This window comes from Cryptosporangium minutisporangium (assembly GCF_039536245.1).
GTDB classification, from domain to species: domain Bacteria; phylum Actinomycetota; class Actinomycetes; order Mycobacteriales; family Cryptosporangiaceae; genus Cryptosporangium; species Cryptosporangium minutisporangium.
In genome coordinates, this window is sequence record NZ_BAAAYN010000004.1 from 133,066 (window position 1) to 188,606 (window position 55,541).

Consider the following 55,541-nt stretch of genomic DNA (forward strand, 5'->3'; position numbering starts at 1 on the left):
CCCGGAAGCCGGACGCCTGGCGGCGCTCGGCCTCGGCCCGCGCGAACTCGCCGCCGCCGAGCGCACGGGGGCGCTTCTCCGCCTGGCCGAGAACGTCGTTCTCCTGCCGGGCGCGGACGATCAGGCGGTCGGCATCCTGGCCCGGCTGGAGCAACCGTTCACCACCAGCCAGGCCCGGCAGGCGCTGGACACCAGCCGCCGGGTGGTGCTGCCGCTGCTGGCGCTGCTCGATCGCAGGCACCGCACGCGCCGGCTCCCGGACGACCGGCGCGAAGTCCTCTCGTAGAGCTCAGCGCCGGACGTCGGCCGGTCCGTCGGTGACCGGAAACCCGTCCGCGACCCACGCCTCGACCCCGCCGATGAGGTCGGTGGCCCGCCACAAACCCAGCTGCCGCAGGCTCGCCGCGGCCAGGCTGGAGCTGTAACCCTGCCGGCAGACGACCACGATCTCGACGTCGTAGCTGTGGGCCTCGGGGATGTTGACGCCGCTGGCCGGATCGAGCCGCCACTCCAGCACGGTGCGGTCGATGACTATCGCGTCGGGCAGCTCGCCCTGTTCAGCGCGCTGGGTCTCGGTGCGGGTGTCGACCAGCAGCGCCCCGCGGGCGACCGCGGCGCGGGCCTCCGTCGGGATCAGCCGGTCGAGATCGGTGCGGGCGGTGGCGAGCAGTGCGTCGACACCGATCGGGGTGTCGACGCTCTTCGCGAGGGGGCTCTGCGGCACGCCCGCCATTCTGTCCGCGGGCCGGATGATCAAACACCGCGCCATCGTCATCATTTCGATGACAGCAGTCTTGTCATCATTCCGACGACGTGCTACAACGGAAATGCGCGTTGACGATTCACTACCGAATACAGGGAGGACGCCATGTTGATGCGCACCGACCCGTTCCGGCAGCTCGACCAGCTGACCCAGCAGCTCTTCGGCGACGCGGCCGGAACCTGGTCCAAGCCGTCGGTGATCCCGATGGACGCGTACCGGGTCGGCGACGAGTTCGTCGTTGACTTCGACCTGCCGGGGATCACTCCGGACGCCGTGGACCTCGACGTCGAACGCAATGTGCTCACCGTCCGCGCCGAGCGTCGGCCGAAGGCCGAGCAGCCCGCCGAGATGCAGGTTCGCGAGCGCCCGCTGGGTGTGTTCACCCGGCAGCTCTTCCTCGGCGACGCGCTGGACACCGAGCGCATCCACGCCTCGTACGACAACGGCGTACTGACGCTGCGCATCCCGGTCCGCGAGCAGGCCAAGCCGCGCAAGATCAGCATCGCGCAGGCCGAGTCGGGGCCGAAACAGATCAACGCCTGACCATAGGTGCGGGCCCGCACCCGGGCCCGCCGGTGCTTCCCCACGGGAGGCAGCAGTGTTCCGTACCTCTGCGGACGCCGTGGCGACGGCCGTCGGCGACGACCTGGCGACGGCGGCTCCGAGCGCGATCGACGATGCGTTCTACGCGCTGATCACCGCTGACCCGGAGCTCCTCCGGGCGGAGTTCGAAGAATTGGTCGACACCGCATGGGAGCCGCCGGAGCCACCACCGCCCGACGACGCGTCCGGACCGGAAGACCCGGCACCACGTCCCGCGCCACCCGATGCGGGGTGTCGGTGCGGGCGCGGCCGCCGACCCGGTGGCGTCCGGCGTCGCCGGGAGCGCTCGCCGCCCGAGTCGCGGTCGGAAGTCGTGTGATCCGAGTGATCCAGGAAAGGAGAACAGGTCAGCCCGGGGGCCGACGGCACCAGGTGGATGCTGTCGGCCCTTGGCGTGGCACCGGTCGGTCGATCGCCGACACCGAAGTGCTCAACAACCACCCGTTCCGGCCGATCAAGGCACGTGGTGGCGGACGAAGCCTGGTCGCAGACCGCAGCGCGCCGGCTGAGTGATCCGGTCCGACTGCAGGCGCTGCGTGCCACCGGACTGTCCGAGTCGACCTCCGCACCGACGCTCGACCGGCTCACCGGGCTCGCGGCCCGCTGGCTGGACGTCCCGATCTCGCTCGTCTCCCTGGTCGACGCCGACCGGCAGTTCTCCGCCGCCGCCTGCGGTGTCACCGGCGACCGGGAGGCGCCGCTGTCCCGCTCGTTCTGCCAGCACGTCGTCCTGGACGATGCCGCCCTGATCGTCACCGACGCCCGGGAAGACGACCGCCTACGCGACCACCCCGTGGTGGCCGACGGCGTCGTCGCCTACGCCGGAATTCCGCTGCGCAGCCCGAGCGGGCACGTCCTCGGGTCGTTCTGCGTCGCAGACACCCGTCCCCGGTCCTGGAGTGAGCTGGAGTTGACGACGCTGACCGACCTCGCGGCCGCCGCCGAGGCGGAGATCGCCCTTCGCCGCGCGAACGGACGGCTGTCGGCCTCCGCGACCCGGGTACAGATGCTCCTGGACACTGCTCTGGACGCGTACATCGCGATCAACCCGGACGGCGCCATCACGGACTGGAACGCCGCTGCGGAGCGGCTGTTCGGCTGGACCGCCGCCGAGGCGCTCGGTCAGGACCTGACCGGGCTGATCGTGCCGGAGCGGTTCCGCGAGGCGCACGACCGGGGCCTGGCTCGGGTCCGGGAGACCGGACACTCCACGCTCGCCGGACAGCGCCTGGAACTCGCCGCGGTGGACCGGGCCGGCCGGGAGTTCCCGATCGAACTGACGCTGCAGGTCGACGACGACCCCGACCTGCCTGCCTTCCACGCGTTCATCCGGGACATCACCGACCGGCTGGGCGCACAGGAGGCCCTGGAGCACGAGCGGCAGCGCCTCGCCGACGAACGCACGTTCCTGCAGACCCTGCTCGACAGCCTCGACACCGGGGTGGTGGCCTGCGACAGCGCCGGACGGCTGGCCCTGTTCAACCAGGCCTTGCTGCGCATGCACGGCACGAACGTGCAGCCGCTCGACGCGGAGACGTGGGCGCAGACCTACGACCTGCACGAGCCGGACGGTCGCACGCCGCTCGACCCCGGGCAGAATCCGCTCACCCGCGCCTTCTCCGGCCAGACCGTCGACGGGCAGGAGCTGGTGATCACCGCCCCCGGCGTGGCCGCGCGGCGGTTCCTCGCCAACGGCCGGCCGATCGACACCCCGGACGGGCGTCGGCTCGGCGCCCTCGTCGCGATGCACGACATCACCGACGCCCACCGCGCCGAGTCGCTGCGCCGCGCGGAACACGCCGTCGCGCAGGCCCTCGCCGACGCCACGTCGGCCCACCAAGCCGCCGGAGCAGCGATCGCCGCGGTCGCCGACGAGCTGGAGTGGTCCTGCGGCGAATACTGGGAGCTGGGCGAGGAGGGCGGCTCGGTACAGCTGGTCTGCACCAGCCGCTGGGTGGCGCCGAGCGGCCCCTCCTGCGACCACGTCCGGCTACTCGGTACCGCTGAACCCGGCGTCGTCGATCGGCTGGCGCGGCAGGTCTGGGAGCGCCAGGCCTCGATCGTCACCGAGCGGACCGCCCCGGACGACCGGATCCGGATCGGGATGCCGGTGCGGACCGCGGAGGCGGTCTCCGGCGTCGTCCTGTTCTGCCTGGCCGACCTGGAGCCGCCGCGCCCGGACACGCTGCTCATGCTCGACGGCGTCTGCACCCGGATCGGCCGCTACCTCGAACGGCGCCGCACCGAGGACCTCGTCCTGGCGCTGGCCGCCGCCCGGCGGGACTTCGAGCGGGTCGCCGCGCAGATCGAGGACTACCTGTGGACGGTGGAGGTGCTGCCCGACGGGCGCGCCCGGTCGGTCTACGCCAGCCCGAACAGCGCCGGCGTCTTCGGCGCGACTCTCCCGGCCGACGCCGACCTGGCCGCGGTCTTCGCCGAGCGCGTGCACGCCGGCGACACCGCGTCGTTCTCGGACTTCTACGCCACCCTGCGCGATGGGCTCTCCGCGGAGATCGAGTGCCGCATCCGGGGATTCGACGGGGAGAGCCGATGGATCTGGACGCGTGCCGTGCCCCGTCACGAGCAGGATCGGCTGCTGGTCGACGGCATCTCCACCAACGTCACCGAACGTCGCCTGCTGGCCGAACGACGCGAGGACCTCCTCGGTGCCGAGCGGGAGCAGGTCGCCCGGCTGCGCGACCTCGACCGGCTGAAGGACGAGCTCGTCGCGGTCGTCAGCCACGAGCTCCGCAACCCGATCGGCACGATCCGCGGCTACACCGAGCTGCTCCTGGACGACCCCGACCTGCCCGCAGAGCACCGGACGTACGCCGAGGTCATCGACCGTACGAGCGCCCACCTCAAGCAGCTCGTCGACCAGCTCCTCGACCTCGCGCGGATCGACGCCGGCCACGTCCACCTCGATGCCCGCCCGCTGTCCGCGACGAAACTCGTCCGGGAGACGCTCGGCGACCACCACCCCGAGGCCGACGCCAAGCACCTGACGATCGTCACCGACCTCGCCGCGCACCTGCCCGTCCACGGCGACGCCACCCGGCTCCGGCAGGTGCTGGACAACCTGCTCAGCAACGCGATCAAGTACACCCCCGAGGGCGGCACGGTCACGGTCACCGGCCGATCCGTGGAAGGCAGGGTGGAGATCTGCGTCGCCGACACCGGGATCGGCGTCCCCGACGACCAGCTGCCGAAGCTGTTCACGCGGTTCTTCCGCGCGACCACCGCGCTGGACCGCGGGATCAAGGGCACCGGTCTCGGGCTGGCGGTCACCAAGGCCATCGTCGAGGCACACGCCGGCACGATCGCCGCGGAGCCGGGCGAGCCGCGGGGCACCCGCTTCCGGATCACGCTCCCCAGCCGGCCGCCCGGCGATTCCGGCCGCTGACGCACCGATTAGCAGCTCGTACGCGGTGGTACCCCACGCCGGAACTCGATCGGTCAGGGGGACGGAATGACGACAGCGACGGCGGGTGCGGGCCAGGGCAGAGGCCGCGAGGCGAGCGCACCGCACCAGATCCCGGCCCGGGGCTGGAAAGACGTGCTGGTCCGCACGGTGAAGGAGTTCAAGGACGACGACATCCCGACCGCGGCCGCCGCGGCGGCGTTCTACGCCTGGCTGGCGCTGATCCCGGCCGCGATCGGTGCGATCACGATGTACGGCCTGGTCGCCAGCCCGGACCAGATCACCACCCAGATCGACCAGCTCACTGCGAGTCTGTCCGCGGACGTGAAGGCGGTGATCACCGACCCGATCAGCTCCGCCACCAACGCCAGCGGCAAGGGCCTGTCGATCGGTCTGATCATCTCGCTCGCCGCGGTGCTGTGGAGCGCGTCCGGCGGCATGAACGGAATGATCCAGGCGGTGAACACCGCGTACGACGAGGGCGACGACCGGAACTTCGTCAAGAAGCGCGGCCTGGCGATCCTGCTGACGCTGGGCGCGATCGTCGGGTTCGTGGTGGCGATCCTGCTCGTCGCGGTGCTGCCGCCGGCACTGGAGGCGCTCAACCTCGGGTCGGCCGCCACGACCGTCGCGGGGATCGCCCGCTGGGTGTTGCTCGCCCTCCTGATGATGGCCGGCCTGGCGATCCTCTACCGCTACGCACCCGACCGCGACAACCCGCGGATCCAGTGGGTGTCCTGGGGTGCGGTGATCGCGACCGTGCTGTGGCTGCTCGCGTCCGCCGGGTTCTCGTTCTACGTCAACAACTTCGGCAGTTACAACAAGACCTACGGCGCGCTGGCCGGCGTCATCGTGCTGAACCTGTGGCTCTACCTCTCCTGCATGGTGATCCTGTTCGGCGCCGAGCTCAACGCCGAACTCGAGGCGCAGACCCGCAAGGACACCACGACCGGCCCGGGTCAGCCGCTCGGCACGCGGGGCGCGCAGAAGGCCGACGAGGTGGGGCCCGCGACCGACTCGGCCTGACCGGTTCCCGCTGTTTCGCCTCCCGGAGTCGGGATACCTGATAGGAACCTCTCGACCCACCGTCGTTGGGATCTGCCGTGGCGCGCTTATACGAACCAGGTCATCGCAGCCCCGGATCCCGGGGCCGGGTGATCGTGATCGGTGTCATCCTGCTCACGGCGATCCTCGCGCTCTGGGCGATCACGACCGGAGCGATCCGGTTCCTCGGCACCGACGACGATCCCGAGCCGGGCGGCGGAGCCGGGACCACGCAGCCGACCGTCGGATCGACCGCGGCGGTCACCGAGGGGGACCTGGAGATGCAGCTCCGCTCGGTGCGGCCGGCGGGGCCCGGCAAGCTCGGCGTGACGCTCACCGTGCGCAACCGGACCGCGGCGTACGTCTCGTTCTACGGGGAGAGCCAGGAACTCGTCAGCCCGGACGAGCACACGGTGAGCGGCGCGGTCGGGCTGACGTCGCTGGAGCCGCGAGAGAGTGCGACCGTGACCGTGGTGTTCACGGTTCCGGCCGACTTCCGCGCCGACGAACTCGAACTGCACGCCGCCCCGGGGAGCCCGGGGCGGCGGATCCCCCTCGGCTAGTGTCTTGACGCGTTGATTCGTGCCCGCCTGGCGCCCGGCTGCCCCAGCCATCTGCCTTCTACTTCTCGGCGACGAACTTCTGCCTCACGACACTAGCCGCGTGCAGGCCGCTCAGCCGGCGGCGTAGACCGTGAAGTCGTCGAACGACACTTCGAGGACGTCGTCGCCGCTGTCGGGGACGCGGATGTGCAGCCCGAGCTGGGACCGCGTCGTGCCCGGCAGCGGGTTCGGGTCGCGCACGTCGACGACCTGCTCGCCGTCGACCCGGAACGTGAGGTGGGCGGCGCTGCCCTCCGTGCGGCACACCGCCTCCAGCCGGACCGGACTGGTCCCGATGCGGGCGGCCCGCGCGGGCACCGGCAGCAGCTCGGTGGGGCTGCCGTTCTCCTGGCGGACGACGCGGACCGTGCCCTCGCGCGACAGCAGGAACAGGTAGGCCGTGCCGGTGTCCTCGTCGCCGCGGCAGGTGAGCCCGAGTTCGCCGGTGCCCTCGGATCGGTCCTGCACCTGTGCCGTGACGCCGAACGCGGCGTCGGGCAGTGGCGTGCTCGTGTCCTTCGGAGGGAACGGCGACTGCGCCTGGTTGGACCGGTCCTCGCCCCTGGCCAGCATCGTGTAGACGCCGCGATCCACGTCGTAGCCGCGGGTGGTGACCTCGGCCGGGTTGTCGGTGTCGGGCGCGTACCGATAGCCGTCCCAGTCCGGCTGCGCGTTGAAGTCTTGCCGGTAGCGGAGGTCTCCGGCGGCGCCGGGCGGCTTCGACGGCAGCACGGTGTCGCGTCCGAGCCGGTCGTCGCCGCCGACGCCGTCGGGACGGAGCACCAGGAAGGCGGCGGTCCCGGCGACGAGGAGCAGAACCACCGCGGCCGCGACCGGCCACACCCACCGCCGGCGCCGTCGCACGGCCACGGCCGGCCCGGTGACGCCGGATCCCGGCGGCACCGGGTCACTCGGCGGCACCGAGGCGACCGGCGGCGGGAACCCATCCGGCGGGGGCGGCGGGAACCCATCCGGCGGGGGCGGCGGATCCGGTCGTCGGCCCGATTCCGGCGGCGGGGCGCTCGGTGCGGAGAACGGGACGGTCGGCTGCTCCCTGCCGGCGGGTGGAGGGCTCAGCCGCGTCTCGGCGAGCACCCGCGCCTCGATCGCCCGTGCGTCCGTCGACTGCTCGTCGTGCCCGAGCAGCCGGAGCAGCACGCTGCTCGCGGATGGACGCCGGGCCGGATCCTTCTCGAGGCACTCGGCCAAGATCGGCACGAGCGCCGGCGGTAGCCCGGCGAGCACCGGCGGGTCGTACAGGATCCGCCGCAGCACGCTCGGCACCGAGTCGTTGCCGAACAGGTGACGCCCGGTCGCCGCGAACGCGACCGTCGCGGCCCAGCTGAACACGTCGCTCGGCGGGCCGACGACCTCGCCGCCGATCTGCTCGGGCGACATGTACGAGACGCTGCCGAGCACCCCGCTCGCGGCCGTCACCGTCGCGTCCTGCATGCGGGCGATGCCGAAGTCGATCACTCGCGGCCCGTCCGGGCCGAGCAGCACGTTGTGCGGCTTGAAGTCACGGTGAACGACGCCGGCCCGGTGGATGGCGACCAGGGCGGTGACGGTGCCGACCGCGAGCCGGTGCAGCGCTCCCCCGGTCCGGGGCCCGTCGGCGGTCACGGCCTCGGACAGCGACGAGCCCTCCACGAACTCGCTGACGATGTAGGGCCGCTCGGCGTCCAGATCGGCGTCGAGCACCTCGGCGATGCAGAACGACGACACCTGGCGGGCCAGGTCGACCTCGCCGAGAAACCGGCGGCGAGCCGACGTGTCGGCGACCAGGTCGGGCTTCAGCACCTTGACCGCGACCCGCTCGTCGCCCTCGGTCACGCCGAGATAGACGGCGCCCTGGCCGCCCTCGCCGAGCCGACCGATCATCCGGTACCGGCCGAGGCGTAACGGGTCGCCGGCGTGCAACGGTGCTGCCTCGACCACGTACGCCCCCCGACCCGCTCGACCGGCCCCTTGTGTAGCACGAGCACCGCGGCCCGAGGCCCCACCGATCAGCCGAGGCGCTCCGGACGTTCGGCGACCCGTGACGGCGCGGACTCCACGGCGACGAGGTGCCAGCCCCACGGCGCGAGGTCGACGAACAGCCCCGGGTCGGCCAGCTCGTCGCCGTCCCGGTCGAACACCGGGCCGTCGAACACCGGGCCGTCGAACACCGGGCTCTCGAGCAGCGGGGTCAACGCCCAGCGCCGGCCGCGGAGGTCGTCCCACGGCAGCCGGACGCGTCCCTGGGCGGCCCGCTCGGAGAGGTTGAGCACGACGAGGTGCCGCCCCGCACCCCGCTCCCAGGACCAGGCGAGCAGCGCGCGGTGACTCGGGTTGTCCGGCCACCCGACGACGTCGAGCAGGCGCCAGGTGCCGGCGCGGAGCTCACCGGCACGGACCGCGGCGAGCACCGCGGCCCCGAACCGCCGGAACCCCGGGTCGAGCGGCTCGGCGGGACGCCGCCCGAGGAACACCGGCAGCCGGACCCGCCGTCCGTCGAACTGCCCCTCGTGCCAGAGCGTGGCTCCGGGCAGGGTCGCGATCGCGATCGTGGCGGCCCGGAGCCGCTCGATCGGGGCCAGCGTCGCCGCCGCGCGCGGCTCGTCGTGGTTCTCGACGAACCGGAGCAGACGACGTTGGTAGTCGACGCCGGCCGCCAGGTGCGCCCGCAGCCCGGCGACGTCCCCCTCGGCCAGGCGGTCGTGGAGCCGCTTGTCGTAGCAGTAGTCGAAGCCCTGCTGCTGCAGCGTCCACTCCAGGTCCCAGTAGGCCTCGGCGACGAACAGCAGGTGTGGGTGGCGTGCCCGGACCTGCGCGAGGACGTCCGGCCAGAACTCCGCGGCCGGTACCGGCCCGGCCTGGTCGCCCCAGGTCTTCGCGAACACGTCGGTGAGCATCAGCATCGCCATGTCGCACCGCAGGCCGTCGCAGAGCGCGCCGATCCGGTCCAGCAGCTCCACCGTGGCCTGCCGGAACTCCGGGTGGAAGGCGTTCAGCTGCAGCACGTCCGGCCAGGGCGGGAAGAACGGGTCCCGGCCGCGCGCCAGCACCGCGCCGTCGACCTCGACGAACGCCTCCGGTGACCGCGCGAGGTCGTCGCTGGTGCCGCGGATGAAGAGGTCGGGGCGGGCCCGGACCCACGGGTGGTCCGGCGCGACGTGGTTGGGGACGTAGTCGAGCACGAGCCGGATCCCCCGGTCGGCGAGGACCGCTCGCGCCGCTGCGAGTCCGGCCGGTCCGCCGAGCCGGGCGTCGACCGTGTACGAACGCACGCAGTAGGGCGAGCCGACCACGTCGTCCGGGCGCAGATCGGGCAGCGCAGCACGGAACGCGGCCGTCAACGCGTCGTCCCCCCGGGCGATCGCCAGCCCGGCCGGGCTGCGTTCCCAGACGCCCATCAGCCAGATCGCGTCGACGCCGTCCAACCCGACCTCGTCCCACGCCTCGGCGGGAACGTCGGCGAGTGTCACCGGGCGCCCGTACCGCCGGGTGAGCTCGGCCAGCCACACCCAGGTGTCCACCTCGTGGATGACCGGCTGCGCCGGCCACGCCAGGTCCGCGCTCACCGACCGGCCTCCCCCTGCTCGCTCCGGTGTCGCGCGGCCGCACTCCCGTCGATCATGCGGTCCTCCCTGGATCGTCCTGCTTCGGGCCCACCGTCAGCATGCCCACAGCGGGCGGACCCGCGCGCCACGGCTCGGTCCGGCACGCGTCTCACCCGCAGGGGGTGAGGCGTCGGGTGTTCACCCGCAAGGGGGGAAGACCGCTGACGGCCGGACGGTCATGCTGGGGGCATGGCTCTCGGCCCGCTGGAACTGTTGGTGCTGACCTTCCCGGCGGACCGGTTCGACGAGGGAGTTCGCGCGACGCTGGATCCGCTGTCCATCGGCGGGGAGATGCGCATCGTCGACGCGCTGGCGCTCTGCGGCGATCCGCTCAGGGGCACCAGGGCCGTCGAGTTGAGCGACCGGCCCGCTCTGCGCGGCGATCCGGTGGCGCCGGCCGGATTGGCGACCGGTCTGATCCGGGAGTCGGACCTCCACGAGGCGGCGGCGTTGGTCGACACGCGCACCCTCGCGCTCGTCGTACTGCTCGAACACCGCTGGGTGCACGACCTCGCCGGCCCGGTCGCCGCGTCGCGCGGCACGATCGTCGGCCTGACGCACATCTCGGGCCTCCCCGGACGGGTGCGCCGGCTCGCCACCGTGCACTGAGCGGCGACACTCACACTGTTCACCGCGCTGCTCGCGGCGTGGACCGGTTCGTGGACAATGCTCGTACCACCGTCGAGGAGGTGCGATGCGTCGGTCATTGCGAGGGCTGGCGCCGATCCTGGCGCTGGCCGGATCGTTCCTGCTGTTCTACCTACTGGCACCGCACTACTCGACCGTGCTGTGGTGGGAGTTCCGATCGGCGCTGTTCTGGATCGTGCCGATCCTCGGGCTCCTCGTGCTCTGGATCGTCCTCGCCGGGGTGACCGCGTGGATGAGCGACCGCGACAGCTCCGGGTCCTCCGCCGCCTCGGTGACGGTCGGCAGCCTGTCGGTGCTCGGCGGTGGCGTCGCGCTGGTCGCCGTGATCTGGTGGCTGGTCTCGACGCACGGCTACGAGAAGGCCCGGTCTTACTACACCGCGTCGGTGAAGGTCACCACGAGCGCGGCGCCGACCGTCGGCCAGCGCGCACCGTTCCCGGTCGCGGTGGCTCAGGCGCGCCCGAACCTCGGTGACGTCTCCGGCGACGTCGTCGACACCACGTACCTGCCACAGCGGGGATCGTTCGCCAGCCTGGTCAAACGACGCGGCTGGGCGTCGTCGGGCTACGAGGTCACACTCGACCAGGAGGTACCCCTCGCTGGTGGCCGGGGCGACGGCACGACCTGCACGTTCGACCGCGGCCGCGCGGCCAGGCGGGACGGCGGATGGTGGACGCACAACCTGGCCCGCGCGCTCCACAGCGAGCGTCGGAACGTCCGCTACGACTCCGACGACCTCTACTCGTACTGCGACGGAGACCGGCCGGTCGTCGTGATCCCGCTCAAGCGACAGGTCGGCTGGCTCGTCGTCACCGAGCGGCCGGCCGGCGTCGCGCTCTACGACGGACGCACCGGAGAACTGGAGTTCCGCGATTCGTCCGACGGCCTCCCCGGCCCGGCGTACCCACTCTCGCTCGCCGCCGAGCAGCGCGAAGCCCTGCAGGCCTCCGGCGGCTACTGGGACTACCGCGGTGGCCGCTCCGGATGGGTGGCCAGCGAGGACGACACGAACAGCGGCAACAACACCGAGTTCGTGCTGCCGACGACCGCGGCCGGCAACCGTCCGAGTTACGTCACGATGCTCACCGGGCGGGGGGACGCCACCGCGATCGCGGCGCTGGCCGTGGTCGACGGGCGGGTCCGCAGCGGTCGGCTCGCCCCGATCACCGTGCACCGGACGAAACCCAGCTGGGTGTCTCCGGACGCCATCTCGTCCCGGATCAAGGCCGACTACCAGGACCTGCCGAACTGGCAGAACCAGAAGATCATGGAGATCGCGCCGACCAACGGCGGGCAGTGGGTCGCCACGATCGGTAACGGACAGAACGTTCTGTACCGGGTGCGGGGCACCGGTGACCTGCGCGGCGAGAATCCGACCTGTCTGATCCGGGCCGACGGTACGACGATCCGCTGCGGCACGCTGGCCGACCAGGACGGACGCGGTGTCGGCACGGAGTACGGCTCGAGTGGGACCCCGGGCGCACCGGCCGATCTCGGGAAGCTGACCGACAAGGAACTGGCCGACCTGCAGCGCCGGGTGGCCGACGAGGTCGCGAAACGCTTGGAGAAGGACGACTAAGGGCTCGTCGGCGCGAAGTCGTGGATGTGGTTCTCGCCGCCGCGGACCAGCGCCCACGAGGCTTCGGGTACCTCGGTCCACGCGCCCGGGAGGTCCCGCAGCGGCTCGGAGACGATGAACCGCGAGTCGGGCCCGAGCCGGTCGAGGACGTCCAGGTCCGGATAGAGCCGACGTACCTGGGAGGCGTCGTTGGAGTAGTAGAGCGAGCTCGTGGCTTTCTCGCTGGAGTAGCGGAAGACCCACAGCGTCTCGCCGTCGGTCGTGGCGACGGTCATGTGGACCGGGTACTCGACGCCGTGCTTCCGACCGACTTCCTCGACGAGGCCGACCGCCCGGGCGACTGCGGCGGGCGGGTCGTCGGTCAGACCGAACGTGAGCGCTAGGTAGAACAAGGTCTCGGTGTCGGTCGACCCCAGGATGTACTTGTACAACGCGGGGTCGACGGCCATCCGGAGGTCACGCTTGACGGCCTCGAAGTTCGCCAGCGACCCGTTGTGCATCCACAGCCACCGCCCGTGCCGGAACGGGTGGCAGTTGCTGCGCTCGATCGGCGTTCCGGTCGACGCGCGGACGTGCGCGAACAGGAGCGGTGTCCGGACGTTCGTCGCGATCTCCCGGAGATTCTCGTCGTTCCACGCCGGATGTGTGCCCTTGTACAACGCCGGCGTCTCACCGTCCCCGGTGCCGTACCAGCCGATCCCGAACCCGTCCCCATTCGTCACGTGTCCGAGGTTGGCGCGCAGACTCTGGACGATGATCGAGTGCTCCGGGCGGAACAGCAGGTCGTTGGCGACGACCGGGCTGCCCGTGTAGGCCATCCACCTGCACATCGCCCTCACGTCCTCTCGGTAGGGAACTGGACACTCAGGGCGAAGCCAACCACCGTCGGGTGCGGCGGGCGTCATCCGACCGGGATGATTCGGCGGGTCGGACCGCCGCGCTCGGCCCCCGACGCGGCGCCGCTGACCGGCGTGAACACCGCGGTCCCGTAGGATGGCCCTCGGTGTGCCGGGAAGCCTGGTCGGCAGCGTCCTCGTCGACCCTTCGGAACACCGGGAGAACCATGCGAGAGCCGACGTCGAACACGTCCAGGCTGCTGCGCCGCGGCTCGTGGGCGGAGGCCCGCCGCATCGCCGAGATCCTGCGCAGCGAAACCGTCGGCGGCATCCTGCTCCTCGTCGGTGCCGTCGCGGCCCTGCTCTGGGCCAACTCCGCGTGGTCCGGCGGGTACGCGGACCTGCGCGACACGGTCGTCGGCCCGCACGCGCTGCACCTGGATCTGACACTCGGGCAGTGGGCGTCCGACGGCCTGCTGGCGATCTTCTTCTTCGTCGCCGGACTGGAACTCAAGCGCGAGTTCGTCGCCGGTGACCTCCGCGACCCGCGGCGGGCCGCGGTGCCGGTCGCCGCGGCCGTCGGCGGTGTTCTGCTCCCGGCCGTCCTGTACGTGGCGGTCAACCTCGGTGGCGACGGACTCGGCGGCTGGGCGATCCCGACCGCCACCGACATCGCGTTCGCCCTCGCCGTCCTCGCCGTGATCGGCAGCGCGCTGCCGACCGCCCTGCGCACGTTCCTGCTCACGCTCGCGGTCGTCGACGACCTGCTCGCGATCGTGATCATCGCGTTCTTCTACACCGACCACCTGTCGGCGTGGCCGCTGCTGGGTGCGCTGGTTCCGCTCGCCGTGTTCACCGTGCTGGTACAGCGTCGCGTCCGCAGCTGGTGGCTGCTGCTCCCGCTGGCCGCCGCCGCCTGGGCGTTGGTCCACGCCTCCGGCGTGCACGCCACGGTGGCCGGGGTGCTGCTCGGTTTCGCCGTCCCCGTCCTCCGGCGGACGCCGTCCCCCGGGCCCGGTCTGGCCGAGCACTTCGAACACCGGTTCCGGCCGATCTCCGCCGGGTTCGCCGTGCCGGTCTTCGCGTTCTTCGCCGCCGGGGTCACGGTCGGCGGGCTGGACGGGCTGTGGACCGCGCTGAGCGACCGCGCGGCGATCGGCGTCGTCGTCGGCCTGGTCGTCGGCAAGTCCGTCGGAATCTTCGTCACCACCTGGGTGATCGCCCGCTTCACCCGGGCCAGCCTGGACGAAGGCCTGGCCTGGGTGGACGTGTTCGGCCTCGCGGTGCTGGCCGGTATCGGGTTCACGGTCTCGCTGCTCATCGGCGAGCTCTCGTTCGGTGCCCAGAGCGAGCGCAACGAACACGTCAAGGTCGCCGTCCTCGTCGGGTCGCTGCTCGCGGCGGTGCTCGCCACCGGGATCCTCCGTGCCCGCAACCGCCGCTACCGCCGCATCCAGGAGGAGGAAGCCGTCGACGCGGACGACGACGGCGTCCCCGACGTCTATCAGTCCGGCTGATCCGCGGAGGCACTGATCGCGGCCCGAACCGCCGGCACGACCTCGGTGCCCCAGCGACGCAGGGAGTCGGCGTCCGGGGCGCCACCGCGCGGGGAGAAGAGCAGGAAGCCCGACGCGCCGTGGTCGCGCACCGCCGTGGTCAGCTCCTCGACCCACTGGTCGACCGAGCCACCGACCCAGCGTCCCTCGTCGTCGCGGGACGCGGCCAGCGGCCGGCCGGTGAAGCGTCCCGGGAGGTTGAACACCGTCCGGATCGCCCGCGGATCGCGGCCGGCGGCGACCGCTGCCTCGTCGATGATCGGCCTCGACTCCCGGTACCGCTGACTGCGCCAGTCCGCGGCGTGACCCGGGATCCAGCCGTCGGCGACCCGCCCGGTGGCGGCGAGGGACTTCCGGCCGACGGAACCGGTCCAGACGGCGGGCGCGGGCACCGGCGCCGGCTCGATCCCGTCGACCCGGTAGTGGCGGCCCTGGTAGATCACCGGCGGACCACCACCGGACAGCTGTCTGATCAGGACGATCGCTTCTTCGAAGGCGTCGACGGCCTCGGCCGGGGTCAGCCGCGGCACCCCCAGGTCGGCGATCCGGTCCCAGAGCCCACCGGCGCCGGCGCCGAGCACGACACGCCCGCCGGAGAGCGCGGAGAGCGACGTGATCGTGCGCGCGAGCATCGGCGCGGGCCGGGTCGGGAGGTTGGTGACGTTGACGAACCCGGCGAGATTCCGGGTACGTCCGAGGACGAACCCGAGCGCGGCGTAGGCGTCGAGGCGCCGGCCGACGTACGGATGGTCCGACAGCGAGAAAACGTCGAGCCCGTCGTCGTCGGCCTGCTGTGCCATCCGCAGCAGCTCGGATCCGTCGTCGACGTCGGAGTGCGCACCGAAACCGAAGACGACTCCGTCTCGTGAGGTCATGGTCTTTTCCTTCCCAGGGAAGTCGGTCTCGGGAGCGGGACGGTTCAGGCGGCGGTCGGGCCGAGCTGCCCGACGAGGTGGCCGGTGAGCAGGTCCTCACCCTTGTACTCGGAGACCGTCGCCACCGGGACGACGCTGGGGCCGTCGGGGCCGGGCAGCTGGCCGACGCCGCGGCGGGGCCCGAGCGGCAGCAGGATCATCCGGTGCGGCAACGGCTCGTAGGTGGTGGCGGGGCTCTCGCCGCGGAGTGCAGCGCCGATGTTCGCGGCGACGACCTCGGCGTGCTGCATCGCGAACGCGGCCATCTTGGCCTCGGCGACGTCGGTGAGGTCACCGATCGCGTAGACGTGCTCGTGCCCGCGGACCTGGAGCGTCTCGGTGACCGGGACCTGCCCCTGGGCGGTGAGCGCGGTGAGCAGGCCGTCGGTGAGATAGCCGCTGTTGACCTGCACCCCGTGCGCGGGGAACCACACGTCGGCGCTGATCGTGGCGCCGTCCGTGGTGGTCACCGCGAACGGTGCGGCCCGACCCGGTTCGGTGGCGGGCAGCGCGGTCAGTCCGGTGCCCAGCCGCAGCTCGACGCCGAGGTCGTCGAGCTGGCGGTGCAGGTCCTCCCGCAACTCCGGCTCGAAGCCGGGCAGCAGCTGCTCGGCGGTGTCGACGACCGTCACCTGCTTCTCCGGCCAGACCTCCTTGATCTCGCCGGCCAGCTCCAGACCGACCGGCCCGGCGCCCACGATCAGCACCCGCTCGGCGTTCCGCACCTCCTTGTGGGTGCGGCGCAGGTCCTCCAGTGCGCCCTCGATGGAGTCGGTACGCGGCTTGGCGGGGTACGCGTAGCTGGAGCCGGTGGCCAGCACGAGGTAGTCCGCGTCGACCCGCCGGCCGGACGCGAGCGTGACGCCGCGCGGGTCCGCCGAGACCGCCCGGTCGCGGAGCACCGTTCCCTGCTCGAGCAGCGTGGCGTAGGGGAAGAAGATGTTGGCGGCCCAGTCCGGCTGCGTCAGTGCCCGCAGCGACCCGGCCACGTTGACGAAGGCCTCCCGGGGATCGACGAGGACGACGTCGGCCTCGGTCTCCAGGCCCTTGGCGACCGCCGCGCCTCCGTAACCTCCACCGACCACGACGACTGTGCGACTCATGATGTGCTCCTCAGCGATCCGAGAACTCGGGCGAGGTCGAGAGTCGTCGCGCGGAAGGCCAGCAGGGAGGCCGGGCTGAGGGTGGTAGCAGGAGGGACACCCTCCGGTCCGAAAGCGTTGTTATGTTCGACGGGTGAGCGACAACGAGCTCGGCTTGTTCCTCCGAACCCGACGGGAAGCAATCACTCCGGCGCAGGTGGGGCTGCCCGCCGGGCCGCGGCGACGCGCTCCTGGCCTGCGTCGCTCCGAGGTCGCGGCGCTGGCCGGCGTGAGCGTCGAGTACGTGACGCGGCTGGAACAGGGGCGCGATCGCCACCCGTCCCCGCAGATCCTGTCCGCCCTCGCCGACGCGCTACGGCTGACCACCGGGGAACGAACCCACCTGTACACGCTCACCAAGGCGGCCGATCCAGGGTTCAACTGCCGCGGCGGCGCCGCTCCGGCCCGCACCGTGCGCCCGACCGTGCAGGCCTTGCTCCAGCGTTTCGAGGGCACTCCGGCCGTGCTCGTCAACGAGCTCGGTGACGTCGTCGCGCACACCGCGACGTACGCGCGGCTGGTCGGCCCGATCGGCCTGCTGGACGCCGCCGCACCGAACCTGGCGCGGTTCGTCTTCACCGATCCCCGGGCCCGGGACGCCTACCCGGACTGGGAGCACGTCGCCGACGAGCAGGTCGCCACGCTCAAGCACGGCCCGTTCACGGGGGATCCGCACATGGCCGCCCTGGTCGACGAGCTGACCGTCACGGCGGGGGACGCGTTCACCCAGCGGGTCGCCAACGTTCCCGGGTTCGCGAAGTCCACCGGCATCGTTCGGCTCGCCCATCCCGAGGTGGGGCCGCTCCGGCTCGCGTACGAGGTGCTCGACCTCCCCGCCGACGATCAGCTGCAGCTGATCGTTCAGCTGCCCGCCGACGACGCCACCGCCGCGGCGCTCGACCGTCTCGTGGTCGACCGCTCCCAGCCCCTCCACCTCGTCGTCGGCTGACCGCGGGCGACCAGGAACGCCTCGCCGGCAAGGAGCAGGATCCAGATCGCCCCGTTTGTTCCGCCCAGTACCCAGTCCTCGGTGGCGATCGTGGGCAGGATCGCGGCGACGGCGACGGTGAACCACGCGGCCGGTGCCGTGCCGTCGCGCCGCCGCCGTACCGCGTGGGCCACCAGCAGCCCCACGCCGACCAGGAACGCCACCGCGCCGAGCACACCACCGCGGCGGAATGCGCCGACCGCCGCGTTGTCGGTGTTCAGCTGACGCCGCGGTCCGTCCACCGGTGCCCCGTCGTCCGTGCGGGTCACGACCGCGCGGGAGGTGGTGGCGTCGCCGAACAACTTCTCCGCGACGCCGGCGTCCTGCCAGTCGGTCAGGACCTGCCGCCAGGTGTCGGTGCGGCCACTGGTCGCGGCGTCGATCCGGGTGCTGTTCGGGGTGGCCGCGGTGTTCAGCCGGTCCCGCGTCAGGTTGACGTAGCCGCCGGTGAAGACGAGGACCAGCGCGAGGATCACGAACGGGGTGGCCATCGCCGCCCACCTGCGCCGGTAGTCCGGTAGGTCGGGCCGGCGTCGCCGTAACACCAGAACGGCGTGCAGCAGCGCGGCCGCGGCGGCGAAGACGATCCCGGTCCGGGAGTCGCTCAGCGTCAGCAGAAGACCGGCCAGGCCGGTGACCGCCAGCCGCTGCCAGGTGGCGAACGCCCGGTCGAGGCCGATCCGGATCGCGGCGACGACGCCCAGGCCGGCCAGCGAGTTCGGGTGGTAGAACAGGTCCAGGCCGCCCCAGAAGCGGTCACGCATCAGCTGGCCGGATCCCGCCGGCGCCTCGCGGACGGTGTCGAACACGCTTCCCGAGCCGGCCAGCAGCAGGGCCGCGATGCCGACGAGGACGGCCGCGGCGACGCCGACGCTGGGGTCCCGGCCGGTCGAGCGGACGAACGCGACCACCGCGAGCGCGGCCAGCGTGAACACACCGGCGTAGGCGAGGCGCTGCACGCCCACGGTCAGGTGGCCGACGAGGAGCGCGCCGACGATACCCAGTAGCCAGTAGGACAAGCCGGTCCAGGCGGCGCCCAGGCCAGGCAACGACCGCAGGCCGGAGATCCACGGCCGGCCCCACACCGCGAACGCGAGGCCGGCGATCGCCAGCGCCCCCCAGATGACGATCGGCCGATCGGTGGAGGTCCAGGTGAGGATCCCGGCCAGGACGAACGCGCCCCCGATCGCCGCGCCCCGCGGCGTGCTCCCGGGCAGTGTGACGGCCAGCCACACCACCGCCACCGCGAGCAGCGCCGCGACCGACGCCTCGGCGGCCTCCCCCAGGTGATCGGTGCGCACGTACTCGACCACCGCGGCGGCCGCGACGACGACGGCGCCGATCGATGCCCCGACGCCCCGCGCAGAGGCGAGTCCGGTCATGGAGTGGTGGCCGCGGCGCTCGCCACCGGTCGGCGGCCGATCGCCCGGTCGCGGACGATCCGCCGGAAGCTCGGCGGCACCAGCCACACCTGGGCGTACGTCACGTAGTCGGTCACCCCGGGCCTGCCGTGCCGGTGCGCCTCCCGGAGCAGACCGAAGAAGACCCGCGGGCTCCGGCTGGTCGCGGCCATCGACGCGACGACGCTCGTGGCCAGCGCCGCGTAGGCGCGGGGCGTGACGCGCTGCCTGCTCTCCTTGAGCCACTCGATCGACTCCCGCCACGGCGCGTCGGTGCTCACCCGCGCGCGGTTCTCGTCCGCGTGCCAGATGACCAGCGGCTGGTCGGCGTAGACCAGTCCGACGTCGGGGAGCTGCAGGCACCGCAGGCTCCAGTCGAGTTCCTGGAGCCGCCGTAACCCGTCGGTGAACGGAACCCGGCGGAGGAGCTCGGTCGGCGCCATGATCGTCGAGGTCTGGATGAACCCGTCGCCGTGGAAGAGCCCACGGCGGACCGCGAGGTACTCGCTCAGCGCCTCGCCGGTCTCCGGAAGACGGCGCGGAAGCACCACGTCGGCGCGCGGCGTGCGCATGTACAGCCGGCTGACGACCACCGGCAGCGCGTAGGGCGATTGCTCGGCCAGCGCGAGCTGGGTGGAGAGCTTCTCCGGCAGCCACTCGTCGTCGTCGTCGAGGAACGCGGTCCAGGCGGCCGTCGCGTGCTGGACGCCGACGTTACGCGCGGCCGGCGCGCCGTGGGACTCGTCCAGCTCGACCACGCGGACCCGCGGGTCGCCGCAGTCGGCGAGCGCCTGCCGGGTCGCGGCGTCCGGACCGTCGATGACGACGACGACCTCGATTCCCCGCAGCGTCTGCGCCAACGCGGTGCGGACCGCGCGCAGCACGAGCTCGGGCCGCCTGCGGGTGGGGATGACGACACTCACCTGGGGACTCTGCACGAGGACACACCCTCGGTGGTGAAGAGGGCGTCGCCACCACCGTCAAGCGGGCTCCAAGTGAAGAGTGGCTGGACAGGAGGTGCCCGGCACGACTCGGAGATCGGAGAGCGTCAGGCGGCGAGCAGCTCGCGCCGGGGTACCCGACGGGGCACGTCGTCGGCGCCCGTCAGCACTTCGAGCGCCCAGCGCATGCGCGGCGCTGCGGTCTCCGGGTAGTCGCCGAAGGCGGTGGCCATCGCGGCCACGCAGCCGCGCGTACCCCCGCGGGCGCGGACGGTAGCCGCGATCGTGGCGCGGACGGTGAGGTTGCCCGGCCGGGAGCCGGTGGGCAGGTCGCTGGCGAACAAGGCGGCGGCCCGGGCGGAGAGGAGCTGGCTTCGCATCTCGATCACTCCGATGTCGTGGTGGGCGATCCGACCTCAGCATGGACCTCTGGAGCGCCGGCCGCCTCCGGGGATCCGCTGGGTTGTCCCCGGGTTCCCGCTCAGGGTCTGTCCCTAGTGCGTGTGCATTTTCAGCTGCTGGAGCCTGCGTAACTGCGCACGGCCTGCCGCCAACTCCGGGGGTACGACGCACCGGCGTCGTACCCCCGCGGTGGTACGACGGTCGCAACTTCGGCACGACGCCTACCCGCCAGGCCGGTACCTACGCTCCGGCCAGTGCCCGTCGTGCAACCGAAGGAGAACCCGATGTACCTGCTCAGTGCGGACGTCACCACGATGAGCGCCGGTCGCCTCACCGCCAGCGCGGCCGGTCTGATCGCGTTGATCGGTGTGGTCCTCGGTGTACTCGCGCTCATCCGCTCCGGCGATCAGCGGTGGCGTCGCGCGGCCACCGTGGCCCCGGTGCTCGGTCTGATCGGCATCGTCGCCGGTGGGGTGGTCGTGGCCACTGCGGACGGTGGTCTCGGCACCGGTAACGGGCTGGGCGGCGGTGTCGTGGCCCTGGTCGTCGGAGCGATCGCGGTGGCCCTCGGCGGGCTGGCGCAGGTCAGGAGCCGGCGAGCCAGCCGGGAACCGTCAGACCGGATTCGTACGCGAGGATGACCAGCTGAGCCCGGTCCCGTACCCCCGTCTTGGTCATGATGCGGCTGACGTGCGTCTTCGCGGTAGCCGGGCTCAGCACCAGCCGCGCGGCGATCTGGTCGTTGGAGAGGCCCTCGGCGACCAGCACCAACACCTCGCGCTCGCGCTCGGTCAACGCGCGCAGCCGCGGCCCCGGGTCGGGATGCCGGGCCCGGGCCGTGAACTCGCCGATCAGCCTCCGGGTGATCGCCGGCGCGATCAGTGCGTCCCCGCGCGCGATCACGCGCACGGCGTGGATGAGCTCCGCCGGCTCGGTGTCCTTGACCAGGAAGCCGCTCGCACCGGCCCGGAGCGCGCCGTACACGTAGTCGTCCAGGTCGAACGTGGTGAGGATGAGTACCCGGGCCTCGGAGCGGGCGGCGATCTCCCGGGTCGCCGCCAGACCGTCCAGCCCGGGCATCCGGATGTCCATCAGGACGACGTCCGGCCGCGTCCGGAGGGTGAGCCGGACGGCCTCGGCACCGTCGGCGGCCTCGCCGACCACCGCGATACCGTCCTCGCCTTCGAGAATGGACCGGAACCCGGCACGGACCAGGTTCTGGTCGTCGGCGAGCAGGATCCGGATCACCGCGCGTCCCCCGCCGCCGCCGCTACCGGCGCGGGCACCGGCAGGCGGGCCACGACCCGGAACCCGCCGTCCGGTCCGGGACCGGTGGTCAGCGAACCGCCCAGCGATCGGGCCCGCTCCCCCATGCCGCGAATGCCGTTGCCGGGCGGGCCCGCGTCGCCGGTGCCGTCGTCCTCGACCTCCACCACTACGTCGTCACGATCGGGCCGGACCCGGATCACCGCCACCGTCGCCTCGGCGTGCCGGGACACGTTGGTGAGCGCTTCCTGGACGATCCGGTACGCCGCCAGGTCGACGTCGGGCGGCAGCGGTCGGGTCTCGGCCAGTTCGGTGCGGACCTCCAGGCCGGACCGCCCGGCCGTCGTGACCAGCTCGTAGAGGCGGTTGAGCCCGGGCGCGGGCTCGGGCGGCGCCTCGTTCTGGTCCCGCAAGATCCCGATCGTGGTGCGTAGCTCCCGCAGAGTTTCCTTGCTCGCCTGTTTGATCACGGTGAGCGCCTGCTCGGACCGGGCGGCGTCCGGGCGGTGCAGCGCGGCGCTGGCCTGCACGTTGATCAGCGACAGGTGGTGACCCAGCGCGTCGTGCAGCTCGCGGGCGATGCGCAGCCGTTCCTCGGTGGCCCGGCGCCGGGCCTCCTCCTCCTTGCTCTGCTCGGCCGCGAGCACCCGCGCCTGTGCTTCGGCGAGGTAGGCCCGGCGGTTGCGGGTGACGCCGACGATGACGGCGACGAGCCAACCGGCGTGCAGCAGCGTCGCCCCGTTCACGCTCTCGGCGGTGCGGTTCGCGCTGTCGGCGACGGCGAAAGCGATCACCGAGCCGATACCGAGTCCGATCGCGAGCGCGAGATGCCCCTCGTCGACGACGGTGTAGAGCGCGACGACGAACACCAGCATGATCGGCCCGGGCCGATCGAGCAGCAGCCCGTACGCCGCGACCGCCGCGAGCGCCACCACGCCCACCGCGACCGGATACCGACGGCGGAAGTAGAGCGCGCCGGTGGAGACCAGCACGGCCAGCAGCGCCGCCCACTCCGCGGCGGTGTCGAGGTCCACCTCGTTGTAGGGCCCTCGGGTCTGCACCAGCAGGCCGAGGACGGCCACCGAGCCCACGGCGAGCATCAGGCCCATATTCGCCACCCGGCCGTGCCTCATGTACCCGAGACTAGTGACTCATGGCTTACCGGTGAGGACGAGCGAGCGCATCTCCCGGAGCAACGCCACGACCTCGGCGGGCGCCCGCCCCGGCGAGCCCGCGTCGTAGGGGGCCTGCGGGTCGTACTCGATGCCGAGCTGGACGGCTTGCGCCACGACGTCACCGGCGAGCTGCCCGACCAAGGTCAGCGCCATGTCGATGCCGGACGAGACACCGGCGGCGGTGACGTACTTGCCGTCGGTGACCACACGTTCGGAGACCGGGACCGCGCCGAAAGCGGCGAGCTGGTCGACGGCGAGCCAGTGGGTGGTGGCCCGCCGCCCGGTGAGCAGCCCGAGGGCGCCCAGGATCAACGATCCGGTGCAGACGGAGGTGGTCCAGGTACTGGTCGCGTCGACGGCACGCAGCCACTCCTGCACTGGCCCGTCGGCCATGTGGTCGGTCTGCCCCGGCCCACCGGGCACCACGACGACGTCCGGGCGGGGAACGTCGGAGATCACGGCGTCGACGGTAAGCGCGAGGCGGCCGGTCTCGGTGCGCACCGGCCCTAGCTGCTCGCCGACGAAGACGACCTCGGCGCCCGGCACCCGGCTGAGCACCTCGTAGGGGCCGACCACGTCCAACGCGGTGAGCCGGGGGAAGAGCAGGATGGCGATCTGCACGAGAACTCCTCGAGGGTCAGAACCGGCGGCGGTAATCCCCGGGCGAGACACCCAGGGAGCGGACGAAAGCTCGGCGCATCGCCTCGGCGGTGCCGTAGCCACTGCGGCGCGCGACCTGCTCGACTCCCTCGCCGCTGTCCTCCAGGAGGCGACGAGCGGTCTCCAGACGCACCGCGTCGACGTAGCGGCCGGGCGTCTGGCCGACCTCTGCGGTGAACGTGCGCGCGAACTGGCGGGGTGAGAGGTTCGCCCGCCGGGCCAGCACGGGAACGCTGAGGTCCTCCTGCGGGTGGTCGACGATCCACCGCTGCAGCTCGCGCAGCGGAACACGGACCGCCAGCTGAGCCGAGAGCTGGGCACTGAACTGGGCCTGGTTGCCCGGCCTGCGCAGGAACATCACCAGGTGCCTGGCGACCGCGAGCGCCACCTCACGGCCGAGGTCCTCCTCGACCAGCGCCAGCGCCAGGTCGATCCCGGCGGTCACGCCGGCCGAGGTCGCGATCGGGCCGTCCCGCACGAAGATCGGCTCCGGATCGACGTCCACGTCGGGGTGGCGCCGGGCGAGGGTCGCGCAGACGTTCCAGTGGGTGGTCGCTCGGCGGCCCTTGAGCAGCCCGGCGTCGGCGAGCAGGAGCGCGCCGGTGCACACCGACGCCACCCGCCGCGCGTCCGGCGCCCGCTGCCGGAGCCAGTCGACGATCGCCGGGTCGATGCTGCGCGTGCCCTCTCCGCCGGGGACGACCAACGTGTCGGGCGGCGGCGTCTCGTCGAGGTCGGAGTCGGGGACGAGCGTGAGGCCGCTGGACGTGCGGATCGGACCACCGCCGATGCTGGCGGTGGTCACCTGGTAGCCGGACCGGACGTCCGGATGCTGGGTGGCGCCGGTGAACACCTCGGCAGGGCCGGTGACGTCGAGGCTCTGCACCCCGTCGAACAGCACGACCAGCACGTGTCGAGCGGACATGCCCTCAGCCTGGCGGCTGCCCCCGGCGGCAGCAATGTCCTCCATCCCACCTTTTCTGCCATCGCCCGGCGGCGCCCGGCGCCGCGGATCGACGGCGGTCAGTCAGGGTCGATCAGACGCTGGAGCGCACGTCCAGACCGGGCGACGACGCTGCCGCGGCCGCTCGCGGCGAGCACCGGATCGTCGAGCACCCAGTACGAGATCATCAGCCCGGAGACGTGAGCGGCGAGGAGGCGAGCCCGGGAGCTGCCTGTCGTTCCCGGACAGACGGCCGGCGAGCGGACCCTCGATCAGCTCCCGGGTCGCGGCGAGGATGCGTTCGCGCACCTCCGGGCGGTGGGCGGCCATGATCAGCGCCCGACTGAACAGGCGGTAGCGCCCTCCCGGCGACGAGCGGCCGGGCCGCCCACGAGCTCTCCGGTGGGCGACCCGGCCGACTTCGAACGGTTCGGTCAGGCCTTCAGACGACGCGCCAGCAGCTGCTTGCCCTGCTCGGCGCCCTTCCGGCTCTCCGCCTGCGCCCGGCGGAAGAACTCCGCGAGCTCGCTGTCCCCGTCGCGGTCCGCATCCTGGATGTAGGACTCCAGCCGCAGCGCGTTGCTCAGGCACGCTTCGGTGAACCAGATGATGTTGTAGTCCTTGTCCTTCGTTCCGGTGACCTGACCCGTCTCGGCGCCGCTAGTCATCGTCGACTCCTCCCTCAGGGGTTGCGGTACCTCTTCAGTGCCCGGCCACCCGCGACCGAATCACCGCGACACCGACGAATCGTGGCGGATCGATCAAGCTCCGGTGTCGTCCCGAGGGCTCCGGGGACGAGGAAGAACAGCACCGGCGGAGCGACGCTCGGCGACGAGCCGGCCGAACAACGCGGCCTGCTCCGCGGGCAACGTCGCCGACAGCTCACGGCCGAGCCGGAGTACGGCGCTCAGCTGGCCGGCGGTCTCGATCCGCCCCAACGCCTCGTGGTACTTCGCCGCGAGACGGACGACATCCAGCCTCTCGGTGTGCTCCATCGACTCCCCCATGCTCGTCCCGGTCCCTGACACAGAGCAGTGGGCGAAGCGGGTGATACGACGGCGCTCGTTATATACAATATGAAAATGGCAGAGACATGCGATAACCACGACGTCGTGGTGATCGGTGCCGGGTTCGCCGGCCTGTACGCGCTGCACAAGCTGCGCGGCCTCGGCTACGACGTGCACGCCGTCGAGGCAGGCTCCGGCGTCGGCGGCACCTGGTACTGGAATCGCTACCCCGGCGCGCGGTGCGACGTCGACAGCATCGACTACTGCTACCTCTTCTCCCCCGAACTGCACGCGGAGTGGACCTGGACGGAGCGGTACGCCGGCCAGCCGGAGATCCTCCGGTACGCCGAGCACGTCGCCGAGCGCTTCGATCTGTTGCCGCTGATCACGTTCGACACCCGCGTCACCGGCGCGGACTTCGATTCGTCCACCGACCGCTGGACGGTCCGGACCGACCGCGGCGACGAGATCCGCTGCCGGTTCCTGATCACCGCCGTCGGCTGTCTCTCGGCCGTGCGGACACCCTCGTTGCCCGGCCTCGACCGCTTCGCCGGGCGGATCGCGCACACCGGACGATGGCCGCGGGACGGCGTCGACTTCACGGGCGCCCGGGCGGGCGTCGTCGGCACCGGCTCCTCCGGGATCCAGCTCATCCCGCGGATCGCCGAGTCGGCCGACCACCTGACCGTCTTCCAGCGCACCCCGCACTACAGCGTGCCCGCCCGCAACCGCCCGCTCTCCGGCCGCGAGCTGCGGAGCGCCCAGCAGTCCTACGCCGATGCGGTCCAGCAAGCGCTGAGCACGTCCGGCGGGTACTACATGCCACCCCCTGACCGCAGCGCGCTGGCCGACCCTCCGGACGCCCGCAGCGCGCGCTACGAGCGCAAGTGGGCCTCGGGCGGGATGGAGATCCTGAGCACCTACAACGACCTGCTCCTCGATCCGGTCGCGAACGACACGCTCGCCGAGTTCGTCCGGGACAAGATCCGGCAGATCGTCACCGACCCCGAGACGGCGGCGGCGCTCCAGCCCACGAGCTACCCGATCGGCACCAAGCGGATCTGCTTGGACACCGACTACTACGCGACGTACAACCGGCTGGACGTCACGCTCGTCGACCTCCGCGTCACCCCGATCGAGCAGGTCGTCGAGACCGGCGTCGTCACGGCGGGACGCCTGCACGAGCTGGACGTCCTGGTCTTCGCGACCGGCTACGACGCGATCACCGGACCGCTGACCGGGCTCGGCCTGCGGGGCACCGACGGGCGGGCGCTGGCCGAGCACTGGGCTGACGGTCCGCAAACCCTGCTGGGTGTCGCGGTGGCGGGCTTCCCCAACCTGTTCACGATCACCGGGCCGGGGAGCCCGTCGGTGCTCACCAACGTCATCCGCTCGATCGAGCAGCACGTCGACTGGATCGCCGACTGCCTGGAGTACCTGCGGGTCCGCGGCGCGACCAGGATCGAGGCGGAGACGCAGGCCCAGGAGGAGTGGACCGCGCAGGTCACGTACTTCGCCGACTTCACGCTCTACCCGCGGGCGGACTCCTGGTATCTCGGCGCGAACATCGAGGGCAAGCCTCGGCAGTTCATGCCGTACGTCGCAGGCCTGCACACGTTCCGCCGGGCCTGCGACGAGGTCGCGGGCGCCGGGTACCGCGGGTTCCGGCTCGGGTGAGCCCTCGCCGGCGCTCAGCCGGTCTGCGTGATCATGTCGGGGTAACGCCGGGTGTGCGCGCCGCCGTCGATCGTGTGCAGTCCGCCGCTGATGAACGACGCCTCGTCTGACGCGAGGAATACCGCGAGGCTCGCCACCTCCGACGGCGCGGCGGCACGGCCCAGCGGCGTGTTCTCCAGATAGCCGTGCAGGATGCCGGAGTCCGGCCACAGGCCCTCGGTCAGCGGCGTGCGGACCAGGCCGGGCGCGATCGCGTTCACCCGCACGTTCGCAGGGCCGAGTTCCAGTGCCGCGACCTCGGTCAGCGCCACGACACCGGCTTTGGCCGCGCAGTACGCGGACATCCCGCGGCCGGGTTGGATCGCGTTCAGGCTGGCCACCGTGAGGATCGAGCCGCCGGCACCGCCGTCGCGCAGCACCTGTCCGCCGTGCTTCACGGTGAGGAACACGCCGTTCAGACAGAGCTCGACGACCCGTCGCCACTCGCCGTAGTCGTGGTCGGCGACCTCCGAGAACGTGCCGCCGCCGGCGTTGGCCACGACGACGTCCAGCCGCCCGAACCGCGTACCGGCCAGCGCGACCAGCGCCGCGACGTCGTCCTCGACCGTGACGTCGCAGCGCTGTACGACGACGGAGCCGACCTCCTCGGCGAGGGCCGCCAGGCCGGCCTCGTTGATGTCACCGGCCACGACCCGCGCACCCTCGGCCACGAACCGCTCGGTGACGGCCCGCCCGATCCCGCTCGCCGCGCCCGTCACCACGGCCACCTTGCCGGTCAACCGGTCGCTCATCCACCCAGTCCCTTCGCAGTATCCCGTATAAATTATATAGTCGTCTGCACCTGCTGGGGAGGAAACGTGACCGTCTCGTCGACCGATCGGCTCGACGTCGCCGAGGTCCTGCATGCCTACGCCTGGGCGATCGACACGCAGGACTACGACGCGCTGGCCACCGGCGTCTTCACCGCCGACGTCGTCGCGGACTACGGCCTGCCCGAGCCGCTGCGCTCGGCCGACGTGGTGGTCGCCTTCATGCGGGCGGCGCACGAACACCTCACCGCGACCCAGCACCTCATCGGCAACTGCACGGTCCAGGTGTCCGGCGACGCCGCCACCAGCCGCAGCTACGCGTACGCGACGCTGATCCGCCGGGGCGCGCCGGGCGGCGATCGGCTCGCGTTCGCCGCGCACTACGCCGACGAACTGGTGCGCACCGGCGCCGGCTGGCGGATCCGGAGCCGGGTGGCCCGGATGTTCTTCCGCGACGGCAACCGCGCCGTGCTGAACGTCTGACCAGCGTCAACGACGGGCCTCGTAGACGAGGTTGAACGGCGTCTCGGCCACCCGGCGGAACGTGCGGAAACCGGCCGCCCGCACGACGGTTTCGACACCGGCCTCGCCGGCCTGGTTGCCCAGCGCGTCGGCGGCACCTTCGGAGACGGCATGCGGCACGCACAGGAACGTGGAGGCCGAGTAGTAGACGCGGCCGACCGGCGTCAGGTTCTCCGCGACCGAGTCGCCGGCGAACGGCTCGACGATCAGCCAGACACCGTCGTCGGACAGCACCGACCGGATGTGCGCCGCGGCCCCGACCGGGTCGCCCATGTCGTGCAGGCAGTCGAACGTGGCCACCAGCCCGTACTCGCTCCCGGGGAAGTCCTGCGCCCGCGCCACGTCGAAATCGCACCGGCCGTCCAGGCTGGCCTCGGACGTCGCCTTACGGGCGAGTTCGACGGACTCCGGGTGCGAGTCGAACCCCCGCACGGACGAGGCGGGGTAGGCGCTCGCCAGGATGCGGGTCGACGCCCCCAGCCCGCACCCGACGTCCGCGACCGCGACGCCGGCCCTCAGCCGCTCGTCCAACCCGTCGACGGCGGGAACCCAGCTGCTGAGCAGGTTCGCCGCGTATCCCGGGCGGAAGAACCGTTCGCACCCGGTGAACACTCCGGGGTGGTGTTCGCCCCAGGGGACCCCCCGGCCGGTGCGGAACGCGTCCAGGATCTTCGGCTCGTCGGCCAGGCTCGACACCGCGAGCAGGAATGCTCCGGGTAGGCCCAGCCCGTCCGGATCGGCGAAGGCCAACGCTTGTTCCGGGCTGAGCGAGTACCGCCCGCTGTCGGCGTCGTAAGTGATGTAGTGGCCCGCGGCCTGACCGGGCAGCCACTCCCGGACGTACCGCTCGGCGGTGTCGGTGTACTGGGCCAGCTCAGCGGCGGTGAGCGGGCCCGCCTCCGCGAGTGCCCGATAGAGACCCAGCTCGTCCCCGATGAGCACGTTGCCGGCCGACATGGTCGCGCCGAGGTCGTTGACGAAGCGGCCGAGCAGCTCGGCGAGCCGAGTGTCGTCGATGGTGGTCATGCGTCCTCCTGGGAGTGCAGCCCGATGGGATGCCCCAGCCTGCGACGGCCACGTTGGACCGTCGTTGACGCGAGCCGGGTCGCAACGTTGGAGGAACCTTGGTGTCCTGGTCAGCCGAGCAGCTCGGCATGGGCGTCCTGCACGGCGCGGCACGGGTTGACGCCGAGCTCCTCGCGCAGCAGCACCCGCAGGTACTCGTAGGCGGCGATCGCCTCCGCGACGTTCCCCCTGGCTGCCAAGGTGCGCATCAGCAGCAGATGCCCGGTCTCCCGCAACGGCGCGACGTCGAGCAGTTCGCGGGCGGCCCGCTCGGCTCCCGCCAGTTCCGCGCCTCCCAGTTCCAGGCACGCCGTGGCGTAGGCCTCGAGCGCGCGGGCGTGCATCTCGGTGAGGCGGCGGCGCCACGACTCCGCCCACGGCGCGTCGGTCTCCGGCAGGAACCGGCGGCGGGTCACGAACTGGGCGGGCAGCGACGCCACCCAGGCCCGCCGCCAGTCACCGCGGGCGACCGCCGACTCGGCGGTGTGCAGCGCGGTGGTGGCCACCTCGACGTCGACGCGCGCTGGTTCGGGCAGCGTCACCGACACCATCGCGCGGCCGCGCAGAACCTCCGGTCCGACCACCGCGCGGACCTTCGAGATCAGAACGCTCAGGGCGCTCGACGCCGCCCGCGGCGGTGAGCCGCCCCAGAGGGCGTCGATCAGCACGTCCCGGGACACCTGTTGACGCCGGGACTGGGCCAGATAACCGAACAGCAGCCGGCCCTGCCGACCCGGCAGCAGGTGGTCGACCCGCCGACCGTGCAGCTCCACCGCGAACGTGCCGCACAGCTGCACCCGAGTGCAGCTCACCGACTCCGCTGACCCGGCCACGTTGCCCACCTCGACGCATCGGCGCTAGACCTGAGATTACTGCCGGAAGGGAGCCTCGATGACTCGTCAGGTTCGATGCGAATGCGGCTACACGGCACGCGGTGACACCGACGACGCGGTGATCGACCTGGTCCTCGCCCACCTTACCGTCGATCATCCCGAGCTGGCCGGCACGGAGACCGCGGACGACATTCGGGACTGGATCGAACTGATCCCGGACTGAGCGCCGCGGTGGCCTCAGCGGTCGGTCAGCTGCTCACGGGCCGCGGCGAGGACGACCGGATCGGTGCAGCCGGCCGCGTAGCCGGCGATCCGCCTGCGGATGTCCCGGCCGAGCACCCACACCCCGATCCGGTGGGCGAGCGGACGGAGCGCCGCCGGTCGGCAGCGGAAGCTGTACCGCCAGGTCGCGACGGTGTGGCCGGACTCTGCGGCCGGTGCGAACCGCCAGCCGCCGGCGAACCGCTCGAAGAACCACGGACCGCGCACCATCGTCATCCCGACGTGCGTCGGCGGGACGAACGAGACGTACTCGCTGACCATCCGGAGGCCGTGCCGGGACCGGGTGTACGTCCGCACCCCTTTGCCCGGCACGGTGGCGCCGTCGACGAAGTGCTGCCTGCGGACGAACGGATCCCACCGGTAGCGGATCGGCGCGGTGGTCTGGGACACCGCGAAGGCGAGGTCCGGGGTCACCGGGACCGTGATCGACGCTTCGACGACCGGCACCCGTCCATCCTCCGCCCGGCGCACACCGATGGGAAGTGGTTCCGCGGCGCTACCGACGGAGGTCCAGCGAGAGGTGCGGGGAGAGTGCGCGGAGGAAGTCGGCCGCGTCGAAGATCTGCCCGGCGGAGACGACGCCGACCGCCCTGGTCCGTCCGGTGAGGATGCGGTCGACGGCCTCTCCGACGAGCGGCGCGGTGATCGCGTAGATGTCCTGGCCGCTCGCCACCGCGCGCCGCTCACTGCCGCCGGCGCGCACGACGACGTCGACCAGGAAGGTCTGGTCGGACCGCCCCCGCTCGTCGACCGCGGCCGGCGCCGGGGTGTCCGGGGCCGACAGGTCGCGGGCCGCCTCGATCGCCATGTGGGTGCTCACGTCGGGGATCGACAGGTGGCTGGGGATCGTGACGACGTCCGCCATCGTGAACTCCCCGATCACCTCCCGAAGGCCGAGCGGCTCCGGAAAGCGCCACTTCAGGGTGGGCGCGTCGTCGACGCGGTACTCCAGGCGCCCGTTCGCGTAGCGGACGCGTCGGCCGTCCCGGCGCTGCCGGGAGACCGCGCCCGCGGCGCGCGTCCCGCCGGTGGGGTGCCAGCTGCTCAGCCCGTACGCGACGTGCGCTTCGTCGGCCGCCGTCCAGTCGCCCATCGCCGCGGTGGCCAACAGGTCGCCGAGACCGCCGAAGAACGCCATCGCGGGGACGATCGTCGCTCCGGCGGCCCGAGCGCGCTCCGAGTAGTGCGCGAACGTGTCGGCGTTGGCCTCGATCTCGGCCGCCACGTCGACGTAGGGAATCCCCGCGCGCAAGGCCGCCTCGATCACCGGGCCGGCGGTCGTCGCGAACGGCCCGGCGGTGTTGACCACGGCCGAGACACCGGCCAGCGCCCGGTCGAGCGAGCCCGGATCGTCGACCGACGCCGGCCGCGCCTCGAAGCCCGACTCGGACGCCAGCGCGCGCAGCGCCTCCGCGTTGCGGCCGGAGAGCACCGGGACGAACCCACGCTCCCGCAACTCCGCCACGACGAACCGACCGGTGTGCCCGTACGCGCCGAAGACCGCCACCATCTGCCCCGAACCCATGGTTCTCTCCTGCGCTCGACTGTTCCGCTGGGACCATCCTGACGAGAACGAGCGCCACACCGTGAGTGTCCGGAACGACAAGTCCCGTACAGTTCCGGACATGGAGAGCGTTGCGCTGGCCGTCACCGAGGGGATGCTGCACTTCGAGCTTTCCCTGGCTCACGAGGTGTTCGCCGGCGTCCCGGACGCGGTGACGGTGCCCTGGTACGACGTCACCGTCTGCGGACCGGTCGGCGTCCGGGTCGGTCGTTTCCGGCTGGAGCCCGACGGCGGGCTCGACCGCCTCCGGCACGCCGACACCGTGATCGTCCCGGGCTGGGCCGACGTCGACGTGGACCCGCCCGCCGACCTGGTCGACGCGGTGCGGGCGGCGCACGAGGCGGGCGCGCGCGTGGCCTCTCTCTGCACGGGCGCGTTCGTGCTGGCCGCCGCCGGCCTGCTCGACGGGAAGCGGGCCACCACCCACTGGGCTCACACCGAGGAGTTGGCCGCTCGCTACCCGCTCGTCGAGGTCGACCCGGACGTGCTCTACGTCGACAACGGCAGCGTGCTCACCTCCGCGGGCAAGGCCGCCGCGATGGACCTCTGCCTGCACCTGGTCCGCCTCGACCGCGGTTCGTCGATCGCCAACGTGGTCGCCCGCCGCTTGGTCGTCCCGCCGCACCGGGCCGGCGGGCAGGCCCAGTTCGTCACCACCCCGGTGCCCGCCCAGGACGACCACCCGCTCGCCGCCCTGTTCCCGTGGGCCCTCGAACGGCTCGCCGAGCCGTTGACCGTGGAGGACCTGGCCCGCCAGGCCGGCATGAGCTCACGTCACCTGGGTCGCCACTTCTCCGCGGTGACCGGCACCACCCCGCTGCAGTGGCTGCTCACCCAGCGGATCCGCCACGCCCAGGAACTGCTGGAGAAGACCGACGACAGCGTCGAGACGATCGCGGCGGCCACCGGCATGGGCACCGCTACGACGCTGCGCCGGCACTTCAACCGCACGGTCGGTGTGCCCCCGGACGCCTACCGCCGCACGTTCCGCTCACGGACCCGCTGAGGCCTCCCGGAGCGCACCCCCGGCTCATTCCTTGAGCGCGATCTGCTCGATCGGCGGGGTGCGCAGCAGCCGGCCGATCGGCAGCACCGTGGTGGTCAGGGCCAGCACCGCCGTACCGCCGAGCACCACCACCCAGCCGAGCGGCGGTACGTACGGCACCGGCTCGCCGGTCAGCGACATGACGACCGCGGTGAGGGTCGCGGCCGCGATCGCCCCGCCGATCACCAGCGCGACGCCCAGCAGCCCGGCCTGCTCGGCGTGCACCATCCGCTTGACCTGCCGCCGGGTGACGCCGACCAGTCGGAGCTGGGCCAGCTCGCGCCGCCGGGCCAGCGCGGCGAGCACCATCGTGTTGGCGGCGGCCAGCGCGGAGTAGCCGACCATCACGCCGATCAGCAGCTTGTTCAACCAGGCACCGATCGCGAGGTCGGTGGCGATCCGGCCGGTCAGAGCGTCGGCCGAGACCAGGCGGGCACCGGGGTACCGGGCCGCCACCGCGTCCAGATCGGTGCCCGGGTCGGCCCGGATCAGCACTTCGTCGACGAGGCCGGTCGCGGTGTGCCCGGCGACCGTTTCCCGGCTCAGCGTGACGTCGCCGAAACCGAGGCCGCGCTGGTAGACGGCGATCACCCGGAGCGTCACCGGCGTGCCGTCGCCGAGCCGGAACGCCACCCGGTCGCCCAGCTCCCAGCCCTGGGTGTCCGCCCGGACGTCGGACACCGCGACCGTCCCCTCGCCCAGGTCGTCCAGGTTCCCCTCCCGGACCGCCAGGTCGACGGTGCCGGACGCGTCCACGGCCTGCGCGGCGGCAGGCTCGACGCCGTCGAGCAGCGGGACGAGCACGGAGGTGTGCCGCACGCCGGTGGCCGCCCGCACCCCCGGCACGGCCCGCAGCTCCTCGGCTGCGCGGTCCGGCAACCCGGCCGGGGAGACCAGCGCGTGCTGGGCGAGCAGCCCGTCACGGCTCTGGGTGAGCGTCGCGCGCTCCAGGTTGTCCTGCAGGAACCAGACCGAGCCGCCGAACCCGACCGCGAGCACCAGCGCGGTGAGGACGCCGGCGCCGCCGCGGGCGTTCGCTCGCAGGTTAGCCGTCGCCAGGTATCCGCTCGCACCCCAGACCGCACCGAGGAGCGGGGCGAGGATGCGCGCGGCCGCCCGGTTGATCCACGGCGCGAGCAGCGCGACCGCGAGGACGAACAGGTAGAGCATGCCGATCGCACCGGCCTGCGCGGTCTGGCCGGACGTCCCCAGGGTAAGCACGCTGGACGCCCCAGCGACTCCGAGCGCGACCAGGCCGCAGACCAGCCGGACCCGCCCCGGCCTCGGTGGCTCGACCGCGGCCTCGCCGAGCGCCTCGGTCGGCCGCACGGCGGTGGCACGCCGGGCCGCGATCAGCGCGGCGAGCACCGCGACCAGCGTGGTGAGCACGGTCGCCGCCACCGCGGAGAGCACCCCGGGCACGATCGGAAAGCTCGCCGGGACGAACCCGCGGGCGACGAGCTGGTCGTGCACCCAGCCGGTGGCGAGCACCCCGCCCGGAACACCGACGACCGCGGCCGCGACACCGAGCAGCACGGCCTCCATGAGCAGCATCCGACGGACCTGGCCTGGCGTCGCGGCCACGGCCCGGAGCAACGCGATGTCCCGGCGGCGGTGCCGGACCGAGAGGCCCAGCGTCCCGGCGACCACGAAGACGACCAGCAGGACGACGTACCCCCCGAACGCTCCCCCGGCCTGGATCAGCAGGTCGCGGGCGACCAGCGTGTCGGACTGCTCGGCCAGGCCCCGGTCGTCGCCGGTGTACACGGTGCCGCCGGCCGGCGTCGCCAGCCGGGTGAGCGCGGCCACCAGTGCGTCCCGGTCGGCGTCCGGCGTCGCGAGGACGCCGATCGCGGTCACCCGTCCCGGGTGCGGCGTCAGCGCCGCGGCGCGGACGTCGGTGAAGAACACCGCGGGTGCGTCGGCCACGCCGCTGACCCGGTACCGGCCTGAGACGCCGCCGACGATGAGAGTTGTCAGCTCTCCGGGACGCATCCCGAGCCGGGCGTCGACGACGACCTCGTCGTCGACCCGTGGCGCCGAACCGGCGGCGAGCCGGTACCGGGAGAGGACGGCGGCGCTCCACGGGCGGCCGACGACCGGGGTACCGCCCGCCACCACCGGCAGCGTGTCGTCGCCGACCGCGGTCGCGACGCCGGGCAGCCGGCGCACCTGCGCGACCAGGTCGGCCGGCACCGTGCCGCCCTCCGGCAGCGGCACCGTCGACGTGGTCGTCTCTCCGGTGAAGTCCTCGCTGGTGACGGTGGTGGTCGGGTGGGCGAGCACGATGTCGGCGGCGGCGTACCGCTGCGGCGTCGGCGTGTACCGCAGGCCGGACTCGACCAGCGTCCCCAGCGCGACCAGGATCAGCACCCCGACGGCGAGCGCCACCAGCGTCGCCAGCGCGCTGCCGGGACGGTGGCGAAGCATGCGCACGGCCAGCTTCGTCGTCATCTCAGACCTCCCGCGTTACGCGACGGCGGCCCAGCGACGCGAGCTGCTCGGCGATCCGATCGGCTCCCGGCTGCGGCAGGTCACGCACGATCCGGCCGTCCGCGAGCACGACGACGCGGTCGGCGTAGGACGCGGCGACCGGGTCGTGGGTGACCATCACCAGCGTCTGCCCGTGCTCGTCGACCAGCGACCGCAGCAGACCCAGCACCTCCGCGGCGGTCTGGGTGTCCAGCGCGCCGGTCGGCTCGTCGGCGAAGATGACTTCCGGACGCATCGCCAGGGCGCGGGCGATGGCCACCCGCTGCTGCTGGCCGCCGGAGAGCTCGGCGGGCCGGTGCGCCAGGCGCTCGGCGAGGTCCACCCGCTCGACCACGTGGGCGAGCCAGCCCGAGTCGATCCGGATCCCGGCCAGGCGAGCGGGCAGCAGGATGTTCTCCTCGACGGTGAGCGCGCCGATCAGGTTGAACGCCTGGAAGACGAAGCCGATCCGGTCGCGGCGGAGCACGGTCAACCGGGTCTCGGAGAGCCCGGAGAGCTCGGTGTCGCCGATCCAGACCCGTCCGGACGTGGGGCGGTCCAGCCCGGCCGCGGTCTGCAGCAGCGTGCTCTTCCCGGAGCCGGACGGCCCCATCACCGCGGTGAACGTGCCGCGCAGGAACGCCGCGTCGACGCCGGCCAGCGCGGTGATCCGGCGCCGGTCGGTGCCGTACGTCCGGGTGAGCCCCTCGACGCGGACGGCCGGGGTGCCGAGCGGCACGCTCCGGGCTGCGTACTGCTGACCACTCTGGACGGACATGCGTTCACCTCTGTTCTCGGGGGACGAGAAGAACGCTAGGTAGATCCGGACGGGGTTTCGATGAAGCCTGCAGGCCAGCGGTGGTACAGCCTGCTGTACCACCGCTTCGCCCGGCCTCTGCAATGACCGCGAACGCGCCGATTGGTGGACTCGAACACGTCACCCAGAGCCCTGATTGGAGGAGCCATGGAGAGCGTGCGCGGACTGGTTCGACGCTTCCCGGTACTGACCTTCTTCACCCTCGCCTTCGGGCTGAGCTGGATCGCGTGGACGCCGTACGTGCTGGGCAACACCGGCCTCGGATGGGAGCCGGAGTTCCAGTTGCCGACGGGCCTGGCCGGTCAGCTCGTCGGGATGCTGCCCGGCGCGTACCTCGGCCCGCTGAGCGCCGCGTTCATCGTCACTGCGCTCACCGAGGGGCGGGCCGGTCTGCGGCAGTGGGCCAAGCGCCTGCTGCGGTGGCGGGTCGGGTGGTTCTGGTACGTGACGATCCTGATCGCGGTTCCGGCGACGATCCTGCTGGTCACGCTGACACTCCCCGGCGCCGTGGACGGATTGGCCGCCCCGAGCCTCCAGGTGCTCGCCCTGTTCCTGCCGCTGCTCGTGCTCCAGTTCGTCACCACCGCGGCCGCCGAGGAGCCGGGCTGGCGTGACTTCGCCCTGCCCCGTCTGCAGGACCGGTTCGGCCCGGTGATCGGTACGACGATCCTCGGCGTGCTGTGGGGCTGCTGGCACCTGCCGCTGTTCTGCACCGAGTGGGGCGGCTGGCCGGACGTCTCGTGGATCGAGCCGGTCCTGTTCGTCGCGAGCTGCGTTCCGCTCAGCCTGGTGATGACCTGGCTGTTCAACCGCACCGGTCAGAGCCTGCCGATCGTCATGGTGTTCCACGCCGCCATCAACACGACCTACTCGATCCTCTGGCCGACGGTGTTCACGAAGCTCAACGAGTTCCGCGACACGCTGGCGGTCAACCTGATCGCCGCGCTCGCCGCCTCGGTGGTGCTGATCATCGTCACGCGCGGACGCCTGGGCCTCCGCGCCGAGCGGGAGCCGGCCGATGCCGAGCCGCCGACCCGCCCGCTCGACAATGCTTTTGTCGCCTGATCCGATCGTGGGAGGTCCGATGGTGCGCAGAGTGGTCGGGCGGGGGCTCACCTCGCTCGAACAACTCTTCAGCGGTTTCGGCACCGCCCTGGTCGCGTTCGTCGTCGTGCTGGTGGCGGTGGTGACCACGGCGCTCTCGCTGGTGGGCGTCGGCCTCATTCTGGTGCTCCCGGTGCTGCGGGGAATCCGGATCCTGGCGGACCGCGAACGAGCCCGGCTCGGCCGCTGGGGTCCGGAGCTGGTATCGCCCGGACCGGTCCCGGCGCGCCGGTCCGACGCTCTCGCCGACCCGACGGTCCGGCGGGAGCTGCGCTGGCTGGCCGTCCACGGGACGATCGGCCTCGCGGTCGCCCTGCTCGGCGTCGTGATGATCATGTCCGCAGTGCGCGACCTGGTGTTTCCGCTGCTGTACCCGCTGCTGCCGCGGGACGCCACCGCCACGTCGATCGGGCTCGGCACCGCGAGCTCCTGGTCGGTCGCGCTCGCCGTTCCGCTGATCGGCCTGGGCTGGGGCATCATTCTGCTGTTCGTCGGGCCGCCGCTGGCGCGGATCCAGTTGTTCCCCGGACGACGTCTGCTGGTGCCGGATCCGCGGACCGATCTCTCGCTGCGGGTCGCCGCGCTCACCGCGACCCGCGCGGCCGCGTTGGACGCGCACGCCGCCGAGCTGCGCCGGATCGAGCGTTCGCTGCACGACGGCAGCCAGAACCGGCTGGTCGCGGTCACCGTCCTGCTCGGCGCCGCCCGGCGGGCGCTGGCCCGCGATCCGGCGGCCGCGGCCGAGGTGCTCGACCGGGCCCAGGACGCGGCGGAGGAGGCGCTGGCCGAGCTGCGGGCGGTGTCCCGCAGCATCCTGCCGCCGGTGCTCGCCGACCGCGGCCTCGCCGGCGCGCTCACCGGCCTGGCCGGGGCCTGCGGCGTGCCCTGCGAGGTGGAGGTGGACCTGCCGGGGCGGTGTGCGGCGTCGACCGAGGCGACCGCGTACTTCGTCGTCGCGGAGGCGCTGACGAACGTCGCCAAACACAGCGGAGCCGGCCGCGCGACGGTCAGCGTCCGGCAGCGGGAGGGACGCCTGTACCTTCGGGTCACCGACGACGGACACGGCGGCGCCGACGCCGAACGCGGTTCCGGCCTGGTCGGCATCGCTCGCCGGGTCGAAGCACACGACGGCGTCCTCGCCCTGAGCAGCCCGCAAGGTGGGCCGACCACCCTGGAGGTAGAGCTTCCGTGCGGATCGTGATCGCCGAGGACGACGCGCTGCTGCGCGAGGGCATGGCCCTCTTGCTCAAGGCGGAGGGCTTGGACGTGGTGGCGGCCACCGGCGACCCGGACGCGTTCCTGGCCGCGGTCGACGAGCACCGGCCGGACGTGGCGCTGGTCGACGTCCGGATGCCGCTGACGCACACCGACGAGGGGATCCGGGCCGCGGTGGAGGCTCGGCGCCGCTATCCGCGGCTCGCCATCCTGGTGCTCTCCGCCCACGTCGAGCAGGCGTTCGCCACCGACCTACTGGCGAGCGGCAGCGCCCGACTCGGCTACCTGCTCAAGGAGCGGGCGGGGCGGGTCGAGCAGTTCCTCGACACGCTGCGCCGGGTCGCCGACGGCGGCACCGCGATCGACCCGGACGTCGTCACCCAGCTGCTCTCCCGGTCCCGGACGGACTCCCGCCTGGAACGCCTGAGCCCTCGGGAGCTGGAGGTGCTGGCGCTGATGGCCGAGGGGCTCGGCAACGCCGCGATCGCCGAGCGGCTGGTCGTCACCGAGGGCGCGGTGCACAAGCACATCCGCAGCATCTTCGCGAAGCTGGACCTGCCGCCGGACGAGCAGACCGACCGGCGGGTGGTCGCCGTCCTGCGTTACCTCGACGACGTCCGCCGACGGTCCTGAGTTCACCGGGCGAAGTTGAGCCGAAGGCCCGGCCACGGCCAGCGCAGGGCGTAGAGGATTCCCCGGCCCGACGACGTGACGTACGCCGTCCGGCCGTCCGGCCCGAAACAGAGGTTCGTGACGTAGCTGTCCGGTGTCGGGGTGACGAACCGCGTCAGCACGGTGCCGTCGGCGGCGATCACCGTGACGCCCGACGCGGACAAACTGGCCACGCAGACGTTGCCCGCCCCGTCGACGGCCAGGCCGTCACATCCGTGGGGCCGCTCCGCCGGGGAGTAGAGCAGCGTCTTCCCTTCGAGCTTTCCGGGGCCGACGACGTCCCAGGCATGGACGCGACCCGAGTAGGTCTCCGAGGCATACAGACGGGTGCCGTCGGGAGACAGACCGATGCCGTTCGGGAGCTCCAGCCCTTCCTCGACCGGGTGGATCGCTCCGCTCAGCGGATCCGCGTAGAGCAGCCCGCCGTAGAGCGTGTCGGTGAGGTAACAGGCTCCCGAGGTGTCGAACACCAGGTCGTTCGGCGCACCGAGCCGCCGAGCGCCGCTGTGCGTGAAGACCGCCTCCACGGCGCCGGTGTCCAGGTCGACGCGTTGCAGCGCACCGCCGTCGTTGCCCTCCCGGAGGCCGTCGGGGTAGTGGATCCCGGTGTCGTCGGTGGTGAACGTCAGGCCGCCGTTGTTGCAGACGTAGATCTTTCCGTCCGGCCCGACGGCGGCGCCGTTGGGGCCGCCGCCGCAGTCGGCCACGACCTCCACGCCGGTGTCGCCGGGGCGCACCCGGCAGAGCGTGCCGCGTTCGATCTCGACGAACAGCACGGATCCGTCGTCGAGCGCGATCGGCCCTTCGGGGAAACGCAGCCCGGTCGCGACCGTACGGACGGTCGCCGGGTCGAACGCAGCGCTCATGAGGTCTCCTCGGGCGATCGGATCGTTCCGGCGAAGTCTCCGGCGTCGAGCCACTCGGTGACCAGGGCGGCGTAGTCGAGAACCGTGCCGGGGTACATGAGCCGACGGGCGGAGCTGGCGTCGTGCGGGGCCTGTTCGCCGGTGATGTAGCCCGGCGTGCACTTGCGGTAGTAGTCGGCGAGGAACCTGAGAGCGGGCGTGTCGTAGAGCACCGAGAGCCAGTCCTCTTCGGCCTGGGCGGTGGCCTCGATCGTGGTCCGCCGGCAGGTCCTGATCAGCCGGGCGCAGTGGTCGGCGGCGTTGCCCAGGAAGTGCGTGTTGTTGACGGTCGCGGCGGACTGGGCGATCCCGATCAGCAGCAGGTTGGGGAACTTGTTGATCAGAACCCCGTGCAGCGTGCGGGGGCCCTTCGCCCAGTGCTCGGACAGGCGGATCCCCTCCCGCCCCCGAGGGTCGAACCCCATCCCGTGGATCGGGTCGGTGCCGACCTCGAACCCGGAGGCGAAGATCAGGCAGTCCACCGGGTAGTGCACCCCGGCCACGACGACCGAGTCCTCGGTGATCCGTTCGACACCCTTGCCTTCGGTGTCGACCAGGTGGACGTTCGGCCGGTTGAAGGACTGCAGGTACTCGTCGTGGTAGCAGAGCCGCTTGCACATCTTGGCGTACCAGGGCTTCAGCTTCGCGGCGGTGTCGGGATCGGTGACGATCTGGTCGACCCGGGCGCGCAGCTCCTGCATCACCGCGACGTCGTGGTCGAGCGACGCCTCCTGCTGCTCGGGCGTCCGCGCCGCGTGCGGGTGGTCCCACAGGAGGCGGGTCCACTCGTCGTCGACCAGGTTCCGCTCGGGCTTGAGCCCGCTGACGACCTCGGTGAAGTTCCGGACCCGCTCGGCCTGCCACCCCGGCGGGAGGCTGCGGAACCACTCGACGTCGGTCGGGTGGTTGTTGCGCGCCGCGACCGCCGAGGGCGTGCGCTGGAAGACGAACAGCTCTCCGGCGGTCCGGGCCAGCGCGGGCACGACCTGGATGCCGGTCGCTCCGGTGCCGACGATTCCGACCCGCTTGTTCCGCAGCCGCTCCATCGGCTCGGTGTTGCTTCCGCCGGTGTAGCGGTAGTCCCACCGGCTGGTGTGGAACGCGGTGCCGCGGAAGTCTTCGATGCCCGGCACACCCGGCAGCTTGGCTTTGTGCAGGAAACCGCCGGAGAGGGCGACGAACCGCGCCGACAGGCGGTCGCCCCGGGCGGTGGTCAGCTGCCAGCGCTGCGCGGCTTCGTCCCAGGTCACCTCGTTCACCCGGGCTCCGAACAGCGCCCGACGGTAGAGGTCGAACCTCCGCCCGAGCAGCTGGCAGTAGCCGAAGATCTCCGCCGCCTTGGCGTAGCGCTCGGTCGGGACGTACCCGGTCTCCTCGAGGAACGGCAGGTAGCAGTAGGACTCGACGTCGCACATGCACCCGGGATACCGATTCCAGTACCAGGTCCCGCCGAAATCACCGGCCTTGTCGACCAGGTAGAAGTCCTCGATCCCCTGCTTGATCAGGTTGACCGCGGTCATCATCCCGGAGAACCCGGCGCCGACGATCGCGACCTCGGTCTCCACGACGACCGGCGCACGTTCGTCCGCCGGCGCGTACGGGTCGTGGTCGAACCGCGCCAGGTCGCCGGCCAGGTCCCGGTACTGGTCTTTCCCGTCGGGCCGCAGCCGCTTGCGACGCTCGGCCTCGTACCGGGTCTCGATCTCTTTCGACATGCCCGTCCTCTCGCTCGTTCGCCGACCGGTTCACCCCGATGCGGGTCAGAGCGGCATGGCCAGCCCGCCGTTGACGCGGAGGATCTGGCCGGTGACGAAGCGGGCGGCGTCCGAGGCCAGGTAGAGCACGGCGTCCGCGACGTCCTCGGGCTCGCAGACCGAGCCGAGCGGGTTGGACTTCCGGTGTCCGCCGAGGACGGCGTCCCGGCGTTGTTCGTCGGTGCTGCCGTCCGCCGCGGTGAAGTGCCGGTTGGTCATGCCGGTGACGACGAAACCCGGCGCGACCGCGTTGATCCGCACACCGGCGCCGCCGAGCTCCGTCGCGAGCGTGCGGGACAGCTGCGCGACCGCGACCTTGGACATCGAGTAGACGGCGGTGTTCCGGGCGGCGAAGTCGACGGCTGCGGAGACGACGTTGACGATGGACCCGGACCGACGCGGGACCATGTGGCGCGCGGCGGCCTGGCAGGCGAACAGCGTGCCCTTGAGGTTGACGTCGAAGACCGCGTCGAGGTCCTCGACCGTGATGTCGACGACCGCGCCGTTGCGGATGATGCCGGCGAAGTTGGCCAGGACGTCGACGTGCCCGTGGGCCGCGACGACCTCGTCCAGGAGCGCGTCCACCGCGGGCTTGTGCCGTACGTCGACGGCGTGGGCGTCGGCGGCTCCGCCCGCGTCGACGATGCGCTTGGCGGTGGCCTCAGCGCCTGCCGCGGACAGGTCCACGCAGGCGACGTGGGTGCCGGCCGCGGCGAGTCCGGCGGCGGCCGCGGCACCGAGCCCGCTGCCGGCACCAGTGACGACAGCGACCCGTCCGGTCAGGTCGAAGCGATCGGGCACCAGGTACCTCCGGGGATTAATTGAGACTGTATACATCATCAACTTAGTCGGACCGTACCCCTTGACGGGCTCGCCTGGCCAGACCTACGTTCGCTGTATCGAAAACGCTGTTCGACATTCTGAACAAGGTGAGGCGATGACGCCGGATCTGCTACCGGACGGGGACGTGGTGCCCGCCTACGCGGAGCTCTCGGAGCTCGGCGGTCGTCGCTTCGTCGTCCTCGGCGGTGGCCAGGGCATCGGCCGCCAGGTCGTGCACGCGCTGACCCAGCTCGGAGCGGAGGTCGAGCTGATCGATCGGGACGACGGCCGCGCGCGGCAGGTCGCCGAGGAGATCGGCCCGGCGGTGAGACCGCAGGCGCTCGACGTCACCGACCGCGCAGCGATGGAGCGTCTGGGTGCGACGATCGGGCCGATCGACGGCGTGATCGACATCGTGGGAATGGCCCGCTACGGGCGGCTCCTGGATCTCACCGACGAGACGTGGGCGTGGGAACACGACGTCGTGCTGCGCCACGCCTGGCTCGCCCTGCAGTGCCTGGCGCCCCGCATCGCGGAGCGCGGTGGCGGAGCGTTCGCGTTCGTGGCGTCGCTCTCCGGCCTGACCAGCGCACCCCTTCACGCCGCCTACGGTGCGTTCAAGGCGGCGCTGATGTCGCTGGTCCGCAGCGCCGCGGTCGAGTTGGGGCCGGACCGGATCCGGGTGAACGCGGTGGCACCGGGCACGGTGTGGACCCCACGGGTGGCCGAGTTGCTCGGCCCGGCCGGTCACGCGAAGTCGGTGGCCGCCGCACCGCTGCGCCGCGTCGCCCTGCCCAGCGACGTCGCGGCCGGGCTGCTGTTCCTCGTCAGCGACCAGGCCGCGGCGATCACCGGGCACACGATCGTTCTGGACGGCGGGGCGAGCGCACGGTTCGCCTACGAGGTCGACCGATGAGGGATCTCCCCGGACAGCGGGCCACCGCGGTGCCGGCCGTGGATCGTACGGTCGCCGTGATCGAGTACTGCGCGGCCCGGCCGGGCGCCCAGTTCACGCTCTCCGAGCTGTGCCGCGCGCTCGACATCTCGAAGGCAACGGCGTTCGGCCTCCTGACCGCGCTCTGCGAACACGGCTGGCTGGCGCGGGACGCGACGACGAAGACCTACCGCATCGGCCCCGGATTGGCGGTTCTCGCCGACGCTCTGTCGGTCCCGCACCGGACGCTGATCGACGCCGCGCAGACCCAGCTCGACGCGCTCGCGACCGCCACCGGGATCCGCACCGTGGCCGCGACCCTGGTCGGCGACGAGATCGTCATCCTGGCGGTCGGCGGGCAGGAACGGCCGCTGGGAACGGCGTTGCGCCCCGGTCACCGGCTGCGCGTCGTACCGCCGATCGGCGTGGTGTACATGGCCTGGTCCGGTGCCGAGGAGCGCGAACGATGGCTGGGACGCGGTCACGGCGTCATCGGCCCGGACGGGATCGAACGGCTGCGGGCCGAGGTCGAGGCGGTCCGGGACCGCGGATTCCAGGTGTCGCTGCACTCCTCGGACGTCCGTCGCCTCGCCGAGGCGATGGGCCGGGGCGAGGCGACGCCCGACCTGATCGACCACATCGACGCGGCGGAGTACGTCGTGCCGGACCTGGACCCCGACGGCAAGTACTACCCCAACATGGTCAGCGTCCCGGTGCTCGACGGCCAGGAGCGCCTGGCGATGACGCTGACCTATTTCGACTTCCCCGCGCCCCTGGTCGGCAGCGAGATCGTTCGGCTGGCCAACCGGCTCAAACGCGCCGCCGCCGCGGTGCGCAAAGCACTCGCCGATCCCCGCTGAGCCCCGGCAATTCCCGACGCCCGGGCCTGCCGAAACTCGGTTTTATACATTATCAGGAGACCTTGTGACCTACGCAGTTCTCGGCCCGGAGCGGCCGGGACGGCCGGCACCGGCCGAGCTGACGGCCCGTCGCGCGGCGCTCGCGGACTGGGCACCCGACGCGGGCCCCGACGTCACGGTGATCGACACCCCGATCGGTGGCGTGCCGTGCCGGACGATCAGCGCGGTCGAGCCGATCGCTACCGTGCTCTACCTGCACGGCGGCGGATATCGGCTGGGTACCGCCGCGGCCTACAGCGGCCTGGCCGGCGCACTGGCCCGCGCCGCCGGCGCGGAGGTGGTCGTCGTCGACTACCGGCTCGCGCCGGAGCACCCCTTCCCGGCGGCGCTGTCCGACGCGGCCGCGGTGCACGACGCTCTCAGAGCGGCCGATCGACCCCTCGTCCTCGCCGGGGACTCGGCCGGTGGAGGGCTCGCGGCCGCGCTGCTGGCCCTCGGCATCCGCGCTCCGGCGGGCGTCGCGTTGCTCTCGCCCTGGCTGGACCTGCGCTGCGACTCCCCCACGTTCGCCAGCCGCGCCGAGACGGACCCGCTGTTCCCGCTCTCGTCCGCGCAGGAAGCGGCCGACCAGTACCTCCAGGGACATCGTCCCGACGATCCGCTGGCCAGCCCGCTGCGCGCGGATCTCGACCGCTTCCCGCCCGCGCTGGTGTTCGCCAGCGCCGCGGAGACCCTGCTCGGCGACGCGCTCACCCTGACCCAGCGCCTCGCCGACGCCGCCCGCGCCGTGACGCTGCGCGTCGTTCCCGGGATGGCCCACGCCTGGCCGGTGGTCCACCCCGATCTACCGGAGTCGTCGGCCGTCGTCGCCGAGGTCGGCGCGTTCGTGCGCCGGCTCGCGAGTGAGGAGCCCCGCCATGGATGACCGGCACAGCCACTACGACGTCATCGTCGTCGGCGCCGGGCTGGGCGGCCTGTACGCCGTCCACCGCTTCCGGCGAGACGGTCTGGACGTCCGTTGTCTCGAATCCGCCGCCGGCGTGGGTGGGGTCTGGCGCCACAACCGGTACCCGGGTGCGCGCGTCGACATCGAGAGCCACGACTACTGCTACTACTTCTCCGAGGACCTCTACCGGGAGTGGAACTGGACGGAGCGGTACGCGTCCCAGCCGGAGCTCCTCGCCTACCTCGAGCACGTCGCCGAGCGGTTCGACCTCAACCGGCACATCCGCTTCGACACGCGGATGGAGGGTGCGGACTGGAGGCCCGGGGAGAAGCGGTGGGAGGTCAGGACCAGCACCGGCGAGACCCTCACCGCGGACTTCCTCGTGATGGCCACCGGCAACCTCTCCGAAGCCCGCACGCCGGACTTCCCCGGGATCGACGACTTCGACGGGCAGTGGGTGATGACCGCGCACTGGCCCGAGGAGCCCGTCGAGCTGGAGGGCAAGCGGATCGGCGTCGTCGGCACCGGCTCCTCCGGGGCGCAGGTCATCCCCGTACTCGCCGATCGGGCCGCCGAGCTCCACGTCTTCCAGCGCACGCCGAACTTCGTGGTACCTGCCCGCAACGGGGCCCCCGTCGCGGAGGTGATCAACAAGGTCCGCGCCGATTACGCCACCGAGCGCGCCTGGATGCGCGCGGCCGGCGGCAACCACGTCCAGTACTTCCTGGCCGACTTCGACTCCCTCGACGCCGAGGGGCGGCGGAGCCTCCTGGAACAGCAGTGGGAGCGCGGCGGCCACGGTATGAGCTACGTCTTCCTCACTCAGGGCGTCTTCAAGGAGCACAACGACGTCGTCGCCGAGTTCGTCCGGGAGAAGATCCGGGAGACGGTCAAGGACCCGGAGACCGCCGAGAATCTCTCGCCGTACGACCATCCGATCGGATCCCGGCGGCTGGTCATCGACACCAACTACTACGAGACGTTCAACCGCGACCACGTCAGCCTGGTGGACCTGCGCGAGGAGCCGATCGACCGCATCACACCGCACGGAATCCGTACCACCGCACGGGAGTACCCCCTCGACCTCCTCGTGTTCGCCCTCGGGTTCGACGCCTACGTCGGCGCGATCAACGCCACCGACATCCGCAACGCGGACGGCGAACGCCCGGCCGACGGCTGGCAGCGTCGCCCCCTCACCCTGCTCGGCTTGATGACCAAGGGCTTCCCCAACTTCTTCTTCCTCACCGGGCCGGGTAGCCCCGCCACCCTGGCGAACCTGTTCGCCGAGAACGAGTACCACGTCGACTGGGTCGCCGACGCCATCAGCCACCTCCGGCAGCGGGGCTACCGCACGATCGAGCCCACCGACGAGGGGCAGCGGGAGTGGACCGCGGTGCTCGACAAGACGTCGGCGCCGCTGCTGCGCAGACACGTCCGGAACTACATGACCCACAGCAACCCGGACGGGACCCGTTACTTCATTCCGTACGCGGGCGGGCTGCACACCTACATCAAGCTCGCCGACGAGATCGCTGCGAACGGCTACCGAGGCTTCACACTCGGCCAGTGATCCCGGAGTCGAACCTCCGAAAAGAAGCCATCACCTAATGGTGGGATTTCCAGGTGCGAGAGGCCGCTGCTTGTTACTTTCCGGTAACCAGCCCGCGGCCGCCCCACGTACCGGTCCGCGGGTGTGTTCTCTTGCGCCAACGGAGGCCGCCCCATGTCCAGACGTGCCCGGATCCTCTCCGCCCTGCTCGCCACCACGGTGGCGAGCGTGGGCCTCCTGGCCTCAGCCGCCGACGCCACCCAGGTAGCCGCTCAGCCGTCGGCCACGTCCCGCGGCGTGACGATTCCCGCCTTCTACACCCCGCCGACGACGCTGCCCGCCACCAACGGCGCGCTGATCCGTACCGAGCCGCTGCGCCTGGCGCTCTCCCTGCCCGGCATCAACGGCCCGCTGCCGGGGCGCGCGACCCGGATCATGTACAAGTCGACGGACAACAACGGCCAGCCGGTCGCGGTCACCGGTACCTACCTGGCACCGACCTCGGCGTGGAAGGGCCCAGGCGCGCGGCCGCTGGTGGTCTTGGCGCCGGGCACGATGGGCCAGGGCGACCAGTGCAGCACCTCGCTCGCCCTGCAGAAGGGCCTGATCCTGGGCATCGGCGGCGGCCGGTCCACGGTCTCCATCGGCTACGAGGTGCTCGCGATCTACGGGCTGCTGGCGAAGGGCATCTCGGTCGTCCAGACCGACTACGTCGGCCTCGGCACCACCGACCGGCTGCACACCTACGTCGACCGCGTCGACGAGGGACACGCCGTGCTGGACGCCGCCCGTGCCGCACGGAACCTGACCGGGACGTCGCCCGCCGTCGGTTTCTACGGGTACAGCCAGGGCGGTGGCGCGGTCGCGTCAGCCGCCGAGCTCCAGTCGACCTACGCGCCGGACGTCCCGGTGAAGGCCACCTACGCCGGTGCGCCGCCCGCCAACCTCGCCGACGTCACCGCGGCGATCGACGGCACCGAGCTGGCCGGTGCGATCGGGTGGGCGGTCAACGGGTTCGTGCAGTCCGAGCCGACGCTCGAGCCGCTGCTCGACCGGTACCTCTCCGACGCCGGCCGCACCGCGCTCAAGGACCTGTCGACGATGTGCGTCGGCGACGCGATCTTCGCCTACGCCAACCGCAAGACGTCCGGCTGGACGAACAACGGGCAGTCGATCGGCAGCATCCTCCAGGCCGAGCCGGCCGCCAAGGCGTTCATCGACTCGCAGCTCATCGGTACCACCAAACCGACCGGCGTCGTCCGGGTGGCGACCGGCATCAACGACAACCTCGTGCCGCACGGCCAGGCGCGGACGATGGCGGCGGACTGGTGCGGTCGCGGCGGCGACGTCGTCTACGCCCCGATCAACCTGCCCAAGACTCCCAGCCCGCTGCTCAACCACTTCGGGCCCTTGCTGTCCGACCAGGGCACCGCGGTCAACTGGCTGACCGACCGTCTGGCCGGCCGTCCGGCGACCTCCACCTGCTCCACGCTGCCCCAGCAGCCCTGATCCACGGGTCGGCCGGCCCCGAACGGGGCCGGCCACCTTCCCGCGTCGGCTAGACTAACTCCTTAGCTAAGGAGGTCCGACCATGTCGGATGACGCCCTCGAGCACTTCAACATGCACGACGCCAAGACCCATCTGTCGCGGATCATCGAACGCGTCGAAGCCGGTGAGGAGATCGTCATCGACCGCGCTGGAACCCCGGTGGCGAAGATCGTCCCCCTGGTGCGGCGCGTCGACCGTCGTCGGATTGGTGCGCTGGCCGGACGGGTCGACCTCTCCGGCGACTGGGATTCACCGGAGACCAACGCCCAGATCGCCGACGATTTCGGCATCCCGTCGTGAGCCTTCTCCTCGACACCCACGTCGCGTTGTGGGCACTCGCCGCCCCCGACGAGTTGAGCGACGAGTTCCTCGACCGGCTGCGGCACGACCCCGACATCTATCTCAGCCCGGTGACGCTCTGGGAGATCACGATCAAGCAAGCCGCGAGGATGCTCGCCGGCCCGGCAGACCTCGCCGAGTTGGTCCGCGACCTCGGCTTCCGGGAACTGCCCATCACCCACTCCCACGCACTGCTGGCCGGACGACTTCCCCTGCACCATCGCGATCCGTTCGACCGCGTGCTCGTCGCCCAGGCCACCGTCGAAGGCCTCACGCTGGCCACGCGCGACGAGCACATCCCGAAGTACGACGTCGCCGTCCTCGCGGTCTAGGGTCCGGGCGGAGCGCCGCCCGGACCGCGTCGGCGTCAGCCGTCGAGGCGCGCCACTCGCACTCCCCAGGCCGGGAGTGCGCAGTGCTCGGTCACGTCCTCGCCGGTGAGGACGTCGACCAGCCGGCCCGGCGCATCCGGTACGACCGTCTGTGGTTCCGGCGAGAGCGAGACGAACCAGACGAACCGCGTGCCGTCCTCGTGTTCCAGGCAATCGACCGTCACCAGCGGGCTGTCCACCCGCACCGGTGCGCGGACACCGGCCTCGGCCGCGAGCGCGCGGTAGACGCGCCACACCTCGTCGTCGGGGTGCGCGTCCGGGCGCACCGCGCCGAAGTACTCGAACGGGACCGTGCCCAGGTAGAGCGATCCGGCGCCGATCCGACGCCGCACCAGCACCGGGCGGTCGCCGGCGTCGGCCAGAACCACCTCGGCGTCGGTCACCGTGACCGGCAGGAACGCCTGGTTCGAGCGGGGACCCGCGGGGTGGAACGTGAGCGTCGAACCGGCCTTGAGATCGCCCAGGTCAGCGACCGCGGTCACCTCGATACCCTCGGCGTCGCACAGTTCGTTCAGGCCGTACCGGAGCCGGTGCCGGACCCCGAAGAGCGGCTCGAGGTCGGGCCACCACGCACCGCGCTGCCCGTCCCCCGCCCCGGCGAACCATCCGACGTAGACCGTGCTCCCGGCCTCGGCCCGCTCGGCGAGCGTGCGGAACGTCGGCCCGGTGAGCGCCTTGGCCGACGGCACCAGCAGGAGCTCGGCGTCCGGTACCCCCGCCGACTCCCGAACCAGAGCCGGCGCCAGATCGGCGCGCTTGGCCGCGAGATAGGCGTGCAGCGTGATCTCCGGGATGATCGTCCGCTCGACCGGATCGATCATCGGATGGTCGGTGTCCAGGTACGACGGGACGAGAATCGCCGTGCCGGTCGTCGCTCGGTGGCACCGGGCCAGGTCGACCGCACCGACGACGTCGGCGAACGCCGCCAGCTCGCGCAGCGCGGGCTTCGGGGTTCCGTCCGCGGTGGTCAGGCCGAAACCCAGCTCGTAGAGGTGGTGCCGGTACGGATCGGTGTCGGCCAGATCGAAGTCGGTGTTGTTCCAGCCGATCCACCCGGTCGCGCCGGCCAGCAGGCTGTGGTGCAGGACCTGGCGGTAGTAGTCGGCGGCGTGGTCGTCGGCCACGAACGCCGAGGTCACCCCGAACTCCTCGAGCACGACCGGCTTGCCGACGTGGCACAGCTCGCAGACGAACGCCGCCCGGACGAACTGCCGGAGCTGGTCGTCGCCCATCGGGTAGGAGTGCGGGCCGATGAAGTCGACGACGTCCTGCTGATCGGCGAGGCGGAAGCCGTTGTCCGCGCCGGTCACCTCCATCGTCCAGGCGCCGTCGCCGAGCGAGACCGGCAGCTCCGAGCCGCCCGCACGGACGGCTTGCGCGCAGAGCAGGCCCCACGCCCGCGCGTACTCGCGCGTCGTCGGCCCGCCGTAGAGTGGCATCTCGTTGGAGATCAGCCACCCGCGGACGGCCGGGAATCCGCCGAACCTGCGGACCGTCTCCCGGATGTAAAAGGCCTGCTGGCCGAGCATGAATCCGTCGGCGTAGAGGTCACGGCCGTGGCGCCACGGAACGTCCCAGTTCTGTCCCGACATGTGCCCGACGACGAACGTCGGGATCGTGCCGATGCCGACGTCCTCGCAGGCGACGAGGAAGCGCTGATACCGCTCGACGTACTCCTCGTCGAGCTGATCGGGCACGGGCTGGAGGTCCGGCCAGTAGAGGAAGGACCGGGTCACGGTGAGCCCGTGGCCGACGAGGGTGGCGAGTTCCTCGCGGACGATCGCATCGTCGTACTGCCGCCACATCAGCGGACCGCCACGGCGGGACCAGTAGTTGACGCCCACCCACGGCGTCGGTACGGACAGGTGGCGGCTCGGCCGGGTAAGGCTCACACGAACTCCAGTCATTTGGTCGCACCGGCGGTGAAGCCGTTGTAGATGAAACGCTGCAGCGCCAGGAACACGAGGAGCGTCGGCAGGATCACCAGCAGGACACCGGCCGAGATCACCTCCCACTCTGCGCCGAACGGGCCCTTGAAGCGGAACAGTGACGTCGACACGACCGCCAAGTCGCGGTCGGGCATGTAGAGGAAGGGGATGTAGAACTCGTTGTACATCGTGATGCCCTTGATGATCACGACGGTCGCGATCGCGGGCTTGCACAGCGGCAGGATGATCCGCCAGTAGATGCCGAATTTGGTCGCACCGTCGAGCTCGGCGGCTTCGTCCAGCTCCCGCGGAATGCTCTGGATGAACTGCCGGAAGATGTAGATCGCGATGATGTCGGTACCGAGAAAGAGGACGATCGCCGCCCAGCGCGTGTTGAACAGCTGCAGGCCGGTGACGACCTTGAACGTCGCGACCTGCGTCGTCACGCTCGGAACCAGCGTGGCGAAGAGGAACAGCGCGATCACCGTGCGCCGGAACCGGAAGTCGAACCGATCCACCGCGTAGGCGGCCATCGACCCGATCAGCACCGTGCCGGTGAGCGCGACCGCCAGGATGACCGAGGTGTTCCACAGCGCGCGGAGCATTCCGCCCTCGTCGAACGCCGTCGCGAAGTTGCTGAAGTTGAGCCAGTCGCGCGGCGGGGTGAACGGGCCCGTTCGGGTGTACTCGTCCCGGGTCTTGAACGCGGCGAGCACCAGGACCAGCATCGGCAACAGGACGACCAGGCTGGCGGCGACCAGCGACAGATACCTCACCGCCGACGCCGAGCGCGCACGGACGGTCATGACAGGTCCACCCTTTCGTCCGGGGCGATCCGCCGCTGGATCCACGTCACCAGGACGACCAGGACGAGCAGCACCACCGCCATCGCCGACGCGAGGCCGTACTTGCGGAACTTGAACGCGAAGTCGACGGTCTGGGTGACGAACGTGGCGCTGTCGTTCGCGCCGCCGGTCATGATCCAGGGGATCTCGAAGACCGACAGCGATCCGGAGATCGCGAGGATCACCGACAGTCCGACGACCGGCTTGATCCCGGGGAGGATCAGGTAGCGAAACTGGTGCCAGCGATTCGCGCCGTCCAACTCGGCGGCTTCGTAGAGCTGGCCGGGGATCGACTGGATCGCGCCGAGGAACAGCACGAAGTTCAGCCCCGCGTAGCGCCAGATCGACGTACCCGCCAGCGAGTAGTTGACGGTGCCGGCGTCCCCGAGCCACTGACGGGACAAACTCTCGAGACCGAGTGCGCTCAGCGTCGCATCGAGCGTCCCGCCCGGCTGGAAGAAGTACAGGAAGATCATCGCGATCGCGACGCCGTTGATCAGGTACGGAAAGAACAGAATGCCTTTGAACAGGTTCCGGAAACGCACGTTGAAACTCAGGATCACCGCGAAGTAGAGCGCGATCGCGATCTGGATGATCGACGCGCCGACGTAGTACAGGCTGTTGCGGAAGACCAGCAGCAGTTCGGGGCGGGTGCCGAGCTCGACGTAGTTGTCCGGCCCGATGAAACTCTTCTCGGGCGAGAGACCGTCCCAGGACGTCAGGCTGTACCAGGCTATGTTGACCACCGGCACGTACGTGAACACGACCAGGAACGCCAGCGGTACCAACAGGAACAGGTAGGGCGTGAGCGTCCGGGCGATCGTCCGCCTGCGCACGGCCGGGCGTACCGGGCTCGTCGACGCCGGCGGCGTTCCGACCCGGTCGCGGATTTCTGGTGGCGAGGCCATGTGAGTCCTCTACGAAAGTGGGATCCGGGTGCCCGGCGCGCGGGCACCCGGATGACTCCTACTGGGTGCTCTTCCGGGCCTTCGACCAGCGCTCGTTGAGGTCGTCGAAGATCGCTTCCTTGGACTCCTTGCGCGCGCCCCGGGCCGCGTCCACCAGCCGCTGCCGGTACTTCTGGTCCAGCAGCCCGATCTCGGCGGCCGCGTCGATCCGCTTGTCGAGCCCTTCTTTGCCCTCCGGCATCGGGTGGAGCTCGAAGTACTTGACGCCCCACTTCGTGAAGTCGTCGAGGGTCTTCGGCATCGGATCGCCGATCTTGGGCGAGAGGCCGCCCTGGTCAGTCGCGTAGCCCGACTCGTCGGCGAACCACGTCACCCAGGCCCGCGCCGCGGCTTTGTGCTTCGAGTTGATGTTGACCGCGTTCTTGTAGTCCCCCGAGATGACCGAGTGGAACGCGCCGTCCACCTGAGTCGGGAAGGGCAGGAATCCGACGTCTGCCGGGTCCTTCGCCGCACCCTGGATCTGGCTGATCGCCCAGGAGCCCAGGCGCATCGTCGCGATCTTCCCGGTGGCCAGGTCGACCTTCGACGCCTCCCAGTTCGTCGTGGTCGGGTCCGCCTCGATCAGTCCTTGCTGGACGGCGTCGTAGAGGAGCGAGTCGATGACGAAGTGCTCGCGGCCGGGCGCCCAGGGCGTGTCGTCCAGCACCAGTTCGTTGACCGCGTTGGGGTTCGCGCTGACCGCACCGCGGTCGGACTCCCACATGGTCAGCGGCCAGCCGTCCTTGTAGTTCGTGTACAGCGGGGTGGCCGCCGTCTTGTCCTTGATCGCACGCAACGCCGCCAGGAACTCGGCCGGCGTCTTCGGCGGCTCGGTGATGCCCGCCTCCCGCCAGATGCGCTTGTTGTAGACGAAGCCCTGGGCGTTGCCGACGATCGCGATGCCGTAGACCTGCTTCTGATACGTCTGCTCGCTGGCGACGAACCGGTACTTCTCCTCGAGCTCGTCCACCGTGCCGAGCGGCTCGAAGAACGAGGGCAGCTGGTCGGCGGTGACCGAGTTGGGAATCAGCAGGACGTCGCCGTAGTCCGGCGAGTTCATCCGGATCCGGACCTCTCCCTCGTAGTCGGTGATCGCCTCGAACTTCACCGTGACGTCCGGGTACTTCGCCTCGAACCTCTTCTTGTAGTCCTTGAAGACGCTGTCGACGATGTCGGTGCGGTTGGTCAGCACGGTGATCTCACCGGAGGGTGTGGCGCTGCCGTCGTCGCCACCGCCACACGCGGTCAGGGCCATTGCACTTAACAATCCAGCCGCAAGTCCTGCGGCGATCCGCTTGAGCATGGGGGTTCCACCTTCGAAGTCGGCGTTGACCTGGGGATACGAGGTGCTGAACGCGCTGCGACGATTCACTGAACCGGATAAGCTCCAGAACCTAGGAGGGTTCCCTCCCCGCTGTCAATGGGCGAGGATGAACCCGCTGGAAGCCTGGTCGTTAGACTCGGCGAACTGAACGGATCAAGCGGCACTGAACGTTAAGGAGATCCATGGCGAAACGGCCGACGAGCGCCGACATCGCCCGGGCGGCGGGAGTGTCGAAGGGAGCCGTGTCGTACGCGCTGAACGGACAGCCCGGCGTCTCCGAAGCCACCCGGGAGCGCATCCTGGCGATCGCCGCGGAGATGGGGTTCCGGCCCAACCTCGCGGCGCGCGCGCTGAACGGGGCCAGTGCCGGAACCATCGGCCTGGCGCTCTGCCGCCCCGCCCGGGTGCTCGGCGTCGAGCCGTTCTTCATGGAGCTGATCAGCGGCATCGAGGCTGCGCTCGCCGAGCGTTCCTACGGCCTGACGCTCCAGGTCGTGCCGGACCACGCCGCGGAGATCGCGGTCTACCGCCGGTGGTCGGCCGAGCGCCGGGTCGACGGCGTCCTCATCGTCGACCTGCACCGCAACGACGACCGGATCGACGTGATCCGCGAGCTACAACTCCCCGCCGTGGTGATCGCCGGCCCCGGCGATTTCGGCGGGTTGCCGCAGGTGTGGTCGGACGACGCCGCCGCGGTCACCGAAGCGGTCGAGTACCTCTGCGCGCTCGGGCATCGCACGATCACCCGGGTCGGTGGCATGCCCGAGCTGCTGCACACCGAGATTCGCACGCGGGCGTTCGCCGAGGTCTGCGAGCGGCTGGGCGTCCAGCACGCGGTCACCGTCCCGGCCGACTACACCGCCGAGGAAGGCAGCCGG

At 71.6% G+C, this 55,541-nt stretch carries 55 protein-coding genes and 1 pseudogene (2 of these 56 only partly in view); 26 read left to right on the forward strand and 30 right to left on the reverse strand.

The genetic code is table 11. The features are described 5' to 3' along the window. Positions 1–286, forward strand: partial view of a selenocysteine-specific translation elongation factor gene (gene selB / locus ABEB28_RS03380; RefSeq protein WP_345726450.1) — the final stretch only. It extends 1,475 nt beyond the left edge of the window; 286 of the gene's 1,761 nt are visible here — the last part of the coding sequence; its start codon lies off the left edge, out of view; its stop codon occupies positions 284–286. Positions 287–289: 3 nt separating this feature from the next. On the opposite strand, the gene ABEB28_RS03385 is transcribed toward selB, so the two are convergent. Next, positions 290–733 carry a rhodanese-like domain-containing protein gene (locus ABEB28_RS03385; protein WP_376980833.1) on the reverse strand — a complete coding sequence of 148 codons (444 nt, stop codon included), beginning with the start codon at positions 731–733 and terminating at the stop codon, positions 290–292. Positions 734–868: 135 nt separating this feature from the next. On the opposite strand from ABEB28_RS03385, the gene ABEB28_RS03390 reads away from it, so the two are divergent. From ABEB28_RS03390 to ABEB28_RS03410, 5 genes are all read left to right on the forward strand, one after another. Next, positions 869–1,306, forward strand: a complete 438-nt coding sequence (locus tag ABEB28_RS03390; protein ID WP_345726452.1) for an Hsp20/alpha crystallin family protein — start codon at positions 869–871, stop codon at positions 1,304–1,306. Positions 1,307–1,361: 55 nt separating this feature from the next. Beyond that, positions 1,362–1,685, forward strand: coding sequence for a hypothetical protein (locus tag ABEB28_RS03395; protein ID WP_345726453.1), 324 nt, complete (start codon positions 1,362–1,364; stop codon positions 1,683–1,685). 144 nt (positions 1,686–1,829) lie between these two features. After that, positions 1,830–4,769 (forward strand): ATP-binding protein, encoded by a 2,940-nt coding sequence (locus ABEB28_RS03400; RefSeq protein WP_345726454.1) that lies wholly within the window; start codon positions 1,830–1,832, stop codon positions 4,767–4,769. Between the two features lie 66 nt (positions 4,770–4,835). Then, the gene (locus ABEB28_RS03405; RefSeq protein WP_345726455.1) at positions 4,836–5,813 is read left to right on the forward strand and encodes a YihY/virulence factor BrkB family protein; all 978 of its coding nucleotides are present in this window, start codon (positions 4,836–4,838) and stop codon (positions 5,811–5,813) included. 128 nt (positions 5,814–5,941) lie between these two features. Then, positions 5,942–6,394: a DUF4352 domain-containing protein gene (locus ABEB28_RS03410; RefSeq protein ID WP_345726456.1), complete on the forward strand. Its 453-nt coding sequence runs from the start codon at positions 5,942–5,944 to the stop codon at positions 6,392–6,394. A gap of 111 nt (positions 6,395–6,505) precedes the next feature. On the opposite strand, the gene ABEB28_RS03415 is transcribed toward ABEB28_RS03410, so the two are convergent. Continuing rightward, the gene (locus ABEB28_RS03415) at positions 6,506–8,371 is read right to left on the reverse strand and encodes a serine/threonine-protein kinase (RefSeq protein WP_345726457.1); all 1,866 of its coding nucleotides are present in this window, start codon (positions 8,369–8,371) and stop codon (positions 6,506–6,508) included. Between the two features lie 68 nt (positions 8,372–8,439). Beyond that, positions 8,440–9,996 carry an alpha-amylase family protein gene (locus ABEB28_RS03420; RefSeq protein WP_345726458.1) on the reverse strand — a complete coding sequence of 519 codons (1,557 nt, stop codon included), beginning with the start codon at positions 9,994–9,996 and terminating at the stop codon, positions 8,440–8,442. A 228-nt stretch (positions 9,997–10,224) separates the two neighbouring features. Between ABEB28_RS03420 and ABEB28_RS03425 the strand changes: the two genes are divergently transcribed. Together ABEB28_RS03425 and ABEB28_RS03430 are read left to right on the forward strand one after the other, a co-directional pair. After that, entirely contained in the window at positions 10,225–10,644 is a 420-nt protein-coding gene (locus tag ABEB28_RS03425; protein ID WP_345726459.1) for a DUF6325 family protein, read from the forward strand. 85 nt (positions 10,645–10,729) lie between these two features. Beyond that, on the forward strand, positions 10,730–12,262 hold the full coding sequence (locus tag ABEB28_RS03430) for a hypothetical protein (RefSeq protein ID WP_345726460.1): 1,533 nt from the start codon (positions 10,730–10,732) through the stop codon (positions 12,260–12,262). Here ABEB28_RS03430 and ABEB28_RS03435 read toward each other — a convergent pair. Beyond that, entirely contained in the window at positions 12,259–13,080 is an 822-nt protein-coding gene (locus tag ABEB28_RS03435) for a class II glutamine amidotransferase (RefSeq protein WP_345726461.1), read from the reverse strand. The two genes, ABEB28_RS03430 and ABEB28_RS03435, sit on opposite strands and share 4 nt — an antisense overlap. A 245-nt stretch (positions 13,081–13,325) precedes the next feature. Between ABEB28_RS03435 and nhaA the strand changes: the two genes are divergently transcribed. After that, positions 13,326–14,615, forward strand: a complete 1,290-nt coding sequence (nhaA, locus tag ABEB28_RS03440) for a Na+/H+ antiporter NhaA (protein WP_345726462.1) — start codon at positions 13,326–13,328, stop codon at positions 14,613–14,615. Here the strand turns inward: nhaA and ABEB28_RS03445 are convergent. After that, positions 14,603–15,529 carry an LLM class flavin-dependent oxidoreductase gene (locus ABEB28_RS03445; RefSeq protein ID WP_345726463.1) on the reverse strand — a complete coding sequence of 309 codons (927 nt, stop codon included), beginning with the start codon at positions 15,527–15,529 and terminating at the stop codon, positions 14,603–14,605. The genes nhaA and ABEB28_RS03445 overlap by 13 nt on opposite strands. Before the next feature lie 44 nt (positions 15,530–15,573). Then, a complete protein-coding gene (locus ABEB28_RS03450; protein ID WP_345726464.1) occupies positions 15,574–16,671 on the reverse strand; it encodes an NAD(P)/FAD-dependent oxidoreductase in 1,098 nt (365 codons plus the stop codon). 133 nt (positions 16,672–16,804) lie between these two features. On the opposite strand from ABEB28_RS03450, the gene ABEB28_RS03455 reads away from it, so the two are divergent. Beyond that, complete coding sequence (locus ABEB28_RS03455; protein ID WP_345726465.1) at positions 16,805–17,659, forward strand: helix-turn-helix domain-containing protein; 855 nt, start codon at positions 16,805–16,807, stop codon at positions 17,657–17,659. Here ABEB28_RS03455 and ABEB28_RS03460 read toward each other — a convergent pair. The 3 genes from ABEB28_RS03460 to ABEB28_RS03470 all read right to left on the reverse strand — a co-directional run bounded on the left by ABEB28_RS03460 (position 17,572) and on the right by ABEB28_RS03470 (position 20,419). Further along, positions 17,572–19,080, reverse strand: a complete 1,509-nt coding sequence (locus ABEB28_RS03460; protein WP_345726466.1) for an O-antigen ligase family protein — start codon at positions 19,078–19,080, stop codon at positions 17,572–17,574. The two genes, ABEB28_RS03455 and ABEB28_RS03460, sit on opposite strands and share 88 nt — an antisense overlap. Continuing rightward, positions 19,077–20,021 carry a glycosyltransferase family 2 protein gene (locus ABEB28_RS03465; protein WP_345726467.1) on the reverse strand — a complete coding sequence of 315 codons (945 nt, stop codon included), beginning with the start codon at positions 20,019–20,021 and terminating at the stop codon, positions 19,077–19,079. Before ABEB28_RS03465 ends, ABEB28_RS03460 begins: the two co-directional genes overlap by 4 nt. A gap of 125 nt (positions 20,022–20,146) precedes the next feature. Continuing rightward, positions 20,147–20,419, reverse strand: a complete 273-nt coding sequence (locus tag ABEB28_RS03470) for a hypothetical protein (RefSeq protein ID WP_345726468.1) — start codon at positions 20,417–20,419, stop codon at positions 20,147–20,149. Between the two features lie 276 nt (positions 20,420–20,695). Between ABEB28_RS03470 and ABEB28_RS03475 the strand changes: the two genes are divergently transcribed. After that, positions 20,696–21,082, forward strand: coding sequence for a DUF6223 family protein (locus ABEB28_RS03475; RefSeq protein ID WP_345726469.1), 387 nt, complete (start codon positions 20,696–20,698; stop codon positions 21,080–21,082). Here ABEB28_RS03475 and ABEB28_RS03480 read toward each other — a convergent pair. The 7 genes and pseudogenes from ABEB28_RS03480 to ABEB28_RS03510 all read right to left on the reverse strand — a co-directional run bounded on the left by ABEB28_RS03480 (position 21,027) and on the right by ABEB28_RS03510 (position 25,480). Next, the gene (locus ABEB28_RS03480; protein ID WP_345726470.1) at positions 21,027–21,689 is read right to left on the reverse strand and encodes a response regulator transcription factor; all 663 of its coding nucleotides are present in this window, start codon (positions 21,687–21,689) and stop codon (positions 21,027–21,029) included. The two genes, ABEB28_RS03475 and ABEB28_RS03480, sit on opposite strands and share 56 nt — an antisense overlap. Continuing rightward, the gene (locus tag ABEB28_RS03485) at positions 21,686–22,840 is read right to left on the reverse strand and encodes a sensor histidine kinase (RefSeq protein ID WP_345726471.1); all 1,155 of its coding nucleotides are present in this window, start codon (positions 22,838–22,840) and stop codon (positions 21,686–21,688) included. The genes ABEB28_RS03480 and ABEB28_RS03485 overlap by 4 nt, the downstream gene beginning before the upstream one ends. 18 nt (positions 22,841–22,858) lie before the next feature. After that, positions 22,859–23,503 (reverse strand): DJ-1/PfpI family protein, encoded by a 645-nt coding sequence (locus ABEB28_RS03490; protein ID WP_345726472.1) that lies wholly within the window; start codon positions 23,501–23,503, stop codon positions 22,859–22,861. A gap of 16 nt (positions 23,504–23,519) precedes the next feature. Continuing rightward, positions 23,520–24,467: a GlxA family transcriptional regulator gene (locus tag ABEB28_RS03495; protein WP_345726473.1), complete on the reverse strand. Its 948-nt coding sequence runs from the start codon at positions 24,465–24,467 to the stop codon at positions 23,520–23,522. 98 nt (positions 24,468–24,565) lie between these two features. Beyond that, positions 24,566–24,715: pseudogene (locus tag ABEB28_RS03500) on the reverse strand (TetR/AcrR family transcriptional regulator); the annotation flags it as partial. A gap of 204 nt (positions 24,716–24,919) precedes the next feature. Then, complete coding sequence (locus ABEB28_RS03505) at positions 24,920–25,153, reverse strand: hypothetical protein (protein ID WP_345726474.1); 234 nt, start codon at positions 25,151–25,153, stop codon at positions 24,920–24,922. Positions 25,154–25,246: 93 nt separating this feature from the next. Continuing rightward, on the reverse strand, positions 25,247–25,480 hold the full coding sequence (locus tag ABEB28_RS03510) for a hypothetical protein (protein ID WP_345726475.1): 234 nt from the start codon (positions 25,478–25,480) through the stop codon (positions 25,247–25,249). Positions 25,481–25,567: 87 nt separating this feature from the next. Here ABEB28_RS03510 and ABEB28_RS03515 point away from each other — a divergent pair, with 87 nt between their 5' ends. Next, positions 25,568–27,169 carry a flavin-containing monooxygenase gene (locus ABEB28_RS03515; RefSeq protein ID WP_345726476.1) on the forward strand — a complete coding sequence of 534 codons (1,602 nt, stop codon included), beginning with the start codon at positions 25,568–25,570 and terminating at the stop codon, positions 27,167–27,169. Positions 27,170–27,183: 14 nt separating this feature from the next. Here ABEB28_RS03515 and ABEB28_RS03520 read toward each other — a convergent pair whose 3' ends face one another. Beyond that, entirely contained in the window at positions 27,184–27,960 is a 777-nt protein-coding gene (locus tag ABEB28_RS03520) for an SDR family NAD(P)-dependent oxidoreductase (protein ID WP_345726477.1), read from the reverse strand. Between the two features lie 66 nt (positions 27,961–28,026). Here ABEB28_RS03520 and ABEB28_RS03525 point away from each other — a divergent pair, with 66 nt between their 5' ends. Continuing rightward, on the forward strand, positions 28,027–28,461 hold the full coding sequence (locus tag ABEB28_RS03525) for a nuclear transport factor 2 family protein (protein WP_345726478.1): 435 nt from the start codon (positions 28,027–28,029) through the stop codon (positions 28,459–28,461). Between the two features lie 6 nt (positions 28,462–28,467). Here the strand turns inward: ABEB28_RS03525 and ABEB28_RS03530 are convergent, their stop codons facing one another. Further along, positions 28,468–29,526, reverse strand: a complete 1,059-nt coding sequence (locus ABEB28_RS03530; RefSeq protein ID WP_345726479.1) for a class I SAM-dependent methyltransferase — start codon at positions 29,524–29,526, stop codon at positions 28,468–28,470. 110 nt (positions 29,527–29,636) lie between these two features. Next, entirely contained in the window at positions 29,637–30,398 is a 762-nt protein-coding gene (locus ABEB28_RS03535) for an AfsR/SARP family transcriptional regulator (RefSeq protein ID WP_345726480.1), read from the reverse strand. A 58-nt stretch (positions 30,399–30,456) separates the two neighbouring features. Here ABEB28_RS03535 and ABEB28_RS03540 point away from each other — a divergent pair, with 58 nt between their 5' ends. After that, complete coding sequence (locus tag ABEB28_RS03540) at positions 30,457–30,621, forward strand: DUF1059 domain-containing protein (RefSeq protein WP_345726481.1); 165 nt, start codon at positions 30,457–30,459, stop codon at positions 30,619–30,621. A gap of 14 nt (positions 30,622–30,635) precedes the next feature. Here the strand turns inward: ABEB28_RS03540 and ABEB28_RS03545 are convergent, their stop codons facing one another. Next, positions 30,636–31,127, reverse strand: a complete 492-nt coding sequence (locus tag ABEB28_RS03545; RefSeq protein ID WP_345726482.1) for a type II toxin-antitoxin system RatA family toxin — start codon at positions 31,125–31,127, stop codon at positions 30,636–30,638. A gap of 49 nt (positions 31,128–31,176) precedes the next feature. Beyond that, positions 31,177–32,205, reverse strand: coding sequence for a saccharopine dehydrogenase family protein (locus tag ABEB28_RS03550; RefSeq protein WP_345726483.1), 1,029 nt, complete (start codon positions 32,203–32,205; stop codon positions 31,177–31,179). 100 nt (positions 32,206–32,305) lie between these two features. Between ABEB28_RS03550 and ABEB28_RS03555 the strand changes: the two genes are divergently transcribed. After that, positions 32,306–33,250, forward strand: coding sequence for a helix-turn-helix domain-containing protein (locus ABEB28_RS03555; RefSeq protein WP_345726484.1), 945 nt, complete (start codon positions 32,306–32,308; stop codon positions 33,248–33,250). 24 nt (positions 33,251–33,274) lie between these two features. On the opposite strand, the gene ABEB28_RS03560 is transcribed toward ABEB28_RS03555, so the two are convergent. Both ABEB28_RS03560 and ABEB28_RS03565 read right to left on the reverse strand, forming a co-directional pair. Further along, positions 33,275–35,743, reverse strand: coding sequence for an FtsX-like permease family protein (locus tag ABEB28_RS03560; protein ID WP_345726485.1), 2,469 nt, complete (start codon positions 35,741–35,743; stop codon positions 33,275–33,277). Position 35,744: 1 nt separating this feature from the next. After that, the gene (locus ABEB28_RS03565; protein ID WP_345726486.1) at positions 35,745–36,539 is read right to left on the reverse strand and encodes an ABC transporter ATP-binding protein; all 795 of its coding nucleotides are present in this window, start codon (positions 36,537–36,539) and stop codon (positions 35,745–35,747) included. A gap of 186 nt (positions 36,540–36,725) precedes the next feature. Between ABEB28_RS03565 and ABEB28_RS03570 the strand changes: the two genes are divergently transcribed. From ABEB28_RS03570 to ABEB28_RS03580, 3 genes are read left to right on the forward strand one after another with little or no spacing between them, the layout of a single operon-like run. After that, the gene (locus ABEB28_RS03570; protein WP_345726487.1) at positions 36,726–37,643 is read left to right on the forward strand and encodes a CPBP family intramembrane glutamic endopeptidase; all 918 of its coding nucleotides are present in this window, start codon (positions 36,726–36,728) and stop codon (positions 37,641–37,643) included. A 19-nt stretch (positions 37,644–37,662) separates the two neighbouring features. Further along, positions 37,663–38,883, forward strand: a complete 1,221-nt coding sequence (locus tag ABEB28_RS03575) for a sensor histidine kinase (RefSeq protein WP_345726488.1) — start codon at positions 37,663–37,665, stop codon at positions 38,881–38,883. Next, the gene (locus ABEB28_RS03580) at positions 38,871–39,530 is read left to right on the forward strand and encodes a response regulator transcription factor (protein WP_345726489.1); all 660 of its coding nucleotides are present in this window, start codon (positions 38,871–38,873) and stop codon (positions 39,528–39,530) included. The genes ABEB28_RS03575 and ABEB28_RS03580 overlap by 13 nt, the downstream gene beginning before the upstream one ends. A 2-nt stretch (positions 39,531–39,532) precedes the next feature. Here the strand turns inward: ABEB28_RS03580 and ABEB28_RS03585 are convergent, their stop codons facing one another. From ABEB28_RS03585 to ABEB28_RS03595, 3 genes are read right to left on the reverse strand one after another with little or no spacing between them, the layout of a single operon-like run. Continuing rightward, entirely contained in the window at positions 39,533–40,435 is a 903-nt protein-coding gene (locus tag ABEB28_RS03585; RefSeq protein WP_345726490.1) for an SMP-30/gluconolactonase/LRE family protein, read from the reverse strand. After that, a complete protein-coding gene (locus tag ABEB28_RS03590) occupies positions 40,432–42,189 on the reverse strand; it encodes a flavin-containing monooxygenase (RefSeq protein WP_345726491.1) in 1,758 nt (585 codons plus the stop codon). The genes ABEB28_RS03585 and ABEB28_RS03590 overlap by 4 nt, the downstream gene beginning before the upstream one ends. 45 nt (positions 42,190–42,234) lie before the next feature. Further along, positions 42,235–43,029, reverse strand: coding sequence for an SDR family NAD(P)-dependent oxidoreductase (locus ABEB28_RS03595; RefSeq protein ID WP_345726492.1), 795 nt, complete (start codon positions 43,027–43,029; stop codon positions 42,235–42,237). Between the two features lie 136 nt (positions 43,030–43,165). On the opposite strand from ABEB28_RS03595, the gene ABEB28_RS03600 reads away from it, so the two are divergent. The 7 genes from ABEB28_RS03600 to ABEB28_RS03630 all read left to right on the forward strand — a co-directional run bounded on the left by ABEB28_RS03600 (position 43,166) and on the right by ABEB28_RS03630 (position 49,559). Continuing rightward, the gene (locus tag ABEB28_RS03600; RefSeq protein ID WP_345726493.1) at positions 43,166–43,966 is read left to right on the forward strand and encodes an SDR family NAD(P)-dependent oxidoreductase; all 801 of its coding nucleotides are present in this window, start codon (positions 43,166–43,168) and stop codon (positions 43,964–43,966) included. After that, on the forward strand, positions 43,963–44,844 hold the full coding sequence (locus tag ABEB28_RS03605; protein WP_345726494.1) for an IclR family transcriptional regulator: 882 nt from the start codon (positions 43,963–43,965) through the stop codon (positions 44,842–44,844). Before ABEB28_RS03600 ends, ABEB28_RS03605 begins: the two co-directional genes overlap by 4 nt. A gap of 64 nt (positions 44,845–44,908) precedes the next feature. Further along, the gene (locus ABEB28_RS03610) at positions 44,909–45,769 is read left to right on the forward strand and encodes an alpha/beta hydrolase fold domain-containing protein (RefSeq protein ID WP_345726495.1); all 861 of its coding nucleotides are present in this window, start codon (positions 44,909–44,911) and stop codon (positions 45,767–45,769) included. Next, positions 45,762–47,360, forward strand: a complete 1,599-nt coding sequence (locus tag ABEB28_RS03615; RefSeq protein ID WP_345726496.1) for a flavin-containing monooxygenase — start codon at positions 45,762–45,764, stop codon at positions 47,358–47,360. The genes ABEB28_RS03610 and ABEB28_RS03615 overlap by 8 nt, the downstream gene beginning before the upstream one ends. 153 nt (positions 47,361–47,513) lie before the next feature. Further along, on the forward strand, positions 47,514–48,848 hold the full coding sequence (locus tag ABEB28_RS03620; RefSeq protein ID WP_345726497.1) for a lipase family protein: 1,335 nt from the start codon (positions 47,514–47,516) through the stop codon (positions 48,846–48,848). 82 nt (positions 48,849–48,930) lie between these two features. Next, positions 48,931–49,188 (forward strand): type II toxin-antitoxin system Phd/YefM family antitoxin, encoded by a 258-nt coding sequence (locus ABEB28_RS03625; RefSeq protein ID WP_345726498.1) that lies wholly within the window; start codon positions 48,931–48,933, stop codon positions 49,186–49,188. Further along, entirely contained in the window at positions 49,185–49,559 is a 375-nt protein-coding gene (locus ABEB28_RS03630) for a type II toxin-antitoxin system VapC family toxin (protein ID WP_345726499.1), read from the forward strand. Before ABEB28_RS03625 ends, ABEB28_RS03630 begins: the two co-directional genes overlap by 4 nt. A 35-nt stretch (positions 49,560–49,594) precedes the next feature. Here ABEB28_RS03630 and ABEB28_RS03635 read toward each other — a convergent pair whose 3' ends face one another. From ABEB28_RS03635 to ABEB28_RS03650, 4 genes are read right to left on the reverse strand one after another with little or no spacing between them, the layout of a single operon-like run. Then, positions 49,595–51,511, reverse strand: a complete 1,917-nt coding sequence (locus ABEB28_RS03635; RefSeq protein ID WP_345726500.1) for a beta-mannosidase — start codon at positions 51,509–51,511, stop codon at positions 49,595–49,597. 11 nt (positions 51,512–51,522) lie between these two features. After that, positions 51,523–52,353 (reverse strand): carbohydrate ABC transporter permease, encoded by an 831-nt coding sequence (locus ABEB28_RS03640; RefSeq protein WP_345726501.1) that lies wholly within the window; start codon positions 52,351–52,353, stop codon positions 51,523–51,525. After that, positions 52,350–53,300, reverse strand: coding sequence for a carbohydrate ABC transporter permease (locus ABEB28_RS03645; protein WP_345726502.1), 951 nt, complete (start codon positions 53,298–53,300; stop codon positions 52,350–52,352). The genes ABEB28_RS03640 and ABEB28_RS03645 overlap by 4 nt, the downstream gene beginning before the upstream one ends. Before the next feature lie 58 nt (positions 53,301–53,358). Continuing rightward, positions 53,359–54,594: an ABC transporter substrate-binding protein gene (locus ABEB28_RS03650; RefSeq protein ID WP_345726503.1), complete on the reverse strand. Its 1,236-nt coding sequence runs from the start codon at positions 54,592–54,594 to the stop codon at positions 53,359–53,361. 251 nt (positions 54,595–54,845) lie between these two features. Here ABEB28_RS03650 and ABEB28_RS03655 point away from each other — a divergent pair, with 251 nt between their 5' ends. Beyond that, positions 54,846–55,541: the 5' portion of a LacI family DNA-binding transcriptional regulator gene (locus tag ABEB28_RS03655; RefSeq protein ID WP_345726504.1), read on the forward strand. The gene runs 336 nt beyond the window's last position; only the first 696 of its 1,032 coding nucleotides appear in the window; it begins with the start codon at positions 54,846–54,848; the stop codon falls past the right edge of the window.

Coding starts and splice junctions, on each gene's coding strand:
- ABEB28_RS03385 (WP_376980833.1), bottom strand. CDS start 733: ATGGCGGGCGTGCCGCAGAGCCCCCTCGCGAAGAGCGTCGACACCCCG.
- ABEB28_RS03390 (WP_345726452.1), top strand. CDS start 869: ATGTTGATGCGCACCGACCCGTTCCGGCAGCTCGACCAGCTGACCCAG.
- ABEB28_RS03405 (WP_345726455.1), top strand. CDS start 4,836: ATGACGACAGCGACGGCGGGTGCGGGCCAGGGCAGAGGCCGCGAGGCG.
- ABEB28_RS03425 (WP_345726459.1), top strand. CDS start 10,225: ATGGCTCTCGGCCCGCTGGAACTGTTGGTGCTGACCTTCCCGGCGGAC.
- ABEB28_RS03430 (WP_345726460.1), top strand. CDS start 10,730: ATGCGTCGGTCATTGCGAGGGCTGGCGCCGATCCTGGCGCTGGCCGGA.
- ABEB28_RS03435 (WP_345726461.1), bottom strand. CDS start 13,080: ATGGCCTACACGGGCAGCCCGGTCGTCGCCAACGACCTGCTGTTCCGC.
- nhaA (WP_345726462.1), top strand. CDS start 13,326: ATGCGAGAGCCGACGTCGAACACGTCCAGGCTGCTGCGCCGCGGCTCG.
- ABEB28_RS03445 (WP_345726463.1), bottom strand. CDS start 15,529: ATGACCTCACGAGACGGAGTCGTCTTCGGTTTCGGTGCGCACTCCGAC.
- ABEB28_RS03450 (WP_345726464.1), bottom strand. CDS start 16,671: ATGAGTCGCACAGTCGTCGTGGTCGGTGGAGGTTACGGAGGCGCGGCG.
- ABEB28_RS03460 (WP_345726466.1), bottom strand. CDS start 19,080: ATGACCGGACTCGCCTCTGCGCGGGGCGTCGGGGCATCGATCGGCGCC.
- ABEB28_RS03470 (WP_345726468.1), bottom strand. CDS start 20,419: ATGCGAAGCCAGCTCCTCTCCGCCCGGGCCGCCGCCTTGTTCGCCAGC.
- ABEB28_RS03485 (WP_345726471.1), bottom strand. CDS start 22,840: ATGAGGCACGGCCGGGTGGCGAATATGGGCCTGATGCTCGCCGTGGGC.
- ABEB28_RS03495 (WP_345726473.1), bottom strand. CDS start 24,467: ATGTCCGCTCGACACGTGCTGGTCGTGCTGTTCGACGGGGTGCAGAGC.
- ABEB28_RS03505 (WP_345726474.1), bottom strand. CDS start 25,153: ATGACTAGCGGCGCCGAGACGGGTCAGGTCACCGGAACGAAGGACAAG.
- ABEB28_RS03510 (WP_345726475.1), bottom strand. CDS start 25,480: ATGGAGCACACCGAGAGGCTGGATGTCGTCCGTCTCGCGGCGAAGTAC.
- ABEB28_RS03515 (WP_345726476.1), top strand. CDS start 25,568: ATGGCAGAGACATGCGATAACCACGACGTCGTGGTGATCGGTGCCGGG.
- ABEB28_RS03520 (WP_345726477.1), bottom strand. CDS start 27,960: ATGAGCGACCGGTTGACCGGCAAGGTGGCCGTGGTGACGGGCGCGGCG.
- ABEB28_RS03530 (WP_345726479.1), bottom strand. CDS start 29,526: ATGACCACCATCGACGACACTCGGCTCGCCGAGCTGCTCGGCCGCTTC.
- ABEB28_RS03540 (WP_345726481.1), top strand. CDS start 30,457: ATGACTCGTCAGGTTCGATGCGAATGCGGCTACACGGCACGCGGTGAC.
- ABEB28_RS03550 (WP_345726483.1), bottom strand. CDS start 32,205: ATGGGTTCGGGGCAGATGGTGGCGGTCTTCGGCGCGTACGGGCACACC.
- ABEB28_RS03555 (WP_345726484.1), top strand. CDS start 32,306: ATGGAGAGCGTTGCGCTGGCCGTCACCGAGGGGATGCTGCACTTCGAG.
- ABEB28_RS03560 (WP_345726485.1), bottom strand. CDS start 35,743: ATGACGACGAAGCTGGCCGTGCGCATGCTTCGCCACCGTCCCGGCAGC.
- ABEB28_RS03565 (WP_345726486.1), bottom strand. CDS start 36,539: ATGTCCGTCCAGAGTGGTCAGCAGTACGCAGCCCGGAGCGTGCCGCTC.
- ABEB28_RS03570 (WP_345726487.1), top strand. CDS start 36,726: ATGGAGAGCGTGCGCGGACTGGTTCGACGCTTCCCGGTACTGACCTTC.
- ABEB28_RS03575 (WP_345726488.1), top strand. CDS start 37,663: ATGGTGCGCAGAGTGGTCGGGCGGGGGCTCACCTCGCTCGAACAACTC.
- ABEB28_RS03585 (WP_345726490.1), bottom strand. CDS start 40,435: ATGAGCGCTGCGTTCGACCCGGCGACCGTCCGTACGGTCGCGACCGGG.
- ABEB28_RS03590 (WP_345726491.1), bottom strand. CDS start 42,189: ATGTCGAAAGAGATCGAGACCCGGTACGAGGCCGAGCGTCGCAAGCGG.
- ABEB28_RS03600 (WP_345726493.1), top strand. CDS start 43,166: ATGACGCCGGATCTGCTACCGGACGGGGACGTGGTGCCCGCCTACGCG.
- ABEB28_RS03605 (WP_345726494.1), top strand. CDS start 43,963: ATGAGGGATCTCCCCGGACAGCGGGCCACCGCGGTGCCGGCCGTGGAT.
- ABEB28_RS03615 (WP_345726496.1), top strand. CDS start 45,762: ATGGATGACCGGCACAGCCACTACGACGTCATCGTCGTCGGCGCCGGG.
- ABEB28_RS03620 (WP_345726497.1), top strand. CDS start 47,514: ATGTCCAGACGTGCCCGGATCCTCTCCGCCCTGCTCGCCACCACGGTG.
- ABEB28_RS03625 (WP_345726498.1), top strand. CDS start 48,931: ATGTCGGATGACGCCCTCGAGCACTTCAACATGCACGACGCCAAGACC.
- ABEB28_RS03640 (WP_345726501.1), bottom strand. CDS start 52,353: ATGACCGTCCGTGCGCGCTCGGCGTCGGCGGTGAGGTATCTGTCGCTG.
- ABEB28_RS03645 (WP_345726502.1), bottom strand. CDS start 53,300: ATGGCCTCGCCACCAGAAATCCGCGACCGGGTCGGAACGCCGCCGGCG.
- ABEB28_RS03650 (WP_345726503.1), bottom strand. CDS start 54,594: ATGGCCCTGACCGCGTGTGGCGGTGGCGACGACGGCAGCGCCACACCC.